The organism is Janthinobacterium sp. SUN033, assembly GCF_030397595.1.
Lineage (GTDB): Bacteria > Pseudomonadota > Gammaproteobacteria > Burkholderiales > Burkholderiaceae_D > Janthinobacterium > Janthinobacterium kumbetense.
Map to the genome: position 1 here is coordinate 57453 of NZ_JAPQNV010000009.1, position 56354 is coordinate 113806.

General features: G+C 62.4%; 52 protein-coding genes (2 of these 52 cut by a window edge). 28 read left to right on the forward strand and 24 right to left on the reverse strand.

Annotated features, from left to right (window positions below):
- From OX460_RS27990 to OX460_RS28005, 4 genes are all read left to right on the forward strand, one after another.
- Positions 1–43 carry the final stretch of a RidA family protein gene (locus OX460_RS27990; RefSeq protein ID WP_076571881.1) on the forward strand. Its footprint begins 416 nt before the window's first position, so only the last 43 of its 459 coding nucleotides appear in the window; the start codon falls outside the window, past its left edge; its stop codon occupies positions 41–43.
- 116 nt (positions 44–159) lie between these two features.
- Positions 160–1590, forward strand: coding sequence for an amino acid permease (locus OX460_RS27995; protein ID WP_099666226.1), 1431 nt, complete (start codon positions 160–162; stop codon positions 1588–1590).
- Between the two features lie 419 nt (positions 1591–2009).
- A complete protein-coding gene (locus OX460_RS28000; RefSeq protein WP_099666227.1) occupies positions 2010–3482 on the forward strand; it encodes an amino acid permease in 1473 nt (490 codons plus the stop codon).
- A 67-nt stretch (positions 3483–3549) separates the two neighbouring features.
- Positions 3550–5499 (forward strand): S9 family peptidase, encoded by a 1950-nt coding sequence (locus OX460_RS28005; RefSeq protein ID WP_289900608.1) that lies wholly within the window; start codon positions 3550–3552, stop codon positions 5497–5499.
- An 11-nt stretch (positions 5500–5510) separates the two neighbouring features.
- Here OX460_RS28005 and OX460_RS28010 read toward each other — a convergent pair whose 3' ends face one another.
- Together OX460_RS28010 and OX460_RS28015 are read right to left on the reverse strand one after the other, a co-directional pair.
- Positions 5511–7661, reverse strand: a complete 2151-nt coding sequence (locus OX460_RS28010) for an FUSC family membrane protein (protein ID WP_289900609.1) — start codon at positions 7659–7661, stop codon at positions 5511–5513.
- A gap of 90 nt (positions 7662–7751) precedes the next feature.
- Entirely contained in the window at positions 7752–9440 is a 1689-nt protein-coding gene (locus OX460_RS28015; RefSeq protein WP_289900610.1) for a M14 family zinc carboxypeptidase, read from the reverse strand.
- Positions 9441–9590: 150 nt separating this feature from the next.
- Between OX460_RS28015 and OX460_RS28020 the strand changes: the two genes are divergently transcribed.
- Entirely contained in the window at positions 9591–10169 is a 579-nt protein-coding gene (locus OX460_RS28020; protein ID WP_251351327.1) for a hypothetical protein, read from the forward strand.
- A 68-nt stretch (positions 10170–10237) separates the two neighbouring features.
- Here OX460_RS28020 and OX460_RS28025 read toward each other — a convergent pair whose 3' ends face one another.
- The 6 genes from OX460_RS28025 to purB form a co-directional block, all read right to left on the reverse strand.
- Complete coding sequence (locus tag OX460_RS28025) at positions 10238–12391, reverse strand: S46 family peptidase (RefSeq protein ID WP_289900611.1); 2154 nt, start codon at positions 12389–12391, stop codon at positions 10238–10240.
- Positions 12392–12697: 306 nt separating this feature from the next.
- Complete coding sequence (locus tag OX460_RS28030) at positions 12698–12967, reverse strand: GlsB/YeaQ/YmgE family stress response membrane protein (RefSeq protein WP_071075198.1); 270 nt, start codon at positions 12965–12967, stop codon at positions 12698–12700.
- Positions 12968–13140: 173 nt separating this feature from the next.
- Positions 13141–13716: a YceI family protein gene (locus OX460_RS28035; protein WP_077408818.1), complete on the reverse strand. Its 576-nt coding sequence runs from the start codon at positions 13714–13716 to the stop codon at positions 13141–13143.
- Positions 13717–13857: 141 nt separating this feature from the next.
- Entirely contained in the window at positions 13858–14412 is a 555-nt protein-coding gene (locus OX460_RS28040) for a YceI family protein (protein ID WP_034778891.1), read from the reverse strand.
- Between the two features lie 43 nt (positions 14413–14455).
- Positions 14456–14980, reverse strand: coding sequence for a cytochrome b (locus tag OX460_RS28045; RefSeq protein ID WP_289900612.1), 525 nt, complete (start codon positions 14978–14980; stop codon positions 14456–14458).
- Between the two features lie 186 nt (positions 14981–15166).
- Positions 15167–16546, reverse strand: coding sequence for an adenylosuccinate lyase (gene purB, locus OX460_RS28050; RefSeq protein ID WP_289900613.1), 1380 nt, complete (start codon positions 16544–16546; stop codon positions 15167–15169).
- A gap of 277 nt (positions 16547–16823) precedes the next feature.
- On the opposite strand from purB, the gene OX460_RS28055 reads away from it, so the two are divergent.
- Positions 16824–17438: a glutathione S-transferase N-terminal domain-containing protein gene (locus OX460_RS28055; protein WP_070290828.1), complete on the forward strand. Its 615-nt coding sequence runs from the start codon at positions 16824–16826 to the stop codon at positions 17436–17438.
- Between the two features lie 57 nt (positions 17439–17495).
- Here the strand turns inward: OX460_RS28055 and bfr are convergent, their stop codons facing one another.
- On the reverse strand, positions 17496–17972 hold the full coding sequence (gene bfr / locus OX460_RS28060) for a bacterioferritin (protein WP_034745609.1): 477 nt from the start codon (positions 17970–17972) through the stop codon (positions 17496–17498).
- A 421-nt stretch (positions 17973–18393) separates the two neighbouring features.
- Here bfr and OX460_RS28065 point away from each other — a divergent pair, with 421 nt between their 5' ends.
- Complete coding sequence (locus tag OX460_RS28065; RefSeq protein ID WP_077408815.1) at positions 18394–19074, forward strand: Fe2+-dependent dioxygenase; 681 nt, start codon at positions 18394–18396, stop codon at positions 19072–19074.
- A 154-nt stretch (positions 19075–19228) separates the two neighbouring features.
- On the opposite strand, the gene OX460_RS28070 is transcribed toward OX460_RS28065, so the two are convergent.
- Both OX460_RS28070 and OX460_RS28075 read right to left on the reverse strand, forming a co-directional pair.
- Positions 19229–19930 (reverse strand): energy transducer TonB, encoded by a 702-nt coding sequence (locus tag OX460_RS28070; RefSeq protein ID WP_077409313.1) that lies wholly within the window; start codon positions 19928–19930, stop codon positions 19229–19231.
- A gap of 17 nt (positions 19931–19947) precedes the next feature.
- Positions 19948–20163, reverse strand: coding sequence for a (2Fe-2S)-binding protein (locus OX460_RS28075; RefSeq protein WP_034745611.1), 216 nt, complete (start codon positions 20161–20163; stop codon positions 19948–19950).
- A 412-nt stretch (positions 20164–20575) separates the two neighbouring features.
- Between OX460_RS28075 and OX460_RS28080 the strand changes: the two genes are divergently transcribed.
- From OX460_RS28080 to OX460_RS28095, 4 genes are all read left to right on the forward strand, one after another.
- Entirely contained in the window at positions 20576–20860 is a 285-nt protein-coding gene (locus tag OX460_RS28080) for a FeoA family protein (RefSeq protein ID WP_077408814.1), read from the forward strand.
- Between the two features lie 2 nt (positions 20861–20862).
- A complete protein-coding gene (locus OX460_RS28085) occupies positions 20863–22764 on the forward strand; it encodes a ferrous iron transporter B (RefSeq protein WP_289900614.1) in 1902 nt (633 codons plus the stop codon).
- 9 nt (positions 22765–22773) lie between these two features.
- Positions 22774–23055, forward strand: coding sequence for a hypothetical protein (locus tag OX460_RS28090; RefSeq protein ID WP_289900615.1), 282 nt, complete (start codon positions 22774–22776; stop codon positions 23053–23055).
- A gap of 64 nt (positions 23056–23119) precedes the next feature.
- The gene (locus OX460_RS28095) at positions 23120–23281 is read left to right on the forward strand and encodes a hypothetical protein (protein ID WP_161784184.1); all 162 of its coding nucleotides are present in this window, start codon (positions 23120–23122) and stop codon (positions 23279–23281) included.
- Between the two features lie 35 nt (positions 23282–23316).
- On the opposite strand, the gene OX460_RS28100 is transcribed toward OX460_RS28095, so the two are convergent.
- Positions 23317–24237 carry an AraC family transcriptional regulator gene (locus OX460_RS28100; protein ID WP_289900616.1) on the reverse strand — a complete coding sequence of 307 codons (921 nt, stop codon included), beginning with the start codon at positions 24235–24237 and terminating at the stop codon, positions 23317–23319.
- Between the two features lie 128 nt (positions 24238–24365).
- On the opposite strand from OX460_RS28100, the gene OX460_RS28105 reads away from it, so the two are divergent.
- The gene (locus OX460_RS28105) at positions 24366–25355 is read left to right on the forward strand and encodes an oxidoreductase (protein ID WP_289900617.1); all 990 of its coding nucleotides are present in this window, start codon (positions 24366–24368) and stop codon (positions 25353–25355) included.
- Between the two features lie 45 nt (positions 25356–25400).
- Here OX460_RS28105 and nagZ read toward each other — a convergent pair whose 3' ends face one another.
- From nagZ to OX460_RS28125, 4 genes are all read right to left on the reverse strand, one after another.
- Positions 25401–26942, reverse strand: coding sequence for a beta-N-acetylhexosaminidase (nagZ, locus tag OX460_RS28110; protein ID WP_289900618.1), 1542 nt, complete (start codon positions 26940–26942; stop codon positions 25401–25403).
- Positions 26943–27123: 181 nt separating this feature from the next.
- Positions 27124–28734, reverse strand: coding sequence for an FMN-binding glutamate synthase family protein (locus OX460_RS28115; RefSeq protein WP_289900619.1), 1611 nt, complete (start codon positions 28732–28734; stop codon positions 27124–27126).
- Between the two features lie 223 nt (positions 28735–28957).
- Complete coding sequence (locus OX460_RS28120; protein WP_289900620.1) at positions 28958–29971, reverse strand: M48 family metallopeptidase; 1014 nt, start codon at positions 29969–29971, stop codon at positions 28958–28960.
- Position 29972: 1 nt separating this feature from the next.
- Positions 29973–31025 carry a YjgN family protein gene (locus tag OX460_RS28125; RefSeq protein WP_289900621.1) on the reverse strand — a complete coding sequence of 351 codons (1053 nt, stop codon included), beginning with the start codon at positions 31023–31025 and terminating at the stop codon, positions 29973–29975.
- A gap of 163 nt (positions 31026–31188) precedes the next feature.
- Here OX460_RS28125 and OX460_RS28130 point away from each other — a divergent pair, with 163 nt between their 5' ends.
- The 3 genes from OX460_RS28130 to OX460_RS28140 all read left to right on the forward strand — a co-directional run bounded on the left by OX460_RS28130 (position 31189) and on the right by OX460_RS28140 (position 33163).
- Entirely contained in the window at positions 31189–31860 is a 672-nt protein-coding gene (locus tag OX460_RS28130) for a glutathione S-transferase (protein WP_099666242.1), read from the forward strand.
- A gap of 71 nt (positions 31861–31931) precedes the next feature.
- Positions 31932–32705 carry a 5'-3' exonuclease H3TH domain-containing protein gene (locus OX460_RS28135; protein ID WP_034778849.1) on the forward strand — a complete coding sequence of 258 codons (774 nt, stop codon included), beginning with the start codon at positions 31932–31934 and terminating at the stop codon, positions 32703–32705.
- A gap of 50 nt (positions 32706–32755) precedes the next feature.
- Positions 32756–33163: a response regulator gene (locus OX460_RS28140; RefSeq protein WP_034779039.1), complete on the forward strand. Its 408-nt coding sequence runs from the start codon at positions 32756–32758 to the stop codon at positions 33161–33163.
- Here the strand turns inward: OX460_RS28140 and mnmA are convergent.
- Entirely contained in the window at positions 33160–34281 is a 1122-nt protein-coding gene (gene mnmA / locus OX460_RS28145; protein ID WP_289900622.1) for a tRNA 2-thiouridine(34) synthase MnmA, read from the reverse strand. The two genes, OX460_RS28140 and mnmA, sit on opposite strands and share 4 nt — an antisense overlap.
- A gap of 41 nt (positions 34282–34322) precedes the next feature.
- Positions 34323–34802 (reverse strand): NUDIX hydrolase, encoded by a 480-nt coding sequence (locus OX460_RS28150; RefSeq protein ID WP_010401817.1) that lies wholly within the window; start codon positions 34800–34802, stop codon positions 34323–34325.
- Between the two features lie 412 nt (positions 34803–35214).
- On the opposite strand from OX460_RS28150, the gene OX460_RS28155 reads away from it, so the two are divergent.
- Genes OX460_RS28155 through OX460_RS28165 form a run of 3 tightly spaced genes read left to right on the forward strand, consistent with a single transcriptional unit; the run spans position 35215 to position 38143 of the window.
- On the forward strand, positions 35215–36327 hold the full coding sequence (locus OX460_RS28155) for a Re/Si-specific NAD(P)(+) transhydrogenase subunit alpha (RefSeq protein WP_289900623.1): 1113 nt from the start codon (positions 35215–35217) through the stop codon (positions 36325–36327).
- A gap of 38 nt (positions 36328–36365) precedes the next feature.
- Entirely contained in the window at positions 36366–36680 is a 315-nt protein-coding gene (locus tag OX460_RS28160; protein ID WP_034778841.1) for an NAD(P) transhydrogenase subunit alpha, read from the forward strand.
- Positions 36681–36688: 8 nt separating this feature from the next.
- Positions 36689–38143, forward strand: coding sequence for an NAD(P)(+) transhydrogenase (Re/Si-specific) subunit beta (locus tag OX460_RS28165; protein WP_289900640.1), 1455 nt, complete (start codon positions 36689–36691; stop codon positions 38141–38143).
- Positions 38144–38191: 48 nt separating this feature from the next.
- On the opposite strand, the gene OX460_RS28170 is transcribed toward OX460_RS28165, so the two are convergent.
- The 5 genes from OX460_RS28170 to OX460_RS28190 all read right to left on the reverse strand — a co-directional run bounded on the left by OX460_RS28170 (position 38192) and on the right by OX460_RS28190 (position 43720).
- Positions 38192–39145: a sensor domain-containing diguanylate cyclase gene (locus OX460_RS28170; RefSeq protein WP_289900624.1), complete on the reverse strand. Its 954-nt coding sequence runs from the start codon at positions 39143–39145 to the stop codon at positions 38192–38194.
- 115 nt (positions 39146–39260) lie between these two features.
- Positions 39261–40403, reverse strand: coding sequence for a UbiH/UbiF/VisC/COQ6 family ubiquinone biosynthesis hydroxylase (locus OX460_RS28175; RefSeq protein WP_289900625.1), 1143 nt, complete (start codon positions 40401–40403; stop codon positions 39261–39263).
- Between the two features lie 9 nt (positions 40404–40412).
- Positions 40413–41735, reverse strand: a complete 1323-nt coding sequence (locus tag OX460_RS28180) for an aminopeptidase P N-terminal domain-containing protein (protein ID WP_289900641.1) — start codon at positions 41733–41735, stop codon at positions 40413–40415.
- Complete coding sequence (gene murU / locus OX460_RS28185) at positions 41735–42454, reverse strand: N-acetylmuramate alpha-1-phosphate uridylyltransferase MurU (protein ID WP_289900626.1); 720 nt, start codon at positions 42452–42454, stop codon at positions 41735–41737. Before murU ends, OX460_RS28180 begins: the two co-directional genes overlap by 1 nt.
- Positions 42455–42652: 198 nt before the next feature.
- Positions 42653–43720 (reverse strand): phosphotransferase, encoded by a 1068-nt coding sequence (locus tag OX460_RS28190; protein WP_099666250.1) that lies wholly within the window; start codon positions 43718–43720, stop codon positions 42653–42655.
- A gap of 99 nt (positions 43721–43819) precedes the next feature.
- Between OX460_RS28190 and OX460_RS28195 the strand changes: the two genes are divergently transcribed.
- The 4 genes from OX460_RS28195 (at position 43820) to rsmA (ending at position 49462) form a co-directional block, all read left to right on the forward strand.
- Positions 43820–46069, forward strand: coding sequence for an LPS-assembly protein LptD (locus OX460_RS28195; protein WP_289900627.1), 2250 nt, complete (start codon positions 43820–43822; stop codon positions 46067–46069).
- 88 nt (positions 46070–46157) lie between these two features.
- Positions 46158–47561, forward strand: a complete 1404-nt coding sequence (locus OX460_RS28200) for a peptidylprolyl isomerase (protein WP_099666253.1) — start codon at positions 46158–46160, stop codon at positions 47559–47561.
- A 19-nt stretch (positions 47562–47580) separates the two neighbouring features.
- A complete protein-coding gene (gene pdxA / locus OX460_RS28205) occupies positions 47581–48630 on the forward strand; it encodes a 4-hydroxythreonine-4-phosphate dehydrogenase PdxA (RefSeq protein WP_289900628.1) in 1050 nt (349 codons plus the stop codon).
- Positions 48631–48682: 52 nt separating this feature from the next.
- Positions 48683–49462, forward strand: coding sequence for a 16S rRNA (adenine(1518)-N(6)/adenine(1519)-N(6))-dimethyltransferase RsmA (gene rsmA / locus OX460_RS28210; protein WP_251351307.1), 780 nt, complete (start codon positions 48683–48685; stop codon positions 49460–49462).
- Between the two features lie 14 nt (positions 49463–49476).
- Here rsmA and OX460_RS28215 read toward each other — a convergent pair whose 3' ends face one another.
- The gene (locus OX460_RS28215) at positions 49477–50394 is read right to left on the reverse strand and encodes a LysR family transcriptional regulator (RefSeq protein ID WP_034778821.1); all 918 of its coding nucleotides are present in this window, start codon (positions 50392–50394) and stop codon (positions 49477–49479) included.
- A 238-nt stretch (positions 50395–50632) separates the two neighbouring features.
- Between OX460_RS28215 and OX460_RS28220 the strand changes: the two genes are divergently transcribed.
- The 6 genes in view from OX460_RS28220 to OX460_RS28245 are tightly spaced (at most 57 nt apart) and all read left to right on the forward strand, a layout consistent with a single transcriptional unit that may run on beyond the window.
- Positions 50633–51736, forward strand: coding sequence for a porin (locus OX460_RS28220; RefSeq protein ID WP_099666255.1), 1104 nt, complete (start codon positions 50633–50635; stop codon positions 51734–51736).
- 57 nt (positions 51737–51793) lie between these two features.
- Positions 51794–52816: an ABC transporter substrate-binding protein gene (locus OX460_RS28225; RefSeq protein WP_289900629.1), complete on the forward strand. Its 1023-nt coding sequence runs from the start codon at positions 51794–51796 to the stop codon at positions 52814–52816.
- A gap of 21 nt (positions 52817–52837) precedes the next feature.
- Positions 52838–53677: an ABC transporter permease gene (locus OX460_RS28230; RefSeq protein WP_099666257.1), complete on the forward strand. Its 840-nt coding sequence runs from the start codon at positions 52838–52840 to the stop codon at positions 53675–53677.
- Positions 53674–54453 carry an ABC transporter permease gene (locus tag OX460_RS28235; protein WP_035822719.1) on the forward strand — a complete coding sequence of 260 codons (780 nt, stop codon included), beginning with the start codon at positions 53674–53676 and terminating at the stop codon, positions 54451–54453. The genes OX460_RS28230 and OX460_RS28235 overlap by 4 nt, the downstream gene beginning before the upstream one ends.
- A 13-nt stretch (positions 54454–54466) precedes the next feature.
- The gene (locus tag OX460_RS28240; protein WP_289900630.1) at positions 54467–55498 is read left to right on the forward strand and encodes an ABC transporter ATP-binding protein; all 1032 of its coding nucleotides are present in this window, start codon (positions 54467–54469) and stop codon (positions 55496–55498) included.
- A gap of 19 nt (positions 55499–55517) precedes the next feature.
- A protein-coding gene (locus OX460_RS28245) for a nucleoside hydrolase (RefSeq protein WP_289900631.1) crosses the window boundary here: on the forward strand, positions 55518–56354 show its 5' portion. The gene runs 108 nt beyond the window's last position; 837 of the gene's 945 nt are visible here — the first part of the coding sequence; its start codon is at positions 55518–55520; the stop codon falls past the right edge of the window.

The following is a 56354-nucleotide window of genomic DNA, read 5'->3' on the forward strand; positions in this document are numbered from 1 at the left end:
GGGCGCTTGCGTCGAGATCGAACTGATCGCCGAACTGGCCTGATCAGCTGAGCATGCCGGCGCCTGTCGCCGGCTCGCCTTTTCCTCCTTTCCAGCAAGAGCGGAACCGCCATTGGGGTGGAGGGATCGGTGTATTCAAGAAAAAAACGGAGACACGTAATGAAAACGAGTGAACAAGGCTTGCACCGCGGCCTGGGCGAGCGGCAGATCCGCCTGATGGCGCTGGGCGCCGCGATTGGCGTGGGCCTGTTTTTGGGTTCCGGCAATGCGATCAAGATGGCCGGTCCCGGCATCATGCTGTCGTACATCATCGGTGGCGCGGTCATCTTCATGATCATGCGCGCGCTGGGCGAAATGGCCGTGCACAATCCCGTGGCAGGTTCCTTCAGCCGCTATGCCCAGGATTACCTGGGTCCCCTGCAAGGCTATCTGACGGGCTGGAACTACTGGTTCCTGTGGCTGGTCACCTGCGTGGCGGAAATCACCGCCGTCGCCATCTACATGGGCATCTGGTTCCCCGACGTGCCGCGCTGGATCTGGGCCCTGGCGGCCCTCGGCTCCATGGGCGCGATCAACTTGCTGGCCGTGAAAGCCTACGGCGAGTTCGAATTCTGGTTTGCCCTGATCAAGGTGGTCACCATCATCCTGATGATCGTCGGCGGCACGGGCATGATCATCTTCGGTTTCGGCAATGGCGGCGTGGCCATCGGCATCTCCAACCTGTGGACGCATGGCGGTTTCTTCCCGAACGGCGCGCAGGGCGTGCTGATGTCGCTGCAGATGGTGATGTTTGCCTACCTGGGCGTGGAAATGATCGGTCTGACGGCCGGCGAAGCGGCGAACCCGAAGAAATCGATTCCCGACGCCATCAATTCCGTGTTCTGGCGCATCCTGATTTTCTATGTCGGCGCACTGTTCGTCATCCTGTCGATTTACCCATGGAATGAAATCGGCACCACCGGCAGCCCCTTCGTCATGACGTTCGAACGCCTGGGCATCAAGACGGCCGCCGGCATCATCAACTTCGTCGTGCTGACGGCAGCCTTGTCGTCGTGCAATGGCGGTATCTTCAGCACGGGCCGCATGCTGTACAACCTGGCGCTGCAAGGCCAGGCGCCGAAGGCGTTTGCGGAAACGACGGCCAGCGGCGTGCCGCGCCGCGCCATCCTGGTGTCCGTGTTTGCCCTGCTGCTGGGCGTGCTGCTGAACTACCTGGTGCCGGAAAAAGTGTTTATCTGGGTTACCTCGATTTCCACCTTCGGCGCCGTCTGGACCTGGGGCGTGATCCTCGTCACGCAAATCCAGTTCCGCAAGACCTTGACGCCGCTGGAAATCAAGAACCTGGCCTTCCGCATGCCGTTCGCGCCCTACGGTTCCTGGATTTCGCTGGCTTTCCTGGCGCTGGTGATCGGCCTGATGGCGTATTTCCCCGATACGCGCATCGCCCTGATGGTGGGACCGGCCTGGCTGATCCTGCTGACGGTGCTGTACTACGCGCTGGGCCTGGCGCCGAAAGACCGCCGCGACGACGTGCCGCAAGGCTACGAAGCGGGCTGGCCGCCGGCCGATGTGCCGCACGGCAAGAAGTAATCCAGCCTAGTTGAGCTGAATCAAAAGCGCGCCCCTGCACTTGCAGCGGCGCGCTTTTTCTTTCATATTGGCCATTCCATGCCGCACTAGCGCCAGTGCGCGTTTGATGGCGCACGCCTGGCGTTGTTTCCTTGCATCAAAGTTCTGTTTAGCTGAACCGATGAAAGCCCTATAATCGCTTAGTTTTGAAAATGGACGCGATCTTTCCGGTTTTTTGCCAGGTAGGGCCGGGGCGCCGTTTTTAAGTGTTTTTACCCGTCATGTTTCGAACGACACCTGACAAAACCGTAGCGTGCGGATGTAAGTTGTGGCTAAGAAGCGCAGCTGTGCGAATGCACAGTGAGCATCGCAGGCCGCAAATCACGACGCGCAGTAGGTTTTGGCAGGTGTTCAAGTGCATGCCTCATAAAGGAAGTCTAGTGAGCCAAACCCTGGTCCAGAAACTTTGCCGCACCAAGCCGATCGATACCACGGTCGAATATGGTGAAGGCCTCAGCAGCAGTGGCTTGAGCCGGTCCATCGGCCTGTTTTCCCTCACCATGATCGGCGTGGGCGCCACCATCGGCACGGGCATTTTCTTTACCATGGTCGAAGCAGTCCCCAAGGCGGGCCCATCGGTCGTCCTGTCTTTCCTGATCGCCGCCATCACGGCCGGCCTGACGGCCCTGTGCTATGCGGAGCTGTCGTTCCGCATTCCCGCCTCCGGCTCCTCGTATTCGTTTGCCTACGCTACCGTGGGCGAGTTCCTGGCCTTCATCATGGCCGCCTGTCTGCTGCTTGAATATGGCTTGGCGGGCAGTGCCGTGGCCATCGGCTGGTCGTCCTACCTGAATAATTTCCTGGAAAATGCCTTCGGCTGGCACATTCCCGAGATGCTGCGCACGCCGATGATCGTTTCCGGCCCGCATGGCATGGAGTTTCATGCCGGCCACATCAACTTGCCGCCCATCTTTTTGATCTGCATGTGCGGCTTTTTGCTGCTGCGCGGCGCCAAGGAATCGGCCCTGATGAACGCCATCATGGTGATCATCAAGCTGGCGATCCTCGTGTTTTTCATCGTCATCGCGTTTTCCGGCTTCAATGCCGACAATTTCTTCCCCTTCTTCAATGCCGACAACAGCAAGGGCTTTGCCGGCATGACGGGCGTGACGGCGGCGGCCGGCACCGTCTTTTTCTCCTTCATCGGCCTCGATACGGTGGCGACGGCCGGCGACGAAGTGAAAAATCCCACGCGCAATGTGCCGCGCGGCATTCTCGGCGCCTTGCTCATCGTCACCGTGTTTTATTTGCTGGTGGCCGTGGCTGCCCTGGGCGCGCAACAGGCGAAATTGTTCGAAGGCCAGGAAGCGGGCCTGGCGGTGATCCTGCAAAACGTCACGGGCAAGACCTGGCCCGCGCTGGTGTTGTCGGCCGGCGCCGTCATTTCCGTCTTCAGCGTGACCCTGGTGACGATCTACGGCCAGACGCGCATCCTGTTTGCCGTCAGCCGCGACGGTCTGATCCCGAAGTCGTTCCAGAAGATTCACCCGCGCACCCTGGTGCCGGTGAGCAATACCATCATCGTTTGCCTGGTGGTGGCCGTGGTGGCCGGTTCCGTCGATGCCACGTACCTGTGGGACATGGTCAGCATCGGTACCTTGACAGCCTTCATGGTGGTGTCGATTGCCGTGCCCGTGCTGCGCCACAAGCAGGGCGCGAACCGCATCGAAGGCTTCAGCGTGCCGTTCGGGCCGTACGTGATTCCTGGCCTCAGCGTGCTCGCTTGCCTGTACATCATGCGCGATTTGCCGCATACGACGTTTGTCGTGTTCAGTGTGTGGATGGCGGTGACGGTGGCCATTTATTTCCTGTACAGCATGCGGCATTCGCACCTGGGCAAGAAGGCCCGCTAATGCAGTCTGTTCCATCCGAAACCGCCGCACTTACCGGCGGTTTTTTTTATTTCTAACCGGAATTTACATGATGAAAATAACTGATCTGGCCGCTTGCGGCTTGCTGGCAAGCAGCCTTCTGGGCACCCTGGCACAGGCCGCTCCTGCCACCGAGCCGGCCTTGCGCGATTACCGTGCCGTCGCCCTGTCGGCCAATGGCCAGCGCATCGCCGCCATCGAATCGAGCAGGGCGGGCGAACAGCCGCAGCGTCCGCACGCGGTCATCGTCGTGCGCGACGCCGCCAACGGCGCCATCGTGCAGCAATTCGATCCGTGCGCCGTGTGTTCCTACGACAAGCCCAGCTGGTCGCCCGATGGCCGGCAGCTGGCTTTTGTCGGCTACGACGCCAAGGCGGGCACGGCGCAGCTGTACCTGGCCACGATGACACAGGCGCAAGCCCAGGTATTGACGAGCATCAAAGGTGTGGCCAGTACGGCGCGCTGGTCGCCGGATGGCAAGCAGCTGGCCCTGCTCGCGACGGTGGGCGCGCGCAAGCTGGCCGGCGCCGTGGAAGCGGGTGCGCGCCAGGTGGGCGAAGTGGGCAGCGAAGACGATGCCCAGCGCATCGCCGTCGTGCCGGCCAGCGGCGGCGAGCCGCGTCTGCTGTCCCCAGGCGACACCTATGTGTATGAATACAGCTGGACGCCCGATGGCCGCGGCTTTGTCGCCACCAGCGCGCAAGGCAATGGCGACAGCAACTGGTGGGTCGCCAAGCTCAGCCATATTGATGCGGCCACGGGCGCCTTGCGCGTGATCGCGTCGCCGGCCATGCAGCTGAACCTGCCATCGGTCTCGCCGGATGGCAAGACGGTGGTTTTCATCGGCGGCCTGATGAGCGATTTCGGCTCCATCGGCGGCGATATCTACACCGTACCGCTGGCCGGCGGCACGCCGCGCAATCTCACGCCAGACTATCGCGGCACCTTCAATGGCGTCGTCTGGCGCGGCGCCGGCTTGCTGGCAACGGCCCTGATCGATTCGCAGCTGGCGCTGGTGCCCGTCGATGCGCAAAGCGGCCCGGCCCGGCCTGTGCTGCTCGGTGAGCTCAGCAGCAGCGGCAGCGATGGCCGCCTGTCGTTCAGCGCCGATGGCCGTCACGCCGCTGCCGCCCAGGAAGATTTTACGCACGCCAGCTACCTAGTGGCGGGACCGGTGGGGCAGTTGAAAAAGATTACGCGCGACAATGACGGTTTTGCGCCGCAACTGACGGTGCAGAACGTGGGCTGGAACAACGAGCAATACAAGGTGCAAGGCTGGCTGCTGGGGCCGTTGAAGGCGGACGCAGGCAAGCGCTACCCGATGATCGTCAACGTGCATGGCGGCCCGGGCGCCGCCGCCTCGCCCCGTTACGTGGGAGCGAACACCCTGATCCATGAATTGACGCAAAAGGGCTATTTCGTCTTCCTGCCCAATCCGCGCGGCAGCTTTGGCCAGGGCCAGGCCTTTACGCGCGCCAACATGGCTGACTTCGGCGGCGGCGACTGGCGCGACATCCTGGCCGGCATTGATGCCGCGCAAAAAGTGGCGCCCATCGATGGGGACCGCCTGGGCCTGATCGGCCATTCGTATGGCGGCTTCATGACCATGTGGGGCGTCACGCATAGCGACCGTTTCAAGGCGGCCGTGGCGGGCGCGGGCGTGTCGAACTGGATCAGCTATTACGGCCAGAACGGCATCAACCAATGGATGATCCCGTTCTTTGGCGCCTCCGCGTATGACAATCACGCCGTCTACCGCAAGGCTTCACCCATCGAATCGATCAAGGCGGCCAAGACGCCGACCCTGATCTACGTGGGTGAGCGCGACGTGGAAACGCCGGCCGCCCAGTCGCTGGAATTCTGGCACGGCTTGCGCGCCATGGGCGTACCGTCCAGCCTGTTCATCTACGATGGCGAAGGCCATTCTTTCCGCAAGCCCGAGCATCAGCGCGACTTGCAGAAGCGCACCATCGGCTGGTTTGAGCAGTATCTGAAGTAAGTTGCGCCGGCTTAGCGCGGCGCTACAATATTCACGATCGCCGCGCTATGTATCACGATCTTGTCTGCATCTGCCTGTAACAAGCGGATGCGGCGCTGCACCAGCGGCCAGCCCGACCAGGCCACGTCGCTGACGGGCGGTGCGGCAGGCGCGGCCAGCGGGGCGCTGATGGCGGCCTTGTTATCGAGCTGTTCCAGTGCGCGCGACAGGGTCAGACACACTTGCGTATGGCTGTGGCTGAGCAGGGCGTTGACGGGCGCGACGGGCAGCTGGCTGGCATGCCGGCCCAGGATGGAGCGCAGCGCCGCCACGTGGGCGACCAATAAATAATTTTGCACGATGAACAGGTTGATGTCTTCCACGGCCCGCTGCTTGCTGGCCGGTTCATCGAGCATGCGCACCAGCGCCGAGCTGAGTGCGGCCAGGCTGTCCATCAGGCGCTTGCGCTCGATGCGGTAGGCGAAGTCATCGAAACATTTCCCCTGCAGCAGCGCGAAGCTGGCCTGCATATAGCTCACATTCACATTCAGCACCTGGCGCACCAGCCGTGGCAGGCTCTGGTATTCCCAATTGGCCAGCACGAAGCTGAACACGGTCGCCACTGCCGCGCCGATCAGGGTGTCGATCAGGCGCTCGCTGACGAGGTTCGGGTTGCTGGGCGCCACCAGGTGCATTTGCAGCAGAATCATCAGGCTCACGGCGATGGCCGTGTAGCGGTAGCGCAAATAGATGAAGGTGGGCGTGGCCACGATGGAGAGGAACAGGATGGCCATCAGTACGATATTGCTGTGCACGAAGCGGATCACGATGGCCGTGATGATGCAGCCGATGATGGTGCCGATGATGCGGTCGGCGCGGCGCTGGCGCGTCATGCTGAACGTGGGGCGCAGGATGATGACGATGGTCAATACGATCCAGTAGCTGTGCGCCGCATATGGCAGCCAGTGTCCGATCAGCAATCCCACCGAGATGGCCATCGAGACGCGCAGGGCGAAGCGGAACACGGGCGAGTCCAGGCGCAGGTTCGACAGCAGGGTTTTCAGTTCGTATTTCTGCTGCGACAGGAACGGCGCCATGTCCGCACCGCTCCAGAACGGCACGTTGTCATACACTTTCTGGCTGGCCAGGTGCAATTCCGCGATCATTTTCAGAATGGCGCGGATCTTGTTGCGCTGCGCGCGCAGGGTAGCCAGCGCTTCCTGCGCAGCATCGCCTTTTGCGTGCAGACGGGCAATTTCCTCTTCGATATCGGCCCATTCCTTGTCGTAACTGATCTGCGCATACGAGGCACGCTTGCGCGTGACGGCGTAGGCCACGGCTTCGATGTCGCGCGCCGCTTTGTAGGCCAGGTCGTGCAAGGATTTCAGCACGTCGGAGTCCGCCAGGTGCTGGCGCAGCAGCGCGTAATCCGTGTGCGTGGAGAGTATCAGTTCATACAGATCCAGCATGCACACGTGCACCTGCACGACGATAGCATCCTTGCTGTTCTTGTGGCTGCGCAAAATCAAGTCGCGCGATGCCTGCTGGCGGTCGGCCAGGATGCTTTGATGGCGCACAAGCTTGTTGAACTGTTCCGTCAGGTTAAAACGCGTGTCGTAGAAATCGGCCTTGATATCGATGTAGGCGGCCAGTTCGAACAGGGCTTCGGCCAGCACTTGCTGCTTGATGCGGTGGCGCAAGACCCAGGCGATGGCCATGGCGTACGCCAGATAGATGAGGCCGCCGAGCATGAACAGGCCCGCATGGTGGAACGATTGCTGCCATGTCATCTGGTGCTCCATCGACATGGTCATGATGAACAGGGCGGCCAGCTGCAAGGGCATGGATTTCTTGCCGTACACCACCATCATGCTGGCGAGGAAACTCACGAGCACGAGCACCGTCATCAACAGCCACTGCACGGGGCCGCACAGGCTGATTAACAAAGTGACGGCACTGCACAGCAGCACAGAAGCGAGCATTTCATTGAACTTGTGGCGCAGCGGGCTTGGCATGTCCATCAGGGTCGTGCACAGGGCGCCGATGCACACCGTCATGGCGGTGGCGCTGTCGCTGATTTCCTGGGTCAGCAAGGCCAGGCCGACGAGACCGATGGCCACGCGCAAGCCCAGGTAAAAATAATGGCTGTAAATAAAGGTGCGCAGGTTCAGTGCGTAGTGCATGGGATTACCTTGTGGGCAGGGCACAGAAAGAGGCGCCGCACCGGGGTCTCCGATGCGGCGCCAGGATGTTGCAGTCGCTACAGCCTTGATTTACATCAGGGCAATTACGGGATATCTACGCCATTCCGGCTCGGCAAAGCGCTGGCAGTGTGCAAAGATGAAATTCAGCACGGCTTCCTGATTGCTCAGCAGGGCGGGATTCGCTGCTTTCCACTCGGCAAACTTGGCGGCCAGCGCCGGCTCGTCGCGCAGCAGTTCGGAAGCCATGTCTTCGAACACGTAATCGGAAAACGCTTCTTTCTTCTCCAGCACGCTGTTGAAGAAACCCCAGCGGAAGAAGCTGTCGTGCGCCTGCGGCTCCAGGGTTTCCACGGCGTAGCGGGCGTTGTCCTGGTCCAGGCTGACGACATAATCGCCTGCCTGCACGGTGAACTGGCCCGTGCGCGCTTCCAGTTCCACATTGTCGTGGAACATGTGGCCTTCGTAGGCCGTGGCCCGCGTGCCGACGTCGGTGATGTGGTAGTAGCGCGCCGTTAGCGTCTGTTCGGTGGTGATGCGGTGCATTTCGACGCCGTTCCAGCGCAGCCGTTCGATGACTTCGCGCCACGCTTGCGGCACGATATAGGCTTTCGGCGCGGCCACGGTGACGTCCGCATCGAAGCGGTTGTAATACTTGATATCGCGTTCCCACGGCTGCGAGCGGTCGTAGGACAGGCGCTGGTAGTCGCCCAGCAGACTCGGCGTGTATTGCGCCGCATAGCCCTTGAAGGGGAAGGTCGACGGCTGTTCTTCATTCATGGTCCAGTGGATCGGCCACGCGGCTTGCGTGCGGCCGGCCGCCTTCGCTTGCGCGCGCAGCTGCTTGATCTGTTCGCCATGTTTGACCGTGAACGCCATGGTGATGTCGAGCAGGGCGCGCATGGATGCGTAGCGGTCGGCAAACGGTTTCAGCATGTGCGTTTCCGGCATGAAACCGATGACGTGATGCAAGGCCGCAAAACCCGTCGAGAAACGGGGCACTTCGAGGAATTCGGCGATGCCGTGGTCGGGACTGTCCTTGACGGGATTCACATACGGGCAGGTGGGCCAGCCGGCCTGTTCCATCTGCGCAAAGATGTGCGGCAGCATGGTGTCTTGCAGGAAGGGACCCAGACCATTGCCCAGCTTATCCGTCTGCGTGTGGATCAGGGTCATAGTGTACGGATAGTCGGCGCCGTTCGACGTGTGCGTGTCGACCATCACGTCCGGGTCCCAGCTGGCCAGCAGGCGGTTGAACACTTGCGCGTTCAGGCTGTCGCACTTGATGAAATCGCGGTTCAAGTCCAGGTGGCGGCTGTTGCCGCGGAAACCGAATTGCTCCGGGCCATCCTGGTTCACGCGCGACGTGTTGGCGCGGTTCAGGCTGCCATCGACGTTGTAGATCGGAATGAACAGCAATACCGTGCTGCCCAGCGCCGCCAGGCGCTCCGGCTGCGTGCAGAGGTCGCGCACGATGGCCATGCAGGCGTCGATGCCTTCCGGTTCGCCCGGGTGGATGCCGTTATTGTTGAAGAATACGGTGCGGCCTGCGCGCTTGATTTGCTCGCGGTCAAACACGCCGTCCGCGCTGACGACGCCAGCGTGGATGGGCACGCCCGAGTCGGACAGGCCGATCTGTTCGAAATGCAGCACCTGCGGATAGCGTGCGGCAAGATCTTGATAGAAGGTGATGCATTCCAGCCAGGTCGTGGTCTGGTTGTGGTTACCGAGTTCGTAGGTCGTGCGCAAGTCTGGTGGCATAGCGGTCTGAGTCTGGGAGGGGGAAGGCGCGCTGGGTAAGTACGCCCGCTAGGGGCCAATTGTAGCACCGGCGCTCCTGCCTTGAGGCGCCGCAGGGGCTCGTTGCCATACTTGTGTTATGAATACGTTTCACGCGCAAGGGGAGGCGGCATGGGCAAGGCGGCGATGGCAGCGATGGCGGCGCTGGTGTGGGGGATCGGCCTGGCGGCGCAGGCGGCGCCATTGCGCTTGCCTGCGGGCAAGGAACCGGTGGCGCAGGGCGGATCCGTCACGGCCGTTGCGCAGGGCGCGTTGATACGCTACCGGGGCTGGTTGCTGGCCATCGATGGCGCCGTGCCGGAAGAGCGGCCTGACATCGTGCTGACGTCGGCGGATGCGCGCCACGCGCCGCTGCTGCAGATCGGCGCCACGCAGCGCACCTTGCCCCTGTGGTCGGCCTTCGAGCTCGTCAAGGGAAGCGCGCGCCTGCGCATCACGGCATTGCCGGGGCTTGAAGCGCTTCCCGCGCTGCTGCTGGACTTTGGCGAGAGCGATTACCGCATCGTGATTCCCGCCGCCCCCATCGAACGGCAAGCCTATCCGTTGCTGGCGCAGCGCTTTCCCGGCGCCGACCTGGCCCTGCTGCTGCAGGATGGCCGGCGGGTTATGTTGCCGCTGGGAAGTAGCAGCGCGCAAGTGTTTGGCGCAGAGCAAGCCGTGCCTTACCGTTTTACCAAAGTAAAACGTTAGGCGAAAAAAAGCCACTCCCGCAGGAGTGGCTCAGGCTAAAGCGCCCGTTGCCGGGTTATTGCTTTTTGTTATTCAGCGCCCATTTCTTTCAGCAGGTTATCCGCGTGGTCGATGTGTTTCATGTTCCACAACATGTAGCGCAGGTCGACCTGGATCGAACGGGTGTTGGCCTTGTTGTAGTCCCAATCGGAAATGATCGAGTCCAAGGTGCCATCGAAGGCCAGACCGATGAATTCGCCTTTCGAGTTCAGCGCAGCCGAACCGGAATTGCCGCCGGTGATGTCCAGGGTCGCCAGGTAGTCGACCGGCACGGTTTTCAGCTTCGGATCGACGAATTTACCGAAGTCCTTGGCTTTGATCGCGGCCAGTTGATTTGCCGGTGCATTGAACTCGCCCTGGCCCGTGGCTTTGGCCACGACGCCATTGACGGTGGTGAACGCGGTCCAGGTGGTGCCGTCGGCGCCATGGTCACGGCCGGCAACGCGGCCGAAGGTGACGCGCAGGGTGCTGTTGGCGTCAGGATAGACGGCTTGGCCTTTGCTCTTCATGAAGGCAATTTTTGCTTTCATGTAGTTGGCGTAGGCTTGCTGGATCTTGCCGGCCAGTTCTTCGTCTTCCGCTTCGTTTTTCAGCGAATCCGGATACATGGCGACGGCTGCCTGGATGAAGCTGTCCTTGCTGGCCTGGAATTCGGCTGGCGTGCGTTTCAGCCATGCTGCGCGCTCGGCCTTGTCGGCCAGCTTGCTGCCCGCATACAGTTTGTCCAGGGCGGCGGACAGGTCGGCTTGCGACATGCCGTCCTTGATGCCGATGGCGGCGTCAAAGCTGGCGCGGCGCTGTGCTGCCGGTTGCGCGGCGTACTTGGTCAGGCTGTTCAGTACCAGCGCCTTGTCGACTTTTTCATCGTAGGTGCGCTCGACCGACGTGATGCCCGCTTCCAGGCGTGGCAAGTCGCGCGACTGGTAGCCGGACTTGCGTTCCGTGTCGGCCTTGGTGCTTTCGTTGGACAGACGGTACAGGCTGCGTGCCGTGTTCAGCAGGCGTGGCTGTGCGTAGCCCAGGAAGAAATCGCGCTTGGTGTCGGCATCGCGCTCGGCGATCAGCTTTTCCACTTGCTCGATGTCACCGGCAAATTCCGCCTTGCGGGCAGCATTCGCGTTGACCCAGGTTTTCAGGGCTTCATGTTCTGCCGTCTTGCGTGCCAGGAAGTCGCTGCCCGCGTACGAATCGAGCATGCCTTGGCGGTTCTTGTAGTAATTGTTCACGCCAGCCACCTGGCCCGCGTATTTCAGGGCAACATCCTTGTTGTCCTTGGTTTCGCGCGCGATGATGGCCAGGGTTTCGCCCGACGCTTTCACGAAGGCCGGGTAGTTCCAGTCAAACGTGAACGCCACTTCCGATGGCAGGCGGTGACGGTTGGTGCGGCCAGGGTAGCCCAGCGCCATCACGAAATCGCCTTCTTTCAAGCCATCCTTGGCCAGTTTCAGCACGTGTTTTGGCTGGTACGGCACGTTGTCCTTGCTGAAGTCGGCAGCTTTGCCGTCTTTGCTGACGTAGGCGCGGTAGAAACCGTAGTCGCCCGTGTGGCGTGGCCACATCCAGTTGTCGGTGTCGCCGCCGAACTTGCCCACGCCGGCCGGAGGCGCGTGCACCAGGCGCACGTCGCGGATTTCCAGTTGCTTGATCAGGTAGAACTCCAGGCCGCCGTAGTAGCTCGACACGGTGCAGCGGAAACCCGCTTCTTTTTCGCATTCGGCGACCAGTTTCTTCTGGTTTTTCTCGATCGCGTCGATGCGTGCCTTGCCTTGCAGCTTGGCCACGTCGGCGGTGATGATCTTGTCGCTGACATTGGTCACGGCGGAGGTGACGAAGATGCGGCTGCCTGGGGCGGCCGGCAATTCTTCAGCGAAGGTCTTGGCCAGGAAACCGTTGGCCAGCAAATCGCGCTCTTTGGTCGAATTGACCGCTACGCTGTTGTAGACGCAATGGTGGTTGGTGGCAACCAGGCCTTGCGGCGAGACGAACGAGGCCGAGCAACCGCCCAGGCTGACGATGGCGCCCATCGGGAACTCGGTCAGTTTGGTCAGGGTGGTCGGATCGAGTTTCAGTCCGGCCGCTTTCAGTTCCTTGGCTACTTGTGGCAGCTGTTGGGGCATCCACATGCCTTCGTCGGCGTGTGCGAAGTTGCTCAGGATAGCGAGCGCGATTAAAGATTTTTTCATTCGAGTTCTAGTCTTTTACATGAAGGGAAGTCGGAACCAACGTGTACCCAGTGTTTTTTCTCAGCGGGCGACCTAGAGTATCCGCACCGAACTCGCACTAGTCAATCACATTTTCCCGGCGGCATGTTTGTGGTTGCTTGTTTAAATGGCACTATTTTCGACATTGCAGGGGGAGAAAGCGGCTGCCAGCGGGCATTTTCCCGTACCTCGGCTGTGGTATTGTCCATACAATTGTCCTGGCAGCAATAAAAATGGCCAGGCGCCTGCGCGGCCCGGCCATTTGCGGATGTGCTGCTTTTGGTCTGCTTAGCGTATTTTGCCGCGGCGCAAAAGATTCACGATGCCCAGCAGGATCACGGCGCCCAGGAACGAGACGAGCAGCGAAGACAGGCTGAAATTGTCGCTGTTGATGGTACCCGTGCCGAACAGGGGCGCCAGCAGCCAGCCGCCCAGGAAGGCGCCGACGATACCGACGACGATATTGAGGAAGATGCCCTGTTGCGCATCCGTTTTCATGACCATGCTGGCCAGCCAGCCGATGACACCGCCAATAACGATCCAGATAATGAAATTCATGTAATCCTCCGCGCGATGGATGAGTGGTTGTGCCAGAGCGGTGCGGCCTGCACGTCATGGCAAATTGATACTGATGCCGCACGATAGAAAAGTCCAGCGGATTCGCATGGCGCATGCAAAAGCCCGCCTGGCTGCGGGCAGCGAGGCGGGCTTGTCATGCGGCAAGGCAGTGTTTAATCGGCCTTGATGGCTTCCACCTGGATGGCCAGCTTGACTTCCGGCGAGAACGCCGGCATGCCGTAGTTCAAGCCAAAGTCGCTGCGCTTGAATTCTGCCGTGGCATCGGCGCCGCACACTTCACGCTTGTAGCGCGGGTGCATGATGCACTTGAACTTGCTTACGTTCAACTTGACGGGCTTGGTCACGCCCAGCAGGGTCAGTTCGCCATCGACTTCCACCAGCTGCTCGCCGTTGAACTTGAGCGACTTGCTCTTGTAGGTGATTTCAGGGAATTTCTCGACGTTGAACATGTCCGCTTTCTTCGCGTGCGTGTTCATGGCGTCCAGGCCGAAGTCGATCGAATCGGCATCGATGACGAGGTCCAGGCTGCCTGCCTTGGCGGCGCGGTCCAGGGTGACCGTCCCCTTGGTCTTGTTGAACTTGCCACGCCACACGGACATGCCCATGTGATCGGCTTCGAAGCTGGGGAAGGTGTGCGTCGGGTCGAGGTTGTAGGTGTCGGTAGCGGCCATGGCCGAACCGGCGCCGGCGGCTGCCAGCACGGCGATCATCAAGTGCTTAAGTTTCATCAATATCCTAAAAAGAATCGGTTGGTGGTGTGATTTTAATCAGTAACGGTTGAAAAACGTTCAGGGCAAGGCGCCTTGCCGAAGGCAGTACGCACGTACGGCCAGGCAAGAGCAACGCAGCCATGGACGTTTTCTCAGGTGTTACTGCGCAGCGACGTGGAACTTGATGGTGACCTCGTCGGCAACCATGCTCGTGTCTTTCCACTCGCCTTCGCCGATGTTGTAGGTCAGGCGCTTGATCGGCAGGGCGCCGTCGAACGCATATTTACCGCCGTCGGCTTTCACCGTCAGGGGGAAGGTCACGTCGGTGGTCTTGCCTTTGATGCTCAGCTTGCCGCTGACCGTCAGCTTGCCCGCGCCGGCGGCCTTGATGCTGCTCGAGACGAAGGTGGCTTTAGGGAACTGGGCCGCGTTGAACCATTCTTTCTTGGCCACTTCCTTGTTGTATTCCGGGTCGCCGATATCGATGCTGGCCGTCTCGATTTCCACCGATGCTTTCGACGCATCCGGCGTGGCCGGGTTGTAATCGATGGCGATATTGAATTTCTTGAACTTCGCTTCCACGGGCACGTTCATTTGCTTGAACACGGCCGACACGCTGGTCTTGGCGGGATCGACTTTCAGCAGGGTGGCGGCAGTGGCGGCCACGGACAGGCCGAGCAGGGAAGCGAGGACGATGCGTTGGGTGGTTTTCATCTTATTTTTCCTGGAGTTTCAGTGAGCAAGGGTGAAGTCGGTGTTATGGCAGCATGCGTTTAAGTACGCCGTCTTTGTCGATAAATTGATGCTTCAGCGCCGCCAGCACATGGGCGGCCACGGCGGCGGCCATCGTCATGTTCAGAACATAATGAATCTCTTTTAAAAGCGGCTTAAGTTCCGGGTTCGGCGCCATGATGACGGGCAGCTGGAACAGGCCCAGGTAGACCACGGGCACGCCGGCGGCCAGGGTGTACAGGTAGCCGGAGACGGGCACGGCGAAGATCAGGATGTACAGCAGCACGTGCATGGCGTCGGCCGCCTTCTTTTGCCAGGCCACCATGCTGGCAGGGTGCGGCGGCGGCACGTTGGCCTTGCGCCACAACAGGCGGATGGCGGCGATGGCCAGCACGGTCACGCCCAGCCACTTATGCCACGAAAAATATTTGAGTTTGGTGGGCGTCAGGCCGGGAATATCGACCATGACCAGGCCCATGACGAAGGCGCTGATGATCAGCAGGGCGGTCAGCCAGTGCAGGATGATGGCGGTGGTGGTGTAGCGTTGCATCGACGGCTTTCTTGAAAGTAGTACGTGTTAGGACTAATTCGACCTAATATACCAAAGAAAAGCAAATTGCGCTGCGTGCTGCAGATTCTACAAGAAAGATTGCCGGAAAAACCGCGGGGCGGGCAGCATTTGTGTGCTGGCCGCCCCGCGGGAGTGGGATCGTGAGGATCCCCATGTGGAAACTGCTTAGATGGCTTTGGCCAATTGCGCGGCGATACCGATGTAGTTAGCCGGCGTCATGGTCAGGAGCACGTCCTTGGCATCCTGCGGAATGGCCAGGCCATTGACGAAGGTTTGCAGCGCTTCTTTCGAGATGCCCTTGCCGCGCGTCAGCTCTTTCAGCTGCTCGTACGGGTTTTCGATGCCATAGCGGCGCATCACGGTTTGCACGGGCTCGGCCAGCACTTCCCACGTCGCGTCCAGGTCTTGCGCCAGGCGCGCATGGTTCACTTCCAGCTTGTTCAGGCCGCGCAGGCAGCTGTCATAGGCCAGCAGGGTGTAGCCCAGGCCCACGCCGATGTTGCGCAGCACGGTCGAATCGGTCAGGTCGCGCTGCATGCGCGAGACGGGCAGTTTTTCCGACAGGTGTTTCAGCACGGCGTTGGCCAGGCCCAGGTTGCCTTCCGAGTTTTCGAAGTCGATCGGGTTGACTTTGTGCGGCATGGTCGAGGAACCGATTTCTCCCGCTTTCAGTTTCTGCTTGAAGTAGCCCAGCGACACGTACGTCCAGATGTCGCGGTTCAGGTCCAGCAAGATCGTGTTGGCGCGCGCGAAGGCGTCGAACAGTTCGGCCATGTAGTCGTGCGGCTCGATCTGGATGGTGTACGGATTGAACACCAGGCCCAGGCGCTGTTCGATGACGGCCTGCGAGAATGCCGGCCAGTCGAAGCCGGGGTAGGCGGACAGGTGGGCGTTGTAGTTGCCGACGGCGCCATTCATCTTGCCGAGGATTTCCACTTGCTCGATGCGTTTTACGGCGCGCTGCAGGCGGGCCACGACGTTGGCAAATTCCTTGCCCAGGGTGGTCGGGCTGGCCGTCTGGCCGTGCGTGCGCGACAGCATCGGCACGTCCGCATTGTCGTGCGCGATTTGCGTCAGCTTGGCCACCAGGCCGTTCAAGGCCGGCAGCATCACGCCATCGCGGGCCGCTTTCAGCATCATGCCGTGCGAAGTGTTGTTGATGTCTTCCGAGGTGCAGGCGAAATGGATGAATTCCGACGCCGCCACCAGTTCCGGCACGTCCGCCACTTGTTCCTTCAGCCAGTACTCGACGGCCTTGACGTCATGGTTGGTGACCGCTTCGATGGCCTTGATGCGGGCCGCGTCGGCTTCCGAGAAGTCGGCTGCCATCTTGTCGAGCAGGGCGGTCGCTTCTGCCGAAAAAGGCTTGATTTCGGCGAAACCGGCTTGCGACAGCGCTTGCAGCCAGGAGATTTCCACTTTCACGCGGTGGTGCATGAAACCGGCTTCGGACAGGATCGGGCGCAGCAGATCGGTCTTGCTGGCGTAGCGGCCATCGAGCGGAGACAGGGCCGACAGCGTGGAATACGGAGTAGTAGAAGTCATGAGAGCGGACGCAAGTTAAAGAAACGGTTGGCGTGTGGCGCGCGGGGAGGGCAGGGCTATTGCAATATAGCAACACTGACGGCGCCACAGTAAAGGGCGATTTTACCACCGCTGGCCGCTGGCCAGCCGTCCGTCGGCCGCCGGCGCAGCGCAATTTGGCCGAATCCGGCCCCGATGCGGCGTGCCTGCCACACACGAGGGGCCGCCGGGCGCGTGCTGCCAAACAGCGCTGCCGCCGATGCTATACTGCTTGCTGCTCCCTTACCTTAAAGTACCTATGAAACTGATCGGTTCCCTCGCCAGCCCGTATGTCCGCAAAGCCCGTATCGTGCTGGCGGAAAAAAAGCTCGACTATGTCTTCGAGCTGGAAAACGTGTGGGTGCCGGAAACCCGCATCGCCCAGGCCAATCCCCTGGGCAAGGTGCCCTGCCTGGTGATGGAGGATGGCAGCACCTTGATCGATTCGAAAGTCATCGTCGAATACCTCGACACGCTCACGCCCGTGTGCAAGCTGCTGCCGGCGGGCGGCAACGGCCGCGAGCGGGCCGATATCAAGAACTGGGAAGCGCTGGCCGACGGCATTCTCGACGCGGGCGTGCTGGTGCGCCTGGAGCGCACGCAGCGCCCGCCCGAGCAGCAAAGCGCGGCCTGGATCGCGCGCCAGCTGGACAAAGTCACCCTGGGCCTGGCGGCGCTGGAAGCGCGCCTGGGCGAGAGCGCATATTGCGCCGGCAAGAACTACACCCTGGCCGACGTGGCCGTGGGCTGCACCCTGGGCTGGCTCAGCTTCCGCTTCCCGGAAATCGACTGGCGCGCCGATCACCCCGCGCTGGCGCGCCTGTTCGACAAACTGTCCGAGCGGCAGTCGTTCAAGGACACCGTGCCGCAATAAGGCGCGGACGTAAAAAAACCGGCGATTGCCGGTTTTTTTATCTGCCTCGAAGAAAAATTACTCTTCAATCGCCATCTGGCTTTGCAGGTAGTTCTGGATGCCGACTTTGGCGATCAGGTCGATCTGCGTTTCCAGCCAGTCGATATGTTCTTCCGTGTCTTCCAGGATCATCAGGAACAGGTCGCGCGAGACGTAGTCGCCCGCTTTTTCGCTGATGGCGATGCCTTCCTTGACGGTGGCGTGCGCGGCGCGTTCCAGCTTCAAGTCGCATTCCAGCATTTCCGGCGTGTTCTCGCCGATCAGCAGCTTGTGCAGCGCTTGCAGGTTCGGCAGGCCGTCGAGCATCAGGATGCGGTCGATCAGCTTGTCGGCGTGTTTCATTTCGCCGATCGATTCTTCGTATTCCTTCTTGCCCAGCTTTTCCAGGCCCCAGTGCTTGTACATGCGCGCATGCAGGAAGTACTGGTTGATGGCCGACAGTTCATTGGTGAGCTGTGCGTTGAGCATGCGGATGACTTCTTTATCGCCCTTCATGGGATTTCCTTTGTTCTGTGTCGCGTTCGATGATGAAACCGGAGGCTGCTGGCGTTCACTGCCGGGTGGCGCTGGCTGCCTGGTGGCGCGCAGGTTGCCGGTTTCGCTATGCCCGCATGATAGCGCAAAATATGGGCGATTTCGGGCGGTAAACGGCATTTTTCCGTCTTTTTAACGTAAATATCGTGCGAATAAAACCCATTCTCAAATGGATTGGCACATTTTTCCGTTTTTTATTTGCTAAGGAAAATGATGGCCATTCTCATTCGCGTTCCTGGCGCTTTTTTGCTGCTGCTGGCGCGCCTGCATGGCCGCGCTGAAAAGGCGTGAAATGTTGGTCCGTTCTTGCTTTTGTGTCTTCTTGGGCGCTGCCGGCGATGCGATAATCAGGCAGCGATATTTACTGAAAAAGGATAGCAAGATGATGCTGCATATACCCGGCGTGCTGACGCCGGAACAGGTCACGCAGTTTCGCCAGCGCCTGGCGCAAACGGACTGGGTCGACGGGCGCGCCAGCGTCGGGGCGCAAGGCGCGCAAGTCAAGCGCAACCGCCAGCTGGCGGAAGGTTCGCCGCTGGCGCTGGAACTGGGCGAGATCGTCAGCCGCGCGCTGATGGCCAATCCCCTGTTCTTTTCCGCCGTGCTGCCGCTGCGCATCCTGCCGCCGTTCTTCAACAGCTATGCGGGCGGCGAGCACTATGGCCTGCATATCGACGGCGCCATCCGCACGCCGAAAAACGGCATGCAATCGATGCGCGCCGACGTCTCGTCGACCGTGTTCCTGAGCGAGCCGGACGAGTACGAAGGCGGCGAGCTGGTGGTGGTCGACGCGTATGGCACGCATGAAGTGAAATTGCCGGCCGGCGACGTGATCGTGTATCCGTCGAGCAGCGTGCATCAGGTGCTGCCCGTCACCAGCGGCGAGCGCATCTGCTCCTTCCTGTGGACGCAAAGCATGGTGCGCGAGGACTGGAAGCGCAGCATGCTGTTTGAGCTCGATCAAAACATCCAGAGCGTGCGCGGAGAACACGGCGATTCGCCGGCGACGGTGGGTTTGACGGGGCATTATCACAACCTGCTCAGGATGTGGGCGGAGATGTAGCGCAAAAAAAAAAGTCTGCCTGGCCCGGGGATGTAGGCTGGCAGACTGAAACAAGCAGTTGCTTGACTGGTACAGAAAACAGGGCGCAAAAAAGCAAGCAGGGCACAGGGTGCGGTGCTTGCGGGCTGGCAGCGGCGCAAGGGCCGCCGGAAGGCTAGCTCAGTTGGAAGGTCAGCGGTACTAACACGTACACGGGCACAGGCTTGCCGTTTTCGATCATCGGCTTGAACAGCGCGCGCTGGGCGGCCTGGCGGCCCGCTTCATCGAGGTTGCCGTAGCCGGTCGATTTATGGATCAGGATTTGCTCGGGCAAACCTTTTTCATTGATCAGGATGCGCAACACCACGGTGCCGCTCTCGCCCAGGCGGCGCGACAGATTCGGGTAGATCAGCTGCGGCGCCTTGATGTATTCGACGCTGCTGACGGTGCGCGGCGTCGACGGCGCCGGTGGCGTCGGCGACGGTGTCGATGGCGCTGTCGGCGCGGCGGTGGCAACCGGTGCCGCTTCGGCGCGCGTCGGCTGCGGCGGCGTGATCGTCGGTTCGCTCGGCGCCACGGCGATCAGCGGCAGCGGCGGGATCACGGCGCGCGGCACGGGGGCGCTCAATTCCACGGTTTTCGGTACGGACGGCGCTGGCGGCTTGGGCGGCGCCGGCGGGGCGATGATGCTGATGGTGGTGATGGTCGGCATGGCCGCCGTGACCACACGGCTCAGCAGGCCGCTCTGGATGGCGTAAAAGCCGGCGATGTGCAGGACGACGATGGCCATCAGCGGCGCGAATTTGTTGCGCTTCTTGTCGAAGTCGGCAAATTGCTGCACGGCCTGCACCGTTACGGGCGGGGGCATCATCGTCATGGCGTTCATCGCTTTCTTTAGTTTGTCAGTACAGCTCGCATCAATACGGTTTCTTGCAGCGCCACGGTGGCGTTCAGGTGATCGTTCAGCACTTCCCGCGCGCAGGTGTGGCATTTGCCGCAGCAGGTGGCCACGCCCAGGTCGCGGCGCAGTTCGGCCATGCTGGACAGGCCAAGATCGACGGCTTGACGGATTTCACGATCAGATATGTTGTTGCAGACACATACAATCATTGATACACCTTCTGGCTGGAGGATGAACAGACACTAGTGCTGGAAAGCATTGTTGCTAGTGTTTTAATGAGAATCATTATCATTACGTTTCATTGTCGCGCAAAGCGGGGGACAATGCAAGTGATTTTGATCAAGTGTGCGGCAGTTGGCGGCCTGGCGCCGCAGCTTCACAGGCCATGTTTCCGAATGACGCAGCCCTTGATGGGGGCGGCTCTCCGGGCTAAATAAAAACTATTCGCATTCATGTTTATAATGCTGGTATTGTCTCGGACGGTCGCCGTCTGGACGGATTGAATGGCCGCTTGTCGGTAATGCGCAACAGTTGCGTTTTACGTCACAAACCTGGAACCGGTGCAAGGCGCCTTGCGCCGTCGCCGGTATCAGGTGTTCTTAATTTGAACGGAATTTGCTCATGACTCTAGTTCCACCCATGATGACGCTCGATGCGCTGGCAGTCGGCCAGAGCGGCACGGTGTTGCATATCACGCCCCACACGGCAGGACAGACGGAGGACGGCGTCGACCTGGCCCGCCGCCTGATGGAGCTGGGATTCGTTCCCGGCGAACGAATCCGCATGCTCAAGCGCGGCATTCCCGGCGGCGATCCGCTGGCCATCAAGGTCGGCAATGCCACGTTCGCACTGCGCCGCTTCGAAGCGGCGCTGATTACGATTCAACCGCTGCTTCAACCGGAATGACCATGGGTGCTGTCGAAACTATCGTGGATGCAGGCGTGCACAAGCCGCCGCATCAGCCACAAATTGCCTTGCTGGGCAATCCGAACTGCGGCAAGACCGCCCTGTTCAACCGTTTGACGGGCGCGCGCCAGAAAGTGGCGAACTACGCCGGCGTGACCATCGAGCGCAAGGAAGGCCATTTCACCTCGCCAGCCGGCAAGCCCGTGCGCTTGCTCGACCTGCCGGGCGCCTACAGCCTGTCGGCCACCACGCCCGATGAAGCCATCACGCGCGACGTGGTGGGCGGCTTGCGCCGCGGCGACCCGCGTCCGGACGCCATCATCTGCGTTGTCGACGCCACCAACCTGCGCCTGAATCTGCGCTTGGTGCTGGAAGTCAAGCGCCTGGGCCTGCCCATGCTGCTGGCCCTGAACATGACGGACGTGGCGCGCAAGCGCGGCATGCTGATCGACACGGTGAAACTGTCGCAGGAACTGGGCATGCCCGTGGTGGAAACCGTGGCGGTGCAGCACGATGGCGAAAAAGCCTTGCTGAACGCCATCGACGCCATGCTGCCGCTGCCGGCCGTGGAAGCGAAACCGCTGGCGGCCATCGATGCCGTCAGCGTCGAAGAAACCCAGCGCGAAGTGCGCCGCATCCTGTCCGCCGTCAGCAATGACACGAGCGACAAGGGCAACCTGACGGAAAAGATCGACGACGTGGTGCTGCACCCCGTGTTCGGCCCCATCATCCTGGCCGTGCTGATGTTCCTGATCTTCCAGGCCGTGTTTGCCTGGGCCGCCACGCCGATGGAAATGATCACCGATGGCGTGGGCCACCTGGGCGCCGTACTGACGGCGAACATGCCAGACGGTCACCTGAAAAGCCTGCTGGTGGAAGGCATCATCGGCGGCGTCGGCAGCGTGCTGGTGTTCCTGCCGCAGATCCTGATTCTGTTCTTCTTTATCCTGAGCCTGGAAGACTGCGGCTACCTGCCGCGCGCCGCCTTCCTGCTGGACCGCCTGATGGGCGGCGTGGGCTTGTCCGGCCGCGCCTTCATCCCGCTGCTGTCGAGCTTTGCCTGCGCCATTCCCGGCGTGATGGCGGCGCGTACCATCCAGAATCCGCGCGACCGCCTGGTCACCATCATGATCGCGCCGCTGATGACGTGTTCGGCGCGCCTGCCCGTGTATGCGCTGATCATCGCCGCCTTCATCCCGGAACGCCAGGTATGGGGCTATCTGAGCCTGCAAGGCCTGGTGCTGTTCGTGCTGTACTTCGCCGGCATCATCTCGGCCATGGCCGTGGCCTGGGTCATGAAACGCGGCATGGGCGTGCGCGGCAACCAGCCGCTGATGCTGGAATTGCCCGCCTATCACTGGCCGCACCTGCGCAACCTGGCCGTCAGCCTGTGGGAGCGCGCGAAGATCTTCCTCACGCGCGTCGGTACCATCATCCTGAGCCTGATGATCATCCTGTGGTTCCTCAGCACCTTCCCCGGCGCGCCGGATAACGCCATCCACCCGCCGATCTACTACAGCCTGGCCGGCATCCTGGGCCGCGGCCTGGAAGTGATCTTCGCGCCCATCGGCTTCAACTGGCAGATCTGCATCGCGCTGGTGCCGGGCATGGCGGCGCGCGAAGTGGCCGTCGGCGCCCTGGGTACCGTGTATGCGCTGTCGCAAACGGGCGATGCGCTGGCCACCACCCTGGAGCCGCTGATCGCCCATTCGTGGTCGCTGGCGACCGCGCTGTCCTTGCTGGCCTGGTATGTGTTTGCGCCGCAGTGCCTGTCGACCCTCTCCGTGGTCAAGCGTGAGACGGGCGGCTGGCGCTATCCGCTGCTGATGGCCGGCTACATGTTCGCGCTGGCGTATGCCGCCTCGTTCATCACGTACCGTGTCGCCCTGATGCTGGGCGCTTAGGAGAAAACCATGTGGCAAACCCTCATCGTTGCCCTGATCGTCGCAGCCGCGCTGTTGCATTTTTCAACCAAGTACCTGCCGGCGGGCGTGCGCCGCGCCATCGTGCGGGGCCTCGTGCGCTGCGGCCTCGATGAAGCGAAGATGTCGACCTTCTTCAAGGTGGCGCCGGGCTGCGGCAGCGGTTGCGGTTCCTGCGGCTCGTGCGACAGCCCGCCGCCGCCGTCAAGCACGCCGCCAGCCGATGGCAGCAGCAAGCGCGTGATCCTGATGCAGGTGCAGCGCCAGGACTGATGTACGTCTAGCCACGGGCGCGCCCGTGGGCTACACTGGGCTTTCCGTATGGCAAGGAGTGGCAATGGCGATACTGTTGATCTTCATGTTTTTGTTTGCGGTCGCCACCTGGCTGCTGGCCAGCCGGCGCGGCCGCCACGGGGGACTGTGGTTCGGTATCGGCCTGTTTCTCGGACCGTTTGCCTTGCTGGCGGTAGCGGCCTTGCCGCCCGTGCCGGCGCGCTGACCTTGTATGATTAAAACCCGCAAGCGCGGGTTTTTTTACGCCTGCGCGTTCGCGTGGCGCAGCCGGTACTGGCGCGGCGAGCAAGCCATGACGCGCTTGAAGGCGTGGCTGAAGGCGCTGTCGGAATCGTAGCCCAGCGCCTGTGCGATCAAGGTGACGGGTGCGCTGCCGTCCTTCAGGCGCCGCGTGGCCAGGCGCATGCGCCAGCGCAGCAGATAGTCGAGCGGCGTTACGCCCACCCGCTTCTTGAAGTGCAAGGCAAAGGCGGAGCGCGACTGCCCCGCGACGGCGGCCAGCTGCTGCAAGGTCCAGCGCCGCGCCGGTTGCGCGTGCATGGCCTCGATGGCGGCGCGCAGCCGTGGATCGGCCAGCGCGAACAGCCAGCCCACCGGGTGCGAGGCCTGCGCTTCAAGATACTGGCGCAGCATTTGCAGCAGCATCATGTGGCCCAGGTGGCGCGTCATCAGCGCCGCGCCGGGCGCCGTCGCCTGCAGTTCCTGCGCCAGCCGTTGCAAGGCCCAGTGCAGCACGCTGGCCTGGTCCGTATCGCCGCGCACGTGCAGCAGCGGCGGCAGGCAGTCGAGCAGGATGGCCGCTTCGTCGCCAAAGAGGAAGCGTCCGCCGATGAGGAAGAAATCGTGCTGCGGCGCGCCGTGGCGGGCCACGCCCTGCTGCGTGTGCCGGTACACTTCCAGCGCTGGCGCGGCCGGCAAGCCGGGCGTGCTGGCCAGGGTGAACGCGCGTCCCGGCGCCAGCAGGAAGCAGTCGCCCGTCTGCAGCTGCACGGGAGCGTCGATGCCCGCGACCGTCAGCCAGCAAACGCCTTCGATTACGGCGTTGAACTTGATGCCGTCCGGCGGCGGAAAATCGATGGCCCACGCACCGCCCGCCTTCAGGCCGGCAAAGTAGGAGCTGCGCGTATCAAACAGCGAGAGTACATCGGAGAGCAAATCCATGGTGGCGGCAATTCTGGACGATGGCGATAGTATTGAGGATTTTACGCCATTCACCGTCCAGAACTGCTCGCGCAAAATACGCATGTCGCCAGCCATCCCGCGCTGGCCACCCACATGCAGAGGCAGACATGACATACGGCGATCACAGGCAAATTCCCCTTCATTCCGGCTTCGGCGCGGCCACGACCGCCAGCGAGGTGCTGGCCGGCCGCGACCTGTCCGGCGTGCAGGCCATCGTCACGGGCGGCGCGTCGGGCCTGGGGCTGGAAACGGTGCGCGTGCTGGCTGGCGCTGGCGCCAGGGTGCTGGTGCCGGCGCGCGACCAGCATCAGGCGCAAGCGGCACTGGCCGGCATGACTGGTGTGGAGGTCGCGGCGCTCGACCTGCTCGATCCGCAATCGATCGACGCATTCGCGGCCGCCTTCCTTGCCACCGGCCGCCCCCTGCACCTGCTGGTGAACGGCGCCGGCATCATGGCCACGCCCTTGCTGCGCGATGCACGTGGCTACGAGGCGCAGTTCGCGACGAATCACCTGGGGCATTTCCAGTTGACGGCGCGCCTGTGGCCCGCCTTGCGGCAGGCGCAGGGCGCGCGCGTCGTGTGCGTGTCGTCGCTGGGACACCGGCAGGCGGGCGTCGACCTGGATGACCCGCATTTCCTGCGCCAGCCGTACGACAAATGGCGCGCGTATGCGCAGTCGAAAAGCGCCAATGCGCTGTTTGCCGTGGAACTGGACCGACGTGGTGCGGAACACGGCGTGCGCGCCTACTCGCTGCATCCGGGCGCCATCCTGACGCCGCTGGTGCGCCACCTGGACCAGGATGATTTGCGCAGGGTGGGAGCGCTTGACGATGCGGGCCAGGTGAATCCGCCGCCGCAGTCGGGTTTCAAGAATGTGGCGCAGGGAGCGGCCACCACCGTCTGGTGTGCCACCAGCGCGCAGCTTGAGGGCATTGGCGGCGTGTATTGCGAGGATGGCGATATCGCCCCCTTGGTGGAGGACGACAGCATGGGGCCGGGCGTGCGGCGCTGGGCCATCGACCCCGGGCAGGCGCGCCGGCTATGGATGCTGAGCGAACAGATGACGGGCGTGCGCTTCGATTGCGACGCGGCATAAAAAATGCCGGGCAAGGCCCGGCATGTGCAGGAGAGGGGCGTGGCTTTACGCCTTGCCCGCCAGTTTTTCCACCACGGGCACCAGCGCGGCCGGGCGGCAGCCGAAGGCGGCCAGGCGGCCTTGCGCATTCGGCGCCAGATCCAGGTCATACGGCAGGCGGCCCGCCACCAGCCACAGTTTATCCTGCGGCAGGGCGTCGACGAGGCGGCGCTGGCCGTCGACGAACATGGCGTTATACGTTTGCAGCACGATCTGCTGCGCGCCTTGCGCAAAGGCGATGGCTGCATTGACTTCGTCGTCCAGCGCCTCGGCCGACAAGGCGTACTCGCGCACGTCCAGGCCCGCTTCGAGCAGCGCCGGCAGCATCGAGCTGCGCGCTTCCTTGTTGCGGCCCAGCGCCACTTCGTCGATTTCGCTGCGCGAGCGCACTTCCACCGTCAGCAGGGTCACGGGCAGGCTGGCGTCGAGCGGGCGGTAGTCGCCCTGCACGCGCAAGGCGGCTTTTTGCAGCAGCTGCGACAGGGCCATGGCGGCCGGCTGCATCAGCGCCGGTGGCGTGACGGGGCGGGTACGCCAGTCGCGCACGGCGCGGTTGCGCTTGAGTTCAGCCACGCGGGCACAAGCCGCGTCGATGCGGGAGATCGCGATGTCACCGCGCTCCACGGCGGCGATGACGGCGTCGATGGCGGCCGTCTGCTGCGCTTCGCGGTGCGAGATGAGGACGATGTCGGCGCCTGCCTGCAGGGTGGCGATGGCGCCCTGGGCGATGCCGATGCCGTCGGCGATGGCCGCCATTTCCAGGCAGTCGGTGATGACGACGCCCTTGTAGCCCATTTCACCGCGCAGCAGGTCCGTCAGCACGCCTTTCGACAGGGTCGCTGGTACGCTGGTGTCGGCCTCGAAGGCGGGGAAGACCACGTGCGCCGTCATGATGGCGTCGACGCCGCCGGCAATCGCGGCGCGGAAGGGCGCCAGCTCCACGGCGCGCAGGCGTTCCTTGTCGTGCGGGACCAGGGCCATGGCGTAGTGCGTATCGATGGCCGTGTCGCCGTGGCCGGGGAAGTGCTTGGCGGTAACGGCCACGCCGCTGGCGCGCTGGCCGCGCATGGCCGCCATGCCGTAGTCGATGACGGTGGCGGCATCCTCGCCATACGCGCGCACGCCGATGACGGGGTTGTTGCGGTTGTTGTTTACGTCCAGCACGGGGGCGAGCAGCATGTTGATGCCCACCTGGCGCATTTCATCGCCGCTGATCTGGTTCATGCGTTCGCAGTCGTCGATGGAGCCGGCCGCCTGGAAGGCCATCGCCGCGGGAATCGGCGTGACGCCCTGCTCGATGCGCATGACCATGCCGCCTTCCTGGTCGATGGAGATCAGCAGCGGAATGTCGGACACTTCCGCATTGATCTCCTGCAGCTCGCGGCACAGGGCGGACACTTGCGCGGGCGTGTGCACGTTGCGGCGGAACAGGATCACGCCGCCCACCTTCTTTTGGCGTATCAAGGTCTTGATATGCTCGTCCGCCTGCAGGGCGTCGAAACCCACCATGAACAACTGTCCTACTTTCTCGCGCAAACCCTGCTCCATGCTGCAACTCCTCCGGTATGTATTGTGACGACGGCATACGTATTCTGGCACCGTGGTGGCGCATCGTGGCGGTCACCGGACAAGCTGCCTTGGTTTTGTACTTGTTTTGGTATTGTATTGGATTTGGGTTTTTGCGCAAGTGGTTATTAAGTGGTATTACTCCACTTGCGCAATGCCGGCTTTAATCCAGGCGCTGGAACGATGCCGATTGCGCCATGGGCCAGTACAGGCCGAATACGGGCGGCAGTTGCGGCAGCTGGCTCGGGTCGAGCAGCTGGCCCGCTTCCAGGAAGGGCAGCAGGGCCGACGCCAGTTTCACCTGGTTCGGCGAGATGCGGCGCACCAGGTGGTGCGGGCGCAGTTCCTGCGGATGCGCGAGGCCGGCGGCGGCGATCAGTTCGGCCAGCGCCTTCATGGTGTTCTGGTGGAAGTGCGCCACGCGGGCGATCTTGTCGGATACCACCAGCGCGCGCTGGCGCTGCGGGTCTTGCGTGGCCACGCCCGTCGGGCAGCGGTCCGTGTGGCAGCTTTGCGACTGGATGCAGCCCAGCGCGAACATGAAGCCGCGCGCCGAATTGCACCAGTCGGCGCCCAGCGCCAGCAGGCGGGCGATGTCGAAGGCCGTGATGATCTTGCCCGAGCAGCCGATCTTGATCCGCTCGCGCAGGTTGGCGCCCACCAGGGTGTTATGCACGAGCACCAGCGCTTCCTGCAGCGGCGTGCCCACGTGGTCCGTGAATTCCAGGGGCGCCGCGCCCGTGCCGCCTTCGCTGCCGTCGACGACGATGAAGTCGGGCGTGATGCCTGTTTCCAGCATGGCTTTGACGATGGCGAAAAATTCCCACGGGTGGCCGATGGCCAGCTTGAAGCCCGTCGGCTTGCCGCCGGAGAGCGTGCGCAGGCGGTCGATAAAGTGCAGCATTTCCAGCGGCGTGGAAAAGGCGCTGTGCGCGGCCGGCGAGACGCAATCCTCGCCCACCATCACGCCGCGCGTGGTGGCGATCTCGATGGTCACTTTCGGCCCGGGCAGCACGCCGCCGTGGCCCGGCTTGGCGCCCTGCGACATTTTCAGCTCGATCATTTTCACCTGCTCCGAGCTGGCGTTGGCGATGAAGCGCTCTTCCGAAAACGTGCCGTCCTGGTTGCGGCAGCCGAAGTAGCCGGAGCCGATTTCCCACACCAGGTCGCCGCCGTTTTCGCGGTGATAGGGGCTGATGCTGCCTTCGCCCGTATCGTGCATGAAGCCGCCGCTGCGCGCGCCGCCGTTCAGGGCCAGGATGGCGTTGGCCGACAGGGCGCCAAAGCTCATCGCCGAGATGTTGAAGACGCTGGCCGAATACGGTTTGGCGCGCGGGCAGTCCGGATGGTTGCCGATGTCGATGCGGAAGTCGTGGCCCGTCACCTTGGCGGGGGCGATGGAATGGTTGATCCATTCATAGCCCGCTTCGTACACGTCGAGCTGGGTGCCGAACGGGCGCTTGTCCGTCTGCTCCTTGGCGCGCTGGTAGACGATGCTGCGCTGGCTGCGCGAGAACGGCGTCGCCTCGCTGTCGCTTTCCAGGAAATACTGGCGGATTTCGGGGCGGATGCTCTCAAAGAAAAAACGGAAATGCGCGAGGATGGGGTAATTGCGGCGCAGGGCGCGCTTCGTTTGCAGCAGGTCGCTGATGCCGACCAGGGTCAGCGCGCCGGCCAGCACGGGCAGCCAGTAGTGATCGTAGTAAAACAGGGACAGGACAAAGATGGCTGCCGTCGCAATGAAGGTCAGGTAGCGAAATGGTACTAGGTGCATGGGCACTCCGGGGAAGTCAGGCTGATATTGCTGAGTGTACCGGTGATTTGTAGATCTTGCTGACTGGCAAAGTGTACTGTCAGAGTGACGCTATCCATACGTGCGACGCCTGACAAAACCGTAGCGAGCGGCAGCGATTTGTGGCCGAGAAGCGCAACCGTACTTTAGTACGGTGAGCATCGCCGGCCGCAAAGCGCGACGCGCAGTAGGTTTGGTCAGGTGTTCACCGCTGTGCGGCGCGGATGCGCTCGACCCGTTCGGCGCTGGCCGGATGGCTCGACAGGTACGGCGTGCCGTGGTCCAGCTTGCCCAGGGCGACAAACACTTGCGCCAGGTGTTCCAGCGGGATGCCGTTCTGGCGCAGCATGGCGATTGCGTAGTCGTCCGCATCGCGTTCGACATCGCGCGAGTACTTCAAGTCCAGCAGCAGCGGCGGCAGGGTCGCCACCACCGTCGACACGTCGCCGAACAGCAGCGCGGCGCCGGCACCCACGGCCGAGGTCTGGATGATGCGCCGCGTCAGGTGGCGCTGCTGCAGGTGCCCCAGCTCGTGCGCCAGCACGCCCATGATGGCCTGGTCGTCCGGCAGCAGTTCGATCATTTCGTCCGTCAGCACGATGTCGCCGGACGGCAGGGCAAACGCGTTCGGGCCGATCTTGCTCTTGCGAAACACGATGCGGTGCGCGGGCGTGCTGTCGCCGGGCGTGGCCAGGCGCGCAAACTGGGCGCGCAACGCTTGCTGGCGCGCGCCATCGAGCTGGCTGGGCGCGAATACATGGCGGTCCAGCATGTCGAGCACGCCCAGGCCCAGCTGCCGTTCGACCGACTGCGGCAGGGCATACGCGATGCCCTTGGCCGCCAGCGGCAGCAGGTATTGATAGCTGAGCCACAGGGCCACGATGGTCGCCACGGTGGCCAGCAGGGCGCCGCGCCAGCTTTGCTGCAGCCGCACCACCCAGCCGTCGCGGTGGCCCGTGTCGTGCAGCAGGCTGTTGAAGGCCGCCTGGTCGGCGATTTCCAGGTAGGCGCCATCGGCAAAACTGACCTTGCGCACGGCATGGCTGCTGCGTTCCGACACGTGCAGCTCGTCCAGCGGGCAGCTGCGCTCGATGTCGCCGGCCAGCACGGCCTGGCCATCACGCACGCTGAGCGTGACGTGGTACAGGCGCGAGGTCTGGCCGTCGAAATAGCGCGCGGGCACGGGGGCCGCGCCCGGCGCGTCGTGATCGAGCGTCATGCTACAGCGACAGGTCGAAGTCCAGCAGGTCGACCATGCCTTCGCCCGTGGCCGACACTTGCTGGCCCGTGGCGGCGACAAACTCGTCCAGGCTGCCGTGCACCAGCATGGAGGTCGCTTCCAGGCGGTATTTCAGCCAGCGCACATGGGCGAATGGCGTAAACAGGCCCAGGGTGACGACGATGCCCAGCAGGTTGCTCAGCATGACGAAGGTGGTGCGGCCCCATGTCAGCTGCGACTGGAACTGGTGCTGCTGCAAGCGCGTATGGTTCCAGATCAGGTTCTGGATCATGGTCAGGAACAGCGGCAGCACGGTGAATGCCCACAGGTACAAGGCGCCGATGGCAAACAGCAGGCTGCCAACCTTGGTCTTGTCATTCGCATTGGCCGCAAACGAGGCGAACACGCTGCCGAAGACGACGAAAATCAGCACCAGCAAGCCGCCCAGCAGCAGCGCGAAGAACAGCAAATAGGTTTTGTAGAAGCTGCCGACCGTGGCGTCAAAGCTGAAATGGGTGGCGCCGAAACGGCTTTGCGTGTGCTGGAAGCGCTTCAGGCGCTGGTGCAGGAAAGGCGTCATCAGGCCGCCCGTGAAGGTGTTCAGGATGGGCAGCCACAGGAAGTACTTGTAGGCTTCCCTGGCGCTGCCGCCAAAGCCGAAGCGGATGCCGCGGTAGCTGGTGTTGTACAGCTTGAATTGCAGGCTTTTCCAGACCAGCCAGGGCAGGATGGCGGCCAGCAGCACGAACATCAGCAGGCCGACGACGGGCGAGACCTGGAAGGCGATGTTGTAGCCGGCGATCAGCACCACGGCGGCGATGCGGCCTTTCAGGATGGCGACGGCGTTGCCGTGGTATTCGAAGCTGCCGCCCGCCAGGTGGGTGCTCGAATAAAAGTAGCGGTTGCGGCGCACCTTGGCCCAGGCGGAATAAATGCCCAGGGTGACGATGCTCAGCAGCAGGTTGACGATCCAGATACGGAAGTATTCGCTGCCGGTGGCACTGAAGGTGATGGCTTCTTGTCGGGGAGTAGTGTTGTTTGCGTCGAAATCCACAGGGGTTTCCTTACTTATTGGAAACAAAACAAGATAAGGGATTATTGAAAAGTTATCAATTGAAAATACTGTTTTTCGCAATTTTTTCGTCGATTCGCTTGCGCTGACCCGATCCGGCCGTCCCCGGCTATACTGGAACTCAACCATTGTTACCGGGAAAACCATGATCGTCGTCCACCATCTGAACAACTCGCGCTCGCAGCGCGTGCTCTGGCTGCTCGAGGAGCTGGGCCTCGACTACGAGGTCAAGCGTTACCAGCGCGACCCGAAGACCATGCTGGCACCCGCTTCGCTGAAGGCCGTGCATCCGCTGGGCAAGTCGCCCGTGATCACGGATGGCGCCAACACCATCGCCGAATCGGGCGCCATCATCGACTACCTGGTCGAGCGCTACGGCAATGGCCGATTGATCCCGGCGGCGGGCACGCCGGACAAGCTGCGCTGGACCTACTGGCTGCATTTCGCGGAAGGCTCGGCCATGCCGCCGTTGCTGCTGAAGCTGGTGTTCGACAAGGTCGAGTCGTCGCCGATGCCGTTTTTCGTCAAACCCATCGCGCGCGGCATCGCCAGCAAGGTCAAGAGCAGCTTCATCATGCCCAATATCAACAGCCAGCTGGCCTATATGGAAGCGGAGCTGGAAAAAACCAAATGGTTTGCCGGCAATGAGTTCACGGCGGCCGACATCCAGATGAGCTTTCCGCTGGAAGCGGCGGCCATGCGCGGCGGACTCGACGAGCGCCTGCCGAAGCTGACGGCCTTCCTGCAGCGCATCCATGCACGCCCGGCCTACCAGCGCGCGCTGGAAAAAGGCGGGCCCTACGATTTCGTCAAATAAGGGGCATGCAAGCCCGATGTGCGGGGAACCATACGGTAAAATGCCCGATTCAACCAGTATCCACTTACCGCATGGCCAGACTCCTCGCTATCGACGGCTTGAATATCGTACGCCGCGTCTACGAAGCCAGTCCTGAACCCGATTCCGACCTGAAGGCGGAGATCGCGCTGCGCCATGCGCTGTCGTCGTTCCGCACCCTCATCAACGACCACGAGCCGACGCACATCCTGCCGGCCTTCGACTTTGGCGGCCCCACCTGGCGCCACGCCCTGTATGCCGGTTACCGCGAGGGGCGCCAGCCCATGCCGCAGGTGCTGCGCGACGCCTTGCCCGGCTTTTACGCCACGCTGGCCAGCTTCGGCATGCATGTGGTCAGCATTCCCGAAGTGGAAGCCGACGACGTGATCGGCACGGCCGTCATGCGCTGGCTGCACGAGGGGCGCGGCGCGGCCGTCATCGCCACCACCGACAAGGATTTGCACGGCTTGATCGCCCACGGCGCACTCGTGTGGGACCATTTCAAGGGCGTCTGGCACGACCACGCCTGGGTCGAGAAAAAGTTCGGCGTGCCGCCGGAACTGCTGCCCGACCTGCTGGCGCTGATGGGCGACGTCACCGACAGTATCCCCGGCGTGTCGAAGATCGGCCTGAAGACGGGCGCGAAACTGTTGCGCGCCTACGGCAATATCGATGCCGTGATGGCTGGCGCGGGCATTTTGCCGGGCGCGCTGGGCGAAAGCCTGCGAAAAGAGCGGGAAATACTGTATCTTTCAAGAAAGTTAGTGGCGCTGAAAACGGATGTCACGTTAGGCGTGACCTGGAACAAGCTCGTGTGGGAAAAATAGAGCTCTTTTGGCCAGAACACGGAATAAATCAAGCAAGGAAAGTAATCATGATGTTAAAGACAGTCCTGATCGATAGCAGCGCCGTGGCGCGCGGCCTGCTGAACACGGTCCTGACCGATGGCGGCTACGATGTCTGCGGGCAGACGCATACCAGTGCGCTGGGGCTGGCGCTGCTGGTCAAGCACCACCCGCATTTCGTGTGCATCGCGCGCGAGCAGGTGGAAGACGGGAGCAATGTGGTGCAGACCATCCGCGCCCAGTATCCGAAGACGCTCATTTTCATGGTTTCGGGCGGCATCGACGCCGCCTCGCTGCAGGCGGCCCACGCCATGGGCGTGTCGGGCTTCATCGTGAAACCGTTCATGGCCGACACGGTCCTGAAAACCGTGCGCAATACGGTCATTGCCATGGTGCGCAAGCAGCAGGCACTCGCTGCCGCCGCGCAAGGCAATTCCTAGCTGCCAGCCAAACCCGTGGCGCTGGCGATGATGCCGCCGCCGAGGCAGACGTCGCCGTCATACAGCACGGCCGACTGGCCTGGCGTGACGGCCCATTGCGCCTGGTCAAACGCCAGGCTGAAGTGTTCATTCCCGTCCGGCAGCAGCTGGCAAGCCACGTCGGCCTGGCGGTAGCGCGTCTTGGCGCTCAAGGCGCCCGCCTGCGGCGCGCTGCCTGCCACCCAGCTGGCCTGGTCGGCCGTCAGGGATGGCGACAGCAGCCACGGGTGGTCATGGCCCTGCACCACCCACAGCGTGTTGTTGGCGATATCCTTGCGCGCCACATACCAGGCGTCGCTGCTGCCGTCGGCGTTCTGGTACGACTTCACGCCGCCGATGCCGATGCCCTTGCGCTGGCCCAGCGTATAAAAACTCAGTCCCACGTGTTCGCCCACGGTCTTGCCGTCGGCCGTCTTCATGGGGCCCGGCTTGTACGACAGATAGCGGTTCAAAAATTCGCGGAACGGGCGTTCACCGATGAAGCAGATGCCCGTCGAATCCTTCTTTTGCGCGTTCGGCAGGGCCAGTTTCTCGGCGATCTGGCGCACTTGCGTCTTCGGGATTTCACCGAGCGGGAACAAGGTCTTGGACAGCTGCGCTTGATTTAACCGGTGCAGGAAGTAGCTTTGATCCTTGCTGGCGTCGACGGCTTTCAGCAGCTCGTAGCGGCCCGCATCGGTGGGCGCCTGGCGCACGCGCGCATAGTGGCCGGTGGCGATCAGGTCGGCGCCCAGGGTCATGGCGTGGTCGAGGAAGGCCTTGAACTTGATTTCGGCGTTGCACAGCACGTCCGGGTTCGGCGTGCGGCCGGCTTGGTATTCGCGCAAAAAATCGGCGAACACGCGGTCCTTGTATTCGGAGGCAAAGTTGACGGCTTCGATATCGACGCCGATGACGTCGGCCACGCTGGCCGCGTCGATCCAGTCCTGGCGCGTGGAGCAGTATTCCGAATCGTCGTCATCTTCCCAGTTTTTCATGAACAGGCCGATGACTTCATAACCTTGTTCCTTCAGCATCCATGCCGCGACCGAGGAATCGACCCCGCCCGACATGCCGATAACGACTTTCTTCTTGCTCATCTTGCTTTCCAGTTACTTTAATAATATGGCAATGCGTGTTGCTATGCGCTATTGAAAACGGACGCATGCGTGTGCAGCAGGGCCAGCGGCGCGCGCCGGCCAGCCAGGTATTCGTCCACGCACTGCAGCACCAGCGGGCTACGGTGGCGTTCCTGGCACGCCGCCAGCTCGTCGCGCGTCATCCACAGGGTGCGGATGATGCCTTCGTCCAGCGGGCGGTCATGCTCGGCGCCGGCCGTGCCGCAAAAGGTGAAGCGCAAATAGGTCACGTCCTCGCCCGTGCGCAGTGACTGATAGCGCGACATGTACATGCCGACCAGTGCCGTGGGGATGAAATCGTAGGCCGCTTCTTCCAGCGTTTCGCGGATCACCGCCTGTTCCAGCGACTCGAACGGGTCGAGGTGACCGGCCGGCTGGTTGAGCTTGATGCCTTCGCTGGTCTCTTCTTCAATCAGTAAAAACAGGCCGTCGCGCTCGACGATGGCGGCAACGGTGACAGAGGGTTTCCAGATTCTCGGCATGATTCCATCCTTGAAAGAGCCGACATTTTATCTTGTTCTGCGCGCGCGGTTTGAACCCGGCCTTCTGTTGCGCGGACATATTGATAAATGACAACGTTTTAGCAAATAGCGGTGGGAGGTACTTACGTCTTTCCCGGGGAGCGCACTAGCATGGGGGCTTAGTCGCCAAGATGGCAGGAAACGCCCGCTAATATAGGCTTTCCCTGTGGCCAAAACAAGCGCGCACGCACGCTCGACTGTGGTGAGATTGACACACCTTTCCCACAATATGGGCGCTGCGCCGCATGGTGAAACGAATCGTGGGATGCTGGTGAAATTAGTGTCGTACGACTAAAAGTTGCTGGTTCACAAATGTTTAACGCGCTGCTTTCCGTGTTAGATTCTAGTCAGTTTATCAATTAGCGGAGGCATCATGAGGATAGGCATACCGGCCGAAACACGGCCTGGTGAAACACGGGTGGCAGCAACGCCCGAGACAGTCAAGAAGCTGGCAGCCAAACATCAGATCGTCGTGCAATCGGGAGCGGGCCTGCAGGCATCGATTCCCGACGACGCGTATGCCGCCGCCGGCGCGCAGATCGGCACCGCCCAGGAAGCCTATGGCTGCGCCATCGTGCTCAAGGTGCGCGCGCCCGATGCCGATGAACGGGCCCTGATGGCCAGCGGCACGGTACTGATCGGCATGTTGAACCCGTTTGACGCGGACAATATCGCCGCCATGGCCGCGGCGGGCCTGTCCGCCTTTGCGCTGGAAGCCGTGCCGCGCATCACGCGCGCGCAGTCGATGGACGTGCTGTCCTCGCAGGCGAACATCGCCGGCTACAAGGCCGTGCTGGTGGCGGCCAACACTTACCAGCGCTTCATGCCGATGCTGATGACGGCGGCCGGCACCGTCAAGGCGGCCCGCGTGCTGATCATGGGCGTGGGCGTGGCAGGGCTGCAGGCGATCGCCACGGCCAAGCGCCTGGGCGCCGTCATCGAGGCGTCCGACGTGCGCCCGCCCGTCAAGGAACAAGTGGAGTCGCTGGGCGCCAAGTTCCTCGACGTGCCTTTCCTCACGGATGAAGAAAAAGAGATCGCCAAGGGTTCGGGCGGCTATGCGCGCGCCATGCCGGCCGACTGGATGCGGCGCCAGGCCGAACTGGTGCATGAACGGGCGAAACTGGCCGACATCGTCATCACCACGGCGCTGATTCCCGGCCGCGCCGCGCCCGTGCTCATTTCCGAAGAAACGGTGAAGGCCATGAAACCCGGTTCCGTCATCGTCGACCTGGCCGTGGAGCAGGGCGGCAACTGCCCGCTCTCGGAACTGGGCAAGACGGTGCTCAAGCACGGCGTCTACATCGTGGGCGAACCGAATCTGGCGACCCTGGTGGCGGCCGACGCTTCGGCCCTGTATGCGCGCAACGTGCTGGACTTCTTGAAGCTCATCATCGACAAGGACGACCAGTTGCTGATCGACCGCGAGGATGAAATCATCAAGGCCAGCCTGGTGTGCGCGGGCAGCGAAATCTTACGTAAATAAGTTACAAAAACAACGCGGCACCGGGAGAGAACCACATCATGGAAATCAGTCACACCATCATTAACCTGATCATCTTCGTGCTGGCCATTTATGTCGGCTACCACGTCGTCTGGACCGTCACGCCGGCGCTGCATACGCCGCTGATGGCCGTCACCAATGCCATTTCCGCCATCATCATCGTCGGCGCCATGCTGGCGGCCGGCCTGACGCAAGGCCCGCTGGCGCAGGCGGCAGGCACCCTGGCCGTGGCCCTGGCCGCCGTCAACGTGTTTGGCGGCTTCCTCGTCACGCAGCGCATGCTCGAGATGTTCCGTAAAAAAGAACCGAAAGCCAAGCAAGGAGCAAAAGAATGAGTCACGCCATGAGCTTCGTCACCCTGAACCTTGTGACGATGATGTACCTGATCGCCTCGGTGTGCTTCATCCAGGCCCTGAAAGGCCTGTCGTCGCCCTCGACGGCGCGCCGCGGCAATGCCTTCGGCATGAGCGGCATGGCCATTGCCGCCGTCACCACCGTGGCGCTGATCCTGAAACTGAAGGAGCAGCAAGCGGGCGGCATGGGCCTGACCCTCGTCATCATCGGCATCTTCACGGGCGGCGCCATCGGCGCCTACCTGGCGAAAACCGTGGAAATGACGAAGATGCCGGAACTGGTGGCGGCCATGCATTCGCTGATCGGCCTGGCGGCCGTGTGCATCGCCGTGGCGGCCGTCTCCGAGCCATGGGCTTTCAATATCGCCAAACAGGGCGAGGCGCTGCCCATCGGTAACCGCTTCGAGCTGTTCATCGGCACCTTTGTCGGCGCCATCACCTTCTCCGGTTCGGTGATCGCCTTCGGCAAGCTGTCGGGCAAATACAAGTTTCGCCTGTTCCAGGGCGCGCCCGTCAGCTTCAAGGGCCAGCACATGCTCAACCTGGTGCTGGCGCTGGTGATGATCGCGCTGGGCCTGGTGTTCTGCTTTGCCGACGGCGCCGAGCCGGCCTGGACCCCGTTCATCGTCATGGCCGTCATCGCCTTTGCGCTGGGCGTGCTGATCATCATCCCCATCGGCGGCGCCGACATGCCGGTGGTGGTGTCCATGCTCAACAGCTACTCGGGTTGGGCCGCGGCCGGCATCGGTTTTTCGCTGAATAACTCGATGCTGATCATCGCCGGTTCGCTCGTCGGCTCGTCCGGCGCCATCCTGTCGTACATCATGTGCAAGGCCATGAACCGCTCGTTCTTCAACGTCATCCTCGGCGGCTTCGGCGGCGATGCGCCGGCCGCCGGCGTGGCGGGCGCGCAGGAACAGCGTCCCGTGAAATCGGGTTCGGCCGACGACGCCGCCTTCATCATGGGCAATGCGGAAACCGTCATCATCGTGCCCGGCTACGGCCTGGCCGTGGCGCGCGCGCAGCACTCGCTGAAAGAGCTGGTGGAAAAGCTCACGCACAAGGGCGTGACCGTCAAGTATGCGATCCACCCCGTGGCGGGGCGCATGCCGGGCCACATGAACGTGCTGCTGGCCGAGGCGGAAGTGCCGTACGACCAGGTCTTCGAGATGGAAGACATCAACGGCGAATTCGGCCAGACGGACGTGGTGCTGGTGCTGGGCGCGAACGACGTGGTCAACCCGGCGGCGAAAGACCCGAAATCGCCGATCGCCGGCATGCCGATCCTGGAAGCCTACAAGGCCAAGAGCATCATCGTCAACAAGCGTTCGATGGCGTCCGGCTATGCGGGCCTGGACAACGATTTGTTCTATCAGGCGAACACGATGATGGTGTTTGGCGACGCCAAGAAGGTGATCGAGGATATGGTGAAGGCAATCGAGTAAGGCAATGCCTTGGTCAACTGAAGATGGCCCGCCTTGCGCGGGCCGTTTTTATTGGCCGGCCGCTGCCGCGACGACCTGGTTGCGTCCCTGGTGCTTGGCGACATACAGGGCCTTGTCGGCATCCGACATGGCCGCGTCCAGGCTGGCGCCCTGCACCAGCGGCGCCACGCCGATGCTGATGGTGACGTGCAGCGGGGAACCGTCGGGCAGCACGGTGACCGCCGCCGCCACGGCCGCGCGGATGCGTTCGGCCACCTGGTGTGCCTGCTGCAGGCTGGCGTCGGGGAAGAGCAGGCCGAATTCCTCGCCGCCGAGGCGCGCCGCCACGTCGGTGATGCGTCCCGTGTCGCGCAGCGCCTGCGCCACCGTGCGCAGCACGGCGTCGCCCACGGCATGGCCATAGCGGTCGTTGATCTTCTTGAAGTGGTCGAGGTCGGCCACGCCCACGCTCAGGGTGGCGCCGCTGCGCGCCGCGCGCGCCATCGCCTGCTCGGCTTGCGCTTCATAGGCGCGCCGGTTGGGCAGCGACGTCAGCGCATCGTGCAGCGCCTGCTGTTCCAGCTGCGCCAGCAGGCTGGCGTTTTTCGCCGCCAGTTCGCGCCGTTCGCGCACGTCGAGCAAGAAGGCGCCGAAATAGCGCATCCCGTCGACCACGCCCAGGTCCATCGCCTTCATTTCGATGGGAATCATTTGCGTGTCGCGGTGGCGGATGGCGAATTCGCGTATCTTGCCCAGCACGCTGGAGGTGCGCGAGCTGCGGATGTAGTTGAGCACGTGGTTGTCGTGCTGCGCGCCGACGGCGTCGGGCAGCAGGCCGTTCAGGGTCTGGCCCAGCAATTCTCCGCTGGCATAGCCCGACAGCGTTTGCATGGCGCCATTGATATAGCGGATGCGGCACTGCTCGTCGATGATGATGACGGCGTCGAGGGCGTCTTCCAGCAGGCGGGAAAAGAGGACTTCGGGAAGAGCGGCAGGCGGTGCTGCGGGCAATGCATCTGTCATGGAACGGTCGCCAAAAGCCAGGTGACAGCCATTGTCGCATCCGCGGGCCGTTTACTCCATGCCGGATCGCCCGCCTGTTTCTTTTTCGCCCGTGCCCTTTCCTTATTGCTAAGACTCAGCGGCGGCCGTACATCATCAGCTCGGCCAGCGTCTTGCGCGCAGGGGGACATGCGTCCAGCAGGCCCAGCGACAGGCCCAGCAAGCCTTGCGTGGGCGCGTTGCCCGTGAAGATGCGCGCCATGGTGTCGGTGACGCGCACGGTCAGCCCCCGGTCTGCCTGGCGCAGGCTGGCGTAGCGTTCCAGCCCGGCCGGGCTGCTGTCCTGCGCCAGCACGCGGGCCAGCACGGCGGCGTCGCGCAAGCCCAGGTTCAGCCCCTGTCCCGCCACCGGATGCAGGGTTTGCGCCGCATTGCCGATGGCGACCGTGCGCGCCGTGCCGCCCGCCTGCGCGTTCAGGCCCAGCGGATAGGCCAGGCGCGGCGTCGTGTGGGTAAACCGCCCCAGGCGGCTGCCGAAGGCGGCGCCCAGGCGCGCCAGGAAGGCTGCCTCGTCGAGCGCCAGCAACTGTTCCGCGCGCGTGGGCGGCACGCACCAGACCAGCGCGTAGCCGTCGTCCTGCGGCAGCAGGGCCAGCGGCCCTTCGTCGGTGAAGCGCTCGTACGCGCGGTGGGCGACGGGATCGCTGGTACGCACGTGGGCAATGATGGCGCTTTGACCATAATCGCGGCTGACGGCGCGTTCCGGCTGCTGGCCGAACAGACCGCCCTCGGCCTGCACCAGCAGGCTGGCGCGCAAGCTCGAGGCGGCGCCCTCCTGTTCCAGCTGCACGCTGACGCCATCGGCGTCTTCCACGCTGCCAGTGACCAGGGCAGGGCGCAAACTGGCCACGCCCAGGCGTTCGCACACGTCGGCCAGCGCGCTGACGACGGCGCCGTAACGGGCCACATAGCCGAGCGCCTCGACGCCATGCTCGCCGCGGTCCATCAGGCTGCGCCCGAACTTGCCGCGGCGCGAAACGTGGATCTGGTGAATCGGGGTCGCCGCCACGGGCCAGGCGCCCGCTTCCTCGAGAATCTGGCGGCTGCCGTGCGACAGGGCGATGGTGCGCGGATCGCGCCTGGCTTGGTCGAGGGATTTGGCGTCGAGCAGGGCGATGCCGGCGGCGCGGCAGCCCCGCTGCACCAGCAGGGCGGCCAGCGCCATGCCGACGGGGCCGGCGCCGCAGATGGCGAGATCGAAAGTGGACGGTGTATGCATGCGGCGGCGTTAATCCTGTGACATCAGTTGTTCGATTTCAGCGACACCCTTGGGCGCCGTGCTGAAGACTTCGTGGCCTTGCGGCGTGACCAGCACATCGTCTTCGATGCGGATGCCGGTATGCCAGAACTGCTCCGGCACGCCCGCGCCGGGGCGCACATAGATGCCCGGTTCCACCGTCAGCACCATGCCCGGTGCCAAAGCGCGCCATGGCTTGCCGGGCGCGTCCGTGTCACGGTAGGCGCCCACGTCATGCACGTCCATGCCCAGCCAGTGGCTGGTGCCGTGCATGTAGAAGGGCATATACGCCTTGTCGGCGATGACGTCCTGCGCGCTGCCGCTTTTTTGCCGGTCCAGCAATTTCAAATCCAGCATGCCTTGCGCCAGTACCTGCACGGCCGCCTCGTGGATGGCGCTGTGCGGCAAGCCGGGGCGCACCATGTCCAGCGACGCCTGTTGCGCGGCCAGCACCAGTTCATACAGGGCCCGCTGCGGGCCGCTGAAACGGCCGTTGACGGGCCAGGTGCGCGTGATGTCGGAGGCGTAGCCATCGAGTTCGCAGCCGGCGTCGATCAGTACCAGCTCGCCGTCCTGTAATACCGCGTTGTTGGCGCTGTAATGCAGGATGCAGGCGTTGTCGCCGCCGGCCACGATGGAGGAATACGCGGGGAATTGCGCGCCGCTGCGCCGGAATTCGTACAGCAGCTCCGCTTCCAGCGCGTATTCGTGCATGCCGGGCCGCGTGGCGCGCATGGCGCGCGCGTGGGCCGCGCTGGAAATGGCGGCCGCGCGGCGCATCAACTGCTGTTCCTGCGTGTCTTTCAGCAGGCGCATGGCGTCGAGCATGCCATGGATGTCATGCGCGATGGCGGGCGCCGTGACGCCGCTGCGGGCCTTTTGCCGCACATTGTGCCGCCAGACCTTGACCTGCGCATCGAGGCTGCCGCCCAGCGCATAGTAGATGGCGGGGACGTCGGCCAGCAGGCGCGTCATTTCCACGTCGAGTTCCTCGATGGGGAAGGCGGCGTCGAAGCCGAAGCTGGCGCGCGCCGCCTCGGGGCCGTGGCGGAAACCGTCCCAGATTTCACGCTCCGTATTCTTGGCGCGGCAAAACAGGATGGCGCGCGCCGGCGCCGTGGCGCTGGCGGCCACGAGGGCCACGGCGCTATCGGGCTCCGTAAAGCCGCTCAGGTAATAGAAATAGCTGTCGTGGCGGTATGGATAATCGCAATCGCTGTTGCGCGGCACTTCGGGCGCCGTGGCGAGGATGGCCACGCTGCCCGGCAGCATCTGCGCCAGCAGCGCCGCGCGCCGTGCCGCGTAGTTGGCCATCATGTTGCGCTGGCCTTGGCCGTGACGCCGTTGAGGGCGTCGAGCTGTGCCGGCGTGCCCACATTCGTCCATTCGCCCGGATAGACTTCGCCCCCCACGCGGCCCTGGTCCGCGTACTGGCGCAGCAAATCGCCCAGTTTGGCGTGGCTGCCGGGCGCGATGCCGTCGAACATCTCGGGACGGTACACGCCGATGTTGGCGAAGGTCCACTTGGTGTCGTCCGTATTGTTAATCGCGAACAAGGTCAGGCCGAAGTCGCCTGTGGGATGGAAGTCGGGATTGGGCACCAGGTACGTCCAGGCGATGTCGCGCTGGTCGGCCGGATACGGCGTGCCCAGCACGTCCTTGTCGGCCAGCACATCGAGTACTTGCTTGAAATCAAAGTAGGGGCAATAGATGTCGCCGGAAATGGCGAGGAATGGTTCCTCGCCCAGCAGGTGGCGCGCCTGGGCGATGCCGCCCGCCGTTTCCAGCGGCGTGCTCTCGGGCGAATACGCGATGCGCGCGCCATACGCGCTGCCATCGCCCAGGGTTTCCTCGATCTGGTGGCCCAGGTGGGAATGGTTGATGACGATGTCCGTGATGCCGGCGCGCACCAGGTTCAGCACATGCCAGACGATCAGTGGACGGCCGCGCACTTTCAGCAGCGGTTTGGGACAGGTATCGGTAAGCGGACGCATCCGTTCACCGCGGCCTGCGGCAAAGATCATGGCTTTCATGGGTAGGACTCGTTTTCTGTTTTGTTCGGTAATTGTTGCGTGGCGTGAGCCGCACAATAAGTTAATTCTGCAGTAGCGACACCTGACAAAACCGGAGCGAGCGGCAGTGCTTTGTGGCCGAGAAGCGCAACCGTACTGTAGTACGGTGAGCATCGCCGGCCGCAAAGCGCGACGCGCAGTAGGTTTTGGCGGGTGTCATCAGAATGTATAGCCGACTTGTGGCGTTTTGTTCTCCAGGGCATCGAGCAGACGCACCAGCGGCTTGAGTTCCGTATAGCGGTTGGCCGTCTTGCGCACGTAGTCGAGCACGGTTGGCAGGTCGCCCATGTACAAATCCTTGCCGTCGCGGTAATTCAGGCGCGCGAACAGGCCGAGGATTTTCAAATGGCGCTGCAGGGCCGTGAATTCGAAATCGCGGTAGAAGGCGTCGATGTCGGGATTGACTGGCAAGCCCAGCTGCTTGGCGCGCTGCCAGTAGCGGATCACCCAGTCGAGCACCAGTTCTTCATCCCACTGGAGATACGCATCGCGCAGCAGCGAGGCGATGTCGTAGGTGACGGGGCCGAAGACGGCGTCCTGGAAATCGAGGATGCCGGGATTGGGAATCGAACCATCGTTGATGTGCATCAAATTGCGCGAATGGTAGTCGCGGTGCATGAACACTTGCTGCTGCGACAAGATATTCGCCGTGATGGCTTCGAAGACCTTGTCCAGCTGGGTTTGTTGCACATCCGTCAAGGTGGCGCCCAGGTGCTTGCCAATAAACCATTCCGGGAACAAATTCATTTCGCGCAGGATGAAGGCGCGGTCGAATTCGGGCAAGACGTCCGGCTGGCTGGCCAGCTGGATTTTCATCAGCGACTCGAGCGCTTCCGCGTACAGCACGCTGGCATTGTCGTGGTTCAGGGCGTCGAGGTAGGTGGTCGTGCCCAGGTCGGAGAGCAGCAGGAAGCCATTGTCCAGGTCCTGCGCGATGATTTCGGGCACGGATACGCCGGCGCCTTTCAGCAAGCCGGCCACCTTGACGAAGGCGGGCACGTTTTCGCGCTCGGGCGGCGCATCCATGGCAATCAATGTACTTCCTGGCAAGGTTGTATTGCCTGGCAGCACGTCGAGACGGTAGTAGCGGCGGAAGCTCGCATCGCTGGAAGCGGGGCGGGCGGAATCGGGCGCAACGAGGTTCAGCGGGGCCAACCAGGCTTTCAACAGGGTCAGGCGAGCGTCGGCGGAGGCCGGCGCGGCAGGGGAATTGGGGGAGAATGACATTAAGCGGCCTGTGGAATCGGGTTGATGGTGCAGATTCCCATATAATAAGGGATTCAAATCAAAAAATCGCCTGTCAATGGTGCTTGCCCCTTCCAATTCATGAGCTGGTTTTCGGCCTCCCCCCCTTCGCAGCGCTGGGCTTTCGCCATCAGCGCGCTCGTCGCCGCCACGACGGTGCCTGTCCACGCCCAGAAAGCGCCGCGTCCGGTTCATGTGGAAGATCCCGACGCGCCCACCGTCATGACGGCAAACAGCATGAAGGGACGCCCCGAAAGGGAGCTCAATCTCGATCAGAATGTCGTGATTGAGCGCGGAAAAACCACAAAAATGACGGCCGATACAGCTTGTTACAAACAAGTTGAAGATGAGTTCGACGCCGAGGGCCATATCAAGATGTGGCGTTTCGGCGATTACTACACGGGCGACGTCCTGAAGCTGAACATGGAGACCGGCAAGGGTTTCCTGCTCAACCCGACATACCGCTTCGAAGTGGGCGGCGGCCAGGGCAAGGCCGAGCGCGTCGACTTCATCAACCCCGATGAAGCCAATGTCATCGACGGTACCTACAGTACCTGCGAAGGGCCGAATCCGGACTGGTACCTGAAATCGAGCACCTTGAACCTCGATACGGGCCGCGACGTGGGTACCGGCAGCAAAACCATCATCTATTTCAAGGACGTGCCGATCCTGGGCACGCCGGGCATCTCGTTTTCGCTGTCGGGCGCGCGCCGCTCGGGCTGGCTGGCGCCCACGCCGGGCTTTGCCTCGAAGAACGGTTTCGAGCTGCTGATGCCGTATTACCTGAATATCGCGCCGAACCGCGACCTGACCCTGTACCCGCGCTACATCCAGCGGCGCGGCATCCAGCTCGGTGCGACGGGTCGCTACATGGGCGAAACGGATGCCGGCCTGTACCAGGGCGAAACGTCGTTTGAATTCTTGCCTAACGACAAGCAAACCAAGACCAACCGCTACATGATCAAGTCCAAGCATGAGCAGGCGCTGGCCAAGGGCTGGAGTTACAGCTGGGATTTGCGCGAGGCGTCCGACAATAATTACCCGAACGATTTTTCGAAAACCGTCGCCACCGCCACCGAGCGCCAGTTGCTGCGCGAATTGCGCACCGATTACCGCACCGAGGACTGGAGTCTGACGGCGCGCGTGCAGAATTACCAGGTGCTGCAGGATCCCGATCCCACGGCGACCGTGCCGCGCCCGTATGACCGCTTGCCGGCGGTGAACTTCCACGCTGGAAAATATGACGTCTGGGGCGGCTTCGACTGGACCTTCGACGCGGAAGCGACGCGTTTCGCCCATCCGACCCAGGTGCAAGGGTCGCGCCTCGTGGCCGTGCCGCAGGTGAGTTTCCCCATCGTGCGCCCTGGCTACTTCGTCACGCCCAAGCTGATGCTCAATGCCAGCGCATATCAGCTTGATAACGATGCCAGGACCAAGGCGCTGCTGTTCAATACGACCTCGTTTACGCGCGCCGTGCCCACTTTCTCGGTCGACAGCGGCCTGGTGTTCGAACGCGACACGAATCTGTTTGGCGCCAAGGGCGGCACGCAAACTCTGGAACCACGCCTGTTCTATGTCTATACGCCGTACCGCGACCAGTCGCAGTTCCCGAAATTCGATACGGCCGACGGCACCTTCAACCTGACGCAAATCTTCACGGAAAACCGGTTTGTCGGCAGCGACCGCATCGGCGACGCCAACCAGGTCACGGCCGCCCTGGTATCGCGTTTCCTGCAGGCGGACGGCACGGAACGCATGCGCCTGACCTTCGGCCAGCGTTTCTATTTTGCCGACCAGCGCGTGCAACTCAATTCGACCACGCCCGTCAACCAGTCGCGTTCGGACATCCTGCTGGCCGCGACGGGCCGCGTGTCCGAGACTTGGACCGCCGACAGCCTGGTGCAGTACAATCCCAGCGATCGCCAGTTGATGAATTACAACTACACCTTGCAATATCAGCCTGGTGCCAAGAAAGTATTGAATTTCAGCAATCGTTTCCAGCGTGGAGATGTTGGTGGTTGGCGCAATGCGGAAGTATCGACGCAATGGCCGTTGACGGACCGCCTGTATGGCGTGGGCCGCATCAGTTACTCCTTGAAGAACCGCAGCATGCTGGAAAGCCTGGTCGGCCTGGAATACAAGGGCGATTGCTGGGTGTTCCGCATGGGCGCGCAGCGTTTCGTGACGACGTCCAATACCGTTTCGACGCCGATCTTCTTCCAGTTGGAATTGACGGGCTTGTCGAATGGCCTGGGCCTGGGCGCGAATGGCCTGGAAACTTTTACAAAAACCATCCCTGGTTACCAGACACTGAGCCAGCCACTCCGTTAAGATAGGCACCGTTGCCGCCGCCGGTGTTCCCGGCGCTGGCACAAACCGGTTTTTTTATTCACCTGAACTCATGAGCGCTCTACACATTATGCGTAATGCCAGTATGCACCAACTCAAAATTGCAACGGTTTTGTTGTGCGCCATTTCCGGCGCCACGACCAGTAGTGTCTGGGCGCAACAGGCTGCGTCAGCGCCTGTCGCCAAGCCCGCCGCCGCGGCACCGGCCAAGGGGTTCACACCACCGGCCTCGAGCAGTGGCCAGACCATCGACTCCATCGCCGTCGTCGTCAATGACGAGGTGATTACGCGTAATGAAGTGGCGGCCCGCATCACGAGCGTGGAGCAGCGCATGAAGGCGCAGAACGTGCCCTTGCCCGATCCTGCCGACCTGCGTCGTCAATTGCTGGAGCGCATGATTGTCGAGCGCGCCCAAATGCAGCTGGCCAAGGAAATGGGCGTGCGCGTGGATGACCTGACCCTGGACCGCGCGATTAGCCGTATTGCTGAACAGCAAAAAATGACGGTGCAGGAACTGCGCAACCAGATGGAAAAGGAAGGCACGCCGTTTGCGACTTTCCGCGAACAAATCCGCGATGAAATCATCATGCAGCGCCTGCGCGAGCATGAAGTCGATGCCAAGATCCAGATTTCCGATTCCGAAGTGGATAACTTCCTGGAAGCGGAAAAAGCGGCCGCCAGCGAACAGGTGGAACTGAACCTGGCGCAGATTCTCGTGCGCATTCCGGAAAATTCCAGCCCCGAACAGATCGCCGCGCGCCGCGCGCGCGCCGAAGAAGTCAGCCGCCAGCTGCGCACGGGCGCCGATTTCGCCAAGATGGCCGCCACCTATTCCGATGCCAGCGATGCGCTGAGCGGCGGCGATATCGGCTGGCGCCATAGCGACCGCGTGCCGCCCCTGTTCACGGAACAGTTGCTGAAACTGAAGCCGGGCCAGATCACGCCTATCATCAAGAGCAACACCGGTTTCCACATCCTCAAGCTGGTGGACCGCCGCAGCGCGGCCGAAGCGCAAGCCGTCGCTGCCGTGCAGCAGACGCATGCCCGCCATATCTTGCTGAAAGTAACCCCGACCTTGTCGGCTGCCGAAGCCAAGCGCAAATTGCTGGAATTGAAAGAGCGTCTCGATAACAAGGCCGCCAAGTTCGAAGACCTGGCCCGCTTGTTCTCGAACGACGGTTCCGCGGCCAAGGGCGGCGACCTGGGCTGGCTGTATCCAGGCGACACCGTGCCGGAATTTGAAACGGCGATGAATGCGCTGAAACCGGGCGAAGTGAGCCAGCCGATCGAGTCGAGCTTTGGCTTCCACCTGATCGAAGTGCTGGAACGCAAGAGCGATGACGTCTCGAAAGAGAAACAGCGCGCCGCCGCACGCAATGCCTTGCGCGAACGCAAGCTGGAAGAAGCGACGGAAAACTGGGCGCGCGAAGTGCGCGACCGTGCCTACGTCGAATTCCGCGCGGACGACCAGTAATGCTGCTGATTCATTGCGCATGAGTAACTTGCCCCTTGCACGCCGCCCGGCCATCGCCATCACTTGTGGCGAACCGGCCGGTGTCGGCCCGGAAATCTCCATACGCGCGGCCTGGGCCATGCGCAATGAAGTCAACTGCATCCTGCTGGGCGACGCCGCCTTCCTGGCGCTGACGGCCAGCCTGATCGACCCGGACATCCGCCTGGCGGCGCTGTCGCTGCAAGCCGTGCGCAACAGCGGCCTGCCCCAGTTCGGACCGGGCCGCCTGGCCGTGATCGATATTCCCACCGTCAACAATGTCATCCCCGGCGTGCTGGACAAGGAAAACGGGCGCTCCGTGCTCGCCACCCTGGACGCAGCCGTGGAAGGTATCCAGGCCGGCTGGTTTGGCGCCATGGTCACGGCACCCTTGCAAAAGAGCACGATCAACGACGCCGGCGTGGCCTTTTCCGGCCATACGGAATACCTGGCAGAAAAAACCGATACGCCGCAGGTGGTGATGATGCTGGCCGGCGAACCCGGCCATGGCGAACCGGCCCTGCGCGTGGCGCTGGCCACCACGCATCTGCCCTTGAAGGACGTGTCCGCCGCCATCACCCTGGACAGCCTGGCCGTCACCCTGGACATTATCCAGCGCGACCTGCAACAGAAATTCGGCATCGCCGCGCCACGCATCCTGGTGACCGGCCTGAACCCGCACGCGGGCGAGGGCGGCTACCTGGGACGCGAGGAAATCGATGTCATCGCTCCGGCGATTGCCGCGGCGCAAGCGCGCGGCATCGATGCGCGCGGACCGTATCCGGCCGACACCTTGTTCCAGCACAAATACCTGGCCGATGCCGATTGCGTGCTGGCCATGTACCACGACCAGGGCTTGCCCGTGCTGAAATACGCGACCTTCGGGCGGGGCATCAATGTCACGCTGGGCTTGCCGCTGATCCGCACCTCGGTCGACCATGGCACGGCGCTGGACCTGGCCGCGCAAGGGCTGGGGCTGGCCGATTGCCACAGCATGGAGCAAGCCCTGCAAACGGCGCTCGCCATGCTGCGCGCCAGCACCCGCGCCTGACCGCCCACCGGTTTTACCCCGCTACACCGCCTCTAGAATAGAAAAACAGAATATGAAACACGTTGCCCGCAAACGCTTTGGCCAGAACTTCCTGCATGACCGCTTCGTCCTCGACGACATCACGGCCGCCATCGCGCCGCAGGCGGACGATGCCATGGTCGAGATCGGCCCCGGCCTGGGCGCCATGACGGAGCAGCTGCTGCGCCATTTGAAACAGATGCATGTGGTCGAGCTGGACCGCGACCTGATCGTGCGCCTGGAAAAGACCTTCAATCCGGCCAAGCTGACGATCCACTCGGGCGATGCGCTGAAGTTTGATTTCGCGCAAATTCCCGTGCCGGCCGGCCAGAAGCTGCGTATCGTGGGCAACTTGCCGTACAACATCTCCAGCCCGCTGCTGTTCCACCTGGCGGACTTCGCGCCGCTGGTGCAGGACCAGCATTTCATGCTGCAAAAGGAAGTCGTCGAGCGCATGGTGGCCGAACCGGGCAGCAAGGCGTATGGTCGTTTGTCCGTGATGCTGCAATGGCGCTATGACATGTCGCTGCTGTTCATCGTGCCGCCGACGGCGTTCGACCCGCCGCCGAAAGTGGAATCGGCCATCGTGCGCATGATTCCCGTGGCCGAGCGCCTGGTGTGCGACCAGGCCACTCTGGAAGCGGTGGTCATGAAGGCCTTCTCGCAGCGCCGCAAGGTGATCCGCAACTGCCTGGCCGGGATGTTTACGGAAGAACAGATCAAGGCGGCCGGCATCGACCCGACCCTGCGTCCGGAAACCGTGGGCCTGGAGCAATATGTTGCTTTGGCGAACTTGCTGAAGGCGCCAGCCTAAGCCCCCGGTTTAACTTAAAACCACTGGTCGACCTGTTGCAGATCTTGCCGCAACGCTGAAAAGCAGTCGTCGACATGGTGGTTGCGGCTGATTTCATTGCGCCGCATCAAGGCGATCTTGCGCTTGCAGGTGGGCTGGCGCAGCGGCGCCACGTGCAAGTCCTCGTCATTGAGGAAAGTCGTGTACAGGCTGGGCATGATGCCCACGGCGATGCCGGCGCGCACCACGCCATACAGCGACTCGCTGTGGATCATCTGGTACAGGCTCGACGGACTCAAGCCATGCTGGCGCAGGGCGCTCGAGGCGAACTCCCAGATGCTGCCCTTGGTAAACACGACGATTTCCTGGCCCGCCAACTGTTCCCAGCGCACTTCCTTGAGCGGCGCCAGCGCATGGCGTCCCGCCGTCACCAGCACCAGCTCGTCCTCGAACAGGCCCACGCTTTCCAGCGACACGGAGCCGGGCACCTCGATGCCCACGCAAAAGTCCAGCTGGCCCGAATGCAGCGCGTGCAGCAAGCCATCGTTGGGCATGTCCGACAGGACGATTTCCACTTCATCGCCATGCTGCTCGCAGTAGCGCGCCACCACCACGGCCGTCATCGCCATGGCCGAGGGAATGGCGCCGATGCGGATGCGGTGGCGGCCGCTGCCGATGGCGCGCTGGATGTCGGCAAAGGTATTGCTCGCCGTATTCAATAAATGCGTGGCGTAATCGAGCGCCAGCTTGCCTTCGCGCGTCAGTTCCAGCTGGTGGGTTGTGCGGTTAAACAACTTTTTTCCCAGTTGATTTTCCAGCAGCTTGATCGAGGCGCTGAGGGCCGGCTGGGTCACGCACAATTCCTGTGCAGCCTTGCTGAAGCTGTTTACCCGGGCTAAGGTGGCAAACGCTTGCAAATGTCGTAAGGAAATCTTCTTGCTCAACTCATGCATGGTTTTGCTTATTAGAAAAAGTAATGGATTTATAAAAATAAACAAATTTTCTTATCCCGCAATTTACCATATTCTGGACTGGTCTTTACTTGTCTTGAATGCAACAATATTCGGGAGAAGAGCCTGGAATGCGGCGCCGGCACTTGCGGCGGTGCGCCAGGCAAGGGACGCATCAATAAAATAATTCCAAAAAAACTCAGGGTTTATTCTTTTTAGGGCGGCGGCGATGAACAAATGGATGACTGGAACGATGGTAGTTGGGGGCTTGCTGGCGGCGCAGGGCGCGGCGCAGGCGCAAAGCAGCGTGCAAGTGTATGGCTTGCTGTCGGCCGGTATCGGCTATGTATCGGATGAGGGTAACGGCAGCCGCACGCATGCGCTGAGCGGCACGAATCAGAATCCCCGCATCGGTTTCCGCGGCCAGGAAGACCTGGGCAACGGCACCAAGGCCATCTTCGCGCTGGAAAACGGTTTTAACGTCATGACGGGCACGGCTTCGCAAAGCGGCCGTCTGTTCGGTCGCCAGTCGTATGTGGGCCTGTCGAGCAACGACAAGGGCACCCTGACCCTGGGCCGCCAGTACGAAGCCGTCAAGGACTTGCTGGGTCCTGTGGTCATCGCCAGTAACGGCGTGCACATCGGCGACAACGACAATGGCTACAACAACCTGCGCGTGCAAAATGCCGTCAAGTACGTCAGCCCGAACATCAGCAACCTGTCGTTTACGGGTTTGTACGGTTTCAGCGAAAATCCGGCAGATTCCAACCGCAACCGCGTCTACAGCATGGGCGCCGGCTACAAAGTCGATGCCTTCAGCTGGGCCGTCGCCTACACCAAGATGGATCGCCCGAACAGCCCGGACGCGCCGAATGGCGCCATCGGCAATGACTATGGCAGCTCCCTGTTGATCTTCAACAAAAGCGCCGTCAAGGGCGCGGGCGTGGACAGCCAGGCCATCGCCGGCACAGGAGGCTTTTATAATGTGGGCAGGACCAAGTTCGGCGCGTTGTACACCAACGTGCGCTACCACTACCTGGACCAAAGCAATCTGACCCTGCAAAACGTGGACTTGAACGTGAACCACAAGCTGACGGAAGCGTTGAACCTGGGCGCGTCGTATTTCTTTACCACCGGAAAATATGATGTGATCAACAAGACGCCGAAATGGCATCAGGTCAACTTCCAGGCCGATTACTTCCTGTCCAAGCGCACCGATGTCGCCATCACCTGGAGCTACCAGAAAGCGGCCGGCGATGCGACGTTCGCGCGCGTGTTCGGCTTCGGCGCCTCGGGCGGCAAGACGCAAAGCGTGCTGATCGTCGGCATGCGACATTATTTCTGAGTCTGATTCATCTTTACAGGCGCTGTCCCGCAGCGCCGTCCCCTGAAAGGAAGCATCTTGAAAAAGCACCTCATGTTGGCGTTGAGCCTAGGCTTGCTGGCCAACGCCGCCCACGCGGAAAAACGCGAGCTGGTCATTTCGGCCTACCCGATTGCCCAGCCCTTGTTCATGAAGTATGTGTACGAGCCGTTCAAGGCCAAATGCGGTTGCGATATCAAGGTGGAAACGGGGAATAATGCGGACCGCATCGCCAAGCTGGTGGTGCACGCCAAGAATCCGGTGATCGACCTGGTGCTGCTGTCCGATTCCGGCATGCTGGAAGCGGCGCAAAAGGGCGTCATCCAGCCCATGGATTACTCCAAGCTGAGCAATTACAAAGCCCTGTACGACGTGGCGAAAAACCCCGTCGGCGGCAATTTCGCCGTCGGCTACACCCTGTATTCGGTCGGCCTGGTGTACCGCAGCGACAAGATCGCCCCGCTGACGTCCTGGAAGGACCTGTGGCGCCCTGAACTGAAGGGCCGCGTGGCCTTCCCTGACGTGAGCACCACGCAGGGCCCGTTGATGCTGCGCATGGCCGATGCGGCCTGGGGCGGCAAGACGGACGATTATGCCACCGGCTTTGCGAAGATCGTCGGCATGAAGGGCAACGTCGTCACCTTCTCGAAAAACAGCGCGCAGCTGGCCGCCCTGTTCGCCCAGGATGAAATCTGGGCCGCGCCCGTGGCGCGCTTCACGTGGTCGCAAATGCTCAAGACGGGCCTGCCCCTGAAATGGAGCATCCCGGCCGAAGGTCAGGCGGCGGGCATGAACGTGATGGGTATCGTGGCCGGCTCGAAGAATGCGGACCTGGCGTACCAGCTGATGGATTTCTGGCTGTCTAAGGAAGTGCAGACGCAGCTGGCGACCAACCTGGTCGACTCGCCCGTCAACAAGGACGTGCGCCTGTCCGTGGCCGCCGCGCAATTCAACACCTATGGCGCCGACCAGATCAATTCGCTGAAATTCGTCAAGCCGGAAACCATCATCAAGCAGCGCAGCAACTGGATGACGCAGTGGAACAAGGCCATGAGCAAATAGTGGTGACGAGGAGAAAACACCATGTTTGCTGATCCAAAAAAGCGCCTGGGACTGCTGCTGGTCCTGCCGGCGCTGATCTTTATCGTTGTCTGCTTCCTGCTTCCCGTGCTGGCCTTGCTGGTCGACGCCTTCCGCGTCGGCGACGGCATGCAGTGGGGCGTGGACCGCTTCGTCGAATTCTTTTCGCAAGAGTTCAACCGCACCATCTTCTGGCGCACGCTGCGCATCGCCGCGCTGGTGACGCTCGCTTCCATCATCCTCGGCTACCCGGCCGCGCAAGCCGTGGCGCGCGTGTCGCCGAAGTGGCGCGGCCTGGTGGTGGGCATGATGATCTTGCCGCTGATGGTCTCGCCGATTGCGCGTACCTACGCCTGGATCGTGCTGCTGGGCCGCAATGGCGCCGTCAACGCGGCGCTCGTCAACATGGGCTTGACGGAAGAGCCCCTGCGCCTGCTGTTCAGCGAGTTCGCCGTGTTTGTCGGCCTGCTGCAACTGCTGTTGCCGCTGATGCTGATGTCGCTGGCGGGCGCGCTGGAAAACCTGCCGCGCGACGTGGAACCGGCCGCCGCCACCCTGGGCGCCAATCCATGGCAAGTGTTTTGCAAGGTCACCCTGCCGCTGACGCAGGAAGGCCTGGTCGTCGGCGGCACCCTGGTGTTTACGGGCTGCGTGACGGCCTATGTGACGCCGGCCCTGCTGGGCGGCACCAAGGTGCTGATGCTGGAAACCCTGCTGTACCAAAAGGTCAGCGTGGAGAGCGATTTCGGTGCGGCGAATGTCATCGCCGTCATCCTCGTCTGCATGACCTTGCTGGTGAATGCCGGCCTTAAACGTATTTCCTCGAGCCGGAGTTCCGTATGAAAGAAAGCCTGTTTTCACGTGCCGTTTTATGGCTGGTATTCCTGTTCCTGCTGGGGCCTTTCGCCATCGTCGTGCTGGCCGGTTTTTCCGGCGGCGAAACCCTGGCGTTCCCGCCCGAGTCGTATTCGCTGCGCTGGATTCTGGAAGTGTGGTCGGCGCCCGAGTTCCGCCGCGCCTTCCAGACCAGCCTGGAAATCGGCCTGATCGCCACCGTCATCGCGCTGTTGCTGGGCATTCCCGTCGCGTATGCGTTTTCGCGCATGCCGCCGCCGGGCATCGGCGCCATCCGGCAGATATTGACGTCGCCGCTGATCATTCCCGCCATCCTCGTGGGCCTGGGCTTGCTGCACCACCTGGTGCTGACCATCAATGCGCCCGTCTACGTGGGCCTCTTGATCGGCCATATCGCGCTGCTGATTCCGTACTCGGTGCGCGTCGTGTACGCCAGCCTGGTGAACCTGCGCGTCGATATCGAGGATGCCGCCATCACGCTGGGCGCGTCGCGTTTGCGCGCATTTTTCATGATCGTGCTGCCGAATATCCGCAACGCCGTGATCGCCGCCTTCTTCCTCGCCTTCGTCACCTCGTTCAACCAGGTGCCCGTCTCGCTGTTCTTGACGGGCCCGGGCATCAGCACCTTGCCGATTGAGATGCTGGGACATATGGAAAACAGTTTCGATCCCTCGATCGCTGCCCTGTCGACCTTGCTGGTCTTGTTCACCATGGCCTTCGTGATGGTGACCGAGAAGGTGCTGGGCATTTCTAAATACATGTAAGAGGCAACACACCATGAGTTATCTGGAACTGCACAAGCTGAACCTCGGCTACGCCAAGAACACGACGTCCGTGAAAGACCTGGACCTGCACGTCGAGCAGGGCGAACTGATTTCCCTGCTGGGCCCCAGCGGCTGCGGCAAGACCACCACCATGCGCGCCATCGCCGGCCTGATGCCGCTGCAGTCGGGCCGCATCGTGCTCGACGGCCGCGAAATCGGCAAGCTGGCGCCGAACAAGCGCAATATCGGCATGGTCTTCCAGTCGTACGCGCTGTTCCCGCACTTGAATGTATACGACAACATCGCTTTCGGTTTGCGCTTGCGCAAGGTCACGCCAGCTTTGCTGAAAACGAAGGTGGAAGCGGTGATCGCCGCCGTCGGATTGACGGGTTTTGAAACGCGCCTGCCGGCGCAGATGTCCGGTGGCCAGCAGCAGCGCGTGGCGCTGGCGCGCGCCATCGTCGTCGAACCGGCCCTGCTGCTGCTCGACGAACCGCTGTCGAACTTGGACGCCAAGCTGCGCGTGCAGATGCGCGCCGAACTGCGCCGCATTCAGCGCGAGCTGGGCATCACCATGCTGTATGTCACGCATGACCAGGAAGAAGCGCTGGCGCTGTCCGACCGCATCGTTGTCATGAATGGCGGGCGCATCGAGCAATTGGCCGCGCCGGAAGCCGTCTTCAATACGCCGTCGACGCGCTTCGTTGCCAACTTCATGGGCTTCGAGAACCTGTTCGACTACCGCGACGGCGCGCTGCACCACGCGGGCGCCAGCCTGCCGTACGCATCGCCCGTCGCGGCCGGCACCACGGTGCTGGGCTGGCGTCCGGACAAGGTGCGCGTCTGCGCGCCCGACGACGCGGCCGGTCAATACCCGGGTACCGTGCTGGCGCGGGGCTTCCTCGGCGACACCGTCGAATACCTGCTGCAAACGCCGCTGGGCCAGGTCAAGGGCATTTGCGCGGCCGGCGGCGCCGCCTGGCGCGAAGGCACGGCCGTCTCCTTCGTGCTGCCGTCCGACAGCGCCCTGTGGCTGGGCGCGTAATTTCTTACTGGAAAGCATCATGACCCAATCCTTGAAAAAGATATGGCTCGATACCGATCCCGGTTTCGACGACTGGCTGACGATGTTGCTCTTGGGCAGCAATCCCGATATCGAGTGGCTGGGCGTGAGCGTGGTGGCGGGCAATGCGCCCGTCGACATCACCTACGACAACGCCTTGCGCATCAAGGCCCATGATGGCTTGACGGTGCCGATCTACCGCGGCTGCGAAGAGCCGCTGGCCGGCGTCATCGAAACGGCGCAGCGCATCCTCGGCGACAGCGGCATGCCGACGACGGGCGAGATCCTGCCGCCCGGCGCCGCCACGGATGCTGCCGGCCACGCCGTCGACGCGCTGATCGCCGCCGTGCGCAAGTATCCTGGCCAGATCACCATCATGGCGATTGCGCCGATGACCAACCTGGCCACGGCCTTGAGCCGCGCGCCGGACATCGCGGAAAAAATCGTCGAAATCATCCTGATGGGCGGCTCGACCGACCAGGGCAACCACACGGCGGCGGCGGAATTCAATATCTTTGCCGACCCGGAAGCGGCCGCCCAGGTGTTCCAGGCGCGCATCCCGCTGCGCATGTTCGGCTTGAACCTGTGCCGCCAGCTGCTGGTGACAAACGTGGAAGTGGAGCAGCTGCGCGCCATCGGCACGCCGCGCGCGCAGCGTCTGGCCGGTTACCTGGAAGCGTATGTGCGCATCCGCAGTGCCGACGGTTCCGTGCCCATGCCCATGTACGACCCCGTGGTGGCCCTGTACCTGGAAGCGCCGCAGCTGTTCCAGTTCCAGAGCGCCCACGTGGCCATCGAATTGACGGGCGAACTGACGCGCGGCATGACGGTGTGCGAA

Coding starts and splice junctions, on each gene's coding strand:
- OX460_RS28005 (WP_289900608.1), top strand. CDS start 3,550: ATGATGAAAATAACTGATCTGGCCGCTTGCGGCTTGCTGGCAAGCAGC.
- OX460_RS28040 (WP_034778891.1), bottom strand. CDS start 14,412: ATGAAAACCACCCAACGCATCGTCCTCGCTTCCCTGCTCGGCCTGTCC.
- OX460_RS28165 (WP_289900640.1), top strand. CDS start 36,689: ATGAGCTTCGTCACCCTGAACCTTGTGACGATGATGTACCTGATCGCC.
- mnmA (WP_289900622.1), bottom strand. CDS start 34,281: ATGAGCAAGAAGAAAGTCGTTATCGGCATGTCGGGCGGGGTCGATTCC.
- OX460_RS28090 (WP_289900615.1), top strand. CDS start 22,774: ATGTGGCAAACCCTCATCGTTGCCCTGATCGTCGCAGCCGCGCTGTTG.
- OX460_RS28045 (WP_289900612.1), bottom strand. CDS start 14,980: ATGCAACGCTACACCACCACCGCCATCATCCTGCACTGGCTGACCGCC.
- OX460_RS28135 (WP_034778849.1), top strand. CDS start 31,932: ATGGCCAGACTCCTCGCTATCGACGGCTTGAATATCGTACGCCGCGTC.
- OX460_RS28035 (WP_077408818.1), bottom strand. CDS start 13,716: ATGAAACTTAAGCACTTGATGATCGCCGTGCTGGCAGCCGCCGGCGCC.
- OX460_RS28055 (WP_070290828.1), top strand. CDS start 16,824: ATGAAACTGATCGGTTCCCTCGCCAGCCCGTATGTCCGCAAAGCCCGT.
- OX460_RS28220 (WP_099666255.1), top strand. CDS start 50,633: ATGACTGGAACGATGGTAGTTGGGGGCTTGCTGGCGGCGCAGGGCGCG.
- OX460_RS28175 (WP_289900625.1), bottom strand. CDS start 40,403: ATGCATACACCGTCCACTTTCGATCTCGCCATCTGCGGCGCCGGCCCC.
- OX460_RS28230 (WP_099666257.1), top strand. CDS start 52,838: ATGTTTGCTGATCCAAAAAAGCGCCTGGGACTGCTGCTGGTCCTGCCG.
- bfr (WP_034745609.1), bottom strand. CDS start 17,972: ATGAAGGGCGATAAAGAAGTCATCCGCATGCTCAACGCACAGCTCACC.
- OX460_RS28070 (WP_077409313.1), bottom strand. CDS start 19,930: ATGACGATGATGCCCCCGCCCGTAACGGTGCAGGCCGTGCAGCAATTT.
- rsmA (WP_251351307.1), top strand. CDS start 48,683: ATGAAACACGTTGCCCGCAAACGCTTTGGCCAGAACTTCCTGCATGAC.
- OX460_RS28240 (WP_289900630.1), top strand. CDS start 54,467: ATGAGTTATCTGGAACTGCACAAGCTGAACCTCGGCTACGCCAAGAAC.
- murU (WP_289900626.1), bottom strand. CDS start 42,454: ATGAAAGCCATGATCTTTGCCGCAGGCCGCGGTGAACGGATGCGTCCG.
- OX460_RS28215 (WP_034778821.1), bottom strand. CDS start 50,394: ATGCATGAGTTGAGCAAGAAGATTTCCTTACGACATTTGCAAGCGTTT.
- OX460_RS28160 (WP_034778841.1), top strand. CDS start 36,366: ATGGAAATCAGTCACACCATCATTAACCTGATCATCTTCGTGCTGGCC.
- OX460_RS28190 (WP_099666250.1), bottom strand. CDS start 43,720: ATGTCATTCTCCCCCAATTCCCCTGCCGCGCCGGCCTCCGCCGACGCT.
- OX460_RS28180 (WP_289900641.1), bottom strand. CDS start 41,735: ATGGCCAACTACGCGGCACGGCGCGCGGCGCTGCTGGCGCAGATGCTG.
- OX460_RS28080 (WP_077408814.1), top strand. CDS start 20,576: ATGACTCTAGTTCCACCCATGATGACGCTCGATGCGCTGGCAGTCGGC.
- nagZ (WP_289900618.1), bottom strand. CDS start 26,942: ATGGAGCAGGGTTTGCGCGAGAAAGTAGGACAGTTGTTCATGGTGGGT.
- purB (WP_289900613.1), bottom strand. CDS start 16,546: ATGACTTCTACTACTCCGTATTCCACGCTGTCGGCCCTGTCTCCGCTC.
- OX460_RS28120 (WP_289900620.1), bottom strand. CDS start 29,971: ATGACGCTCGATCACGACGCGCCGGGCGCGGCCCCCGTGCCCGCGCGC.
- OX460_RS28235 (WP_035822719.1), top strand. CDS start 53,674: ATGAAAGAAAGCCTGTTTTCACGTGCCGTTTTATGGCTGGTATTCCTG.
- OX460_RS28020 (WP_251351327.1), top strand. CDS start 9,591: ATGGGCAAGGCGGCGATGGCAGCGATGGCGGCGCTGGTGTGGGGGATC.
- OX460_RS28100 (WP_289900616.1), bottom strand. CDS start 24,237: ATGGATTTGCTCTCCGATGTACTCTCGCTGTTTGATACGCGCAGCTCC.
- OX460_RS28195 (WP_289900627.1), top strand. CDS start 43,820: ATGAGCTGGTTTTCGGCCTCCCCCCCTTCGCAGCGCTGGGCTTTCGCC.
- OX460_RS28025 (WP_289900611.1), bottom strand. CDS start 12,391: ATGAAAAAATCTTTAATCGCGCTCGCTATCCTGAGCAACTTCGCACAC.
- OX460_RS28155 (WP_289900623.1), top strand. CDS start 35,215: ATGAGGATAGGCATACCGGCCGAAACACGGCCTGGTGAAACACGGGTG.
- OX460_RS28010 (WP_289900609.1), bottom strand. CDS start 7,661: ATGCACTACGCACTGAACCTGCGCACCTTTATTTACAGCCATTATTTT.
- OX460_RS28200 (WP_099666253.1), top strand. CDS start 46,158: ATGCGTAATGCCAGTATGCACCAACTCAAAATTGCAACGGTTTTGTTG.
- OX460_RS28130 (WP_099666242.1), top strand. CDS start 31,189: ATGATCGTCGTCCACCATCTGAACAACTCGCGCTCGCAGCGCGTGCTC.
- OX460_RS28140 (WP_034779039.1), top strand. CDS start 32,756: ATGTTAAAGACAGTCCTGATCGATAGCAGCGCCGTGGCGCGCGGCCTG.
- pdxA (WP_289900628.1), top strand. CDS start 47,581: ATGAGTAACTTGCCCCTTGCACGCCGCCCGGCCATCGCCATCACTTGT.
- OX460_RS28085 (WP_289900614.1), top strand. CDS start 20,863: ATGGGTGCTGTCGAAACTATCGTGGATGCAGGCGTGCACAAGCCGCCG.
- OX460_RS28115 (WP_289900619.1), bottom strand. CDS start 28,734: ATGCACCTAGTACCATTTCGCTACCTGACCTTCATTGCGACGGCAGCC.
- OX460_RS28075 (WP_034745611.1), bottom strand. CDS start 20,163: ATGATTGTATGTGTCTGCAACAACATATCTGATCGTGAAATCCGTCAA.
- OX460_RS28170 (WP_289900624.1), bottom strand. CDS start 39,145: ATGACAGATGCATTGCCCGCAGCACCGCCTGCCGCTCTTCCCGAAGTC.
- OX460_RS28030 (WP_071075198.1), bottom strand. CDS start 12,967: ATGAATTTCATTATCTGGATCGTTATTGGCGGTGTCATCGGCTGGCTG.
- OX460_RS28065 (WP_077408815.1), top strand. CDS start 18,394: ATGATGCTGCATATACCCGGCGTGCTGACGCCGGAACAGGTCACGCAG.
- OX460_RS27995 (WP_099666226.1), top strand. CDS start 160: ATGAAAACGAGTGAACAAGGCTTGCACCGCGGCCTGGGCGAGCGGCAG.
- OX460_RS28015 (WP_289900610.1), bottom strand. CDS start 9,440: ATGCCACCAGACTTGCGCACGACCTACGAACTCGGTAACCACAACCAG.
- OX460_RS28150 (WP_010401817.1), bottom strand. CDS start 34,802: ATGCCGAGAATCTGGAAACCCTCTGTCACCGTTGCCGCCATCGTCGAG.
- OX460_RS28105 (WP_289900617.1), top strand. CDS start 24,366: ATGACATACGGCGATCACAGGCAAATTCCCCTTCATTCCGGCTTCGGC.
- OX460_RS28095 (WP_161784184.1), top strand. CDS start 23,120: ATGGCGATACTGTTGATCTTCATGTTTTTGTTTGCGGTCGCCACCTGG.